Origin of the sequence: Streptomyces sp. NPDC058665 (assembly GCF_042714995.1) — a bacterium.
In the GTDB taxonomy this organism is placed as follows: Bacteria; Actinomycetota; Actinomycetes; order Streptomycetales; family Streptomycetaceae; genus Streptomyces.
The window spans coordinates 57,672-115,342 of the sequence record NZ_JBHXRX010000022.1 but is presented as its reverse complement, the minus strand read 5'-3'; the positions used below and the strand labels follow the sequence as shown (position 1 = coordinate 115,342).

Genomic DNA, 57,671 nt, shown 5'->3' with positions numbered 1-57,671 from the left:
CGACCAGTGTTCGGCTGCTGACCGAGCTCGGCGTGGAGTACGGGCTGGCGCTCGCCGACTGCCTGGCCGGCACCGGCATCGATTCGGCCGAGCTGTGCGCCCTGGAGGCCGAGGTCACCGTCGGCCAGGAGCTCACGGTGGTGCGCAACCTCCTGAGCCGTCTGGGTGCTGAGCTGCCGGGGCTCTCGATGGTGGCCGGAAGCCGCTATCACGTCGCGATGCACGGTGCATGGGGCCTGGCCATCGCGACCAGCCCCACCGTGCGGGAGGCCGTCGACGTCGGAGTACGCTACGGCGACCTGGGCTGGGTGTTCGTCAAGTTCTCCTTCGCCGAGGTCGACGGCGAGGCCGTACTCAGCATCGACGGTGATCACATTCCCGCCGATTTGCGGACGTTCCTTGTCGAACGCAACAGCGCCGCGACCAAGGTCTTCATCCACGACGTCATGGGCGCCGACCTGCCGTTGACCGCAGTGCGGTTCCGGCACCCGGCACCCGCGGACATCACCCGATACACCGATCTGTTCGGCATCACGCCGACCTTCGACGCCCCGGACAACACGTTCTGCTTCGACGCCTCCTACCTCGAGCAACCGCTTCCGCAGGCCAACGAGTGGGCCTGGCGCAACTACGAGAACATCTGTCGTGAGCTGCTCGACCGTCGGCGGGCCCGCGCGGGTGTCGCGGGTGCGGTGCGGGACGCGCTGCTGCGCAGGTCCGGGGCGCTGTCGTCCCTCCCGGAGGTGGCCAGGGAGCTGGGGACGAGCACGCGAACGTTGGCCCGCAGACTCGATGCGGAACAGTCCTCGTTTCGGGTGCTCGCCGACGAGGTCCGGCAGACCCTGGCGGAGGAGCTGCTCGGGACCGACATGACCGTCCAGCAGGTCGCCCACCGTCTCGGCTACACCGAACCGTCGAGCTTCGTCCGAGCGTTCCGGCGCTGGACCGGCCATGCCCCGCAGGCCTACCGCAGGGAACGGCAGCCCCGCCGGCTGTGATCCACACCGGTTCTCGCCCGACCGACGACGCGATCAGGAAGTCGCGACTCCAGCGCCGTTGAAGGGCCGCGTCGGCGAGGTCGTCCCGCAGGATCGGGAACGAGAAGTCGAGTGATGGATGTGGCCGTGCCCCAACTCTGGGCCGGACGGACATCGGTAGGAAGAACTACCACGCGGTGGTGAATCGACGCGGGGCGCAAGCGGCTTCTGTCGCGGCGGGCACGAAGTGGACGCGCTCCGGGGGACCTTCGCGGAGTTGACGCGGTTCGGCAGCATCCGTACAGCACATGACAGGGCGGCAACCAGTTCTCGGGCGAACGCCGTTGCGGGTGCACGGGCTGCAGATCTTGTCCAGTGCGCATCCGGGACCCGACAGTCCCAGGGTGCACCGGTGACACTGTGTCAGGGGCGTGATGAGGGAGAGCGGTCGTCGGAGACGTCGCGGAGACCCTCACGCATCCACAGCCGCGTCCGGCTCGACTCCGCCGTGATGCCCGGACATCGCCGGGAGACCTTGATGAAGACCACGTCGTCTGCGACGCCCGATCCTTCTTCGCCGCCACACCCCAACCATTTCCCGGAGCCGACGGAGCCGTCGTGTGTGCAAGAGGAGTGTGACCATGCGTGACATGGACGATGTCGTCGCCGTGGTGGGGATGGCTTGCCGATTTCCGCAGGCGCCGACGCCGGAGGCTCTGTGGCGTCTGCTCCGTGACGGAGAAAGCGCGATCACCAGCGCCCCTCCCGACCGGTGGGGTACGCGCCGACCGGAGACCGGGAAGCCGTCCTCGACTCTCCGGGGTGGCGTACTCGACGACGTCGACCGGTTCGATCCCGGGTTCTTCGGCATATCGCCGCGCGAGGCCGCAGCCATGGACCCGCAACAGCGGCTCATACTCGAACTGGGTTGGGAGGTTCTCGAAGACGCCGGTGTCGTGCCCGCGTCCGTACCGGATTCCGCACTGGGCGTGTTCGTGGGTGCCATGTGGGACGACTACGCCCCCCTGGCGTATTCGGACGACACGCTCACGTCGCAGCACATGATGACCGGCATACATCGCAGCGCGATCGCCAACCGCCTGTCGTATGTGCTGGGCTCGCACGGGCCGAGCATGGTGGTCGACAGCGGCCAGTCCTCCTCGCTGGTGGTGGTGCACCTCGCCGCCGAGAGTCTGTTGCGAGGGGAGTCGCTGCTCGCGATCGCGGGCGGGGTCAACCTGGGCCTGCTGCCGCAGAGTTCGGCCATCTCGTCGCGATGGGGAGCGATCTCGCCGGATGGTGAGTGCCACACCTTCGACGCGCGGGCCAACGGCTATGTCCGCGGCGAAGGCGGAGGGGCGGTCCTGCTGAAGTCCCTCCGACTCGTCTGCGGCCGAGCGGATCGCGGTGGCGTCCGAGGCCGCGCGACGGTGGGTGGACGGTGCGCCCACTGGTGACTGGACCGCGTTCACGCACATGCTCGCCGAGGACGTACGATTCAGCGTTCCTTCGCTCGGGCTGCCTCCGACCGGCGTGGGCTTGGCCGAGGCCGCCCGGTTCTTCTCATTCCTGGCTGACAACTGCGCACCACACTGGTCATCAAGAATGTGCTGGCCAACGGCAGTGCCGTGGGCTTCGAGATCCGCTCAGAGGGCATCGTCCAGGGCCGTATGACGGCCAACCATCTCCTTCTCGTGCTGGTCGTGCACGAGAGTGTGGTCACCGGCTTCCGTGAATACATCGCCTGGCCCGGTGGTCTACACGACATCACGGTCGGGCGAGACTTGCTCGACTGAATCATCCAAAGTCGACGACGCCGGCCGCTGAGCCGGCGTCCGCCCCGACACGCTACCGGTCCTCAAGGACCCCGATGGAAACAGCGGCGACCTCCTCCGGGCGCCTGACCCGGTCCGGTGGCACACGCGTGGCGAGCTGCCGCTTGAACCGCTCCCGGGGCGGAGGGGGACGGACAAGCGCCGGGCAGAACGGATGCCGACGAGAGCCATCGTCAGTCGAGGAGTTTGTCGAGTGTGATGGGCAGTTCACGGATTCTGATGCCTGTGGCGTTGTACACGGCGTTGCCGACCGCGGCAGCCGAGCCCACGGTGCCGAGTTCGCCGACTCCTCGAGCCCCTTGGGGTGTGTAGACGGTGTCGGGGTGGTTTAGCCAGTGGACGTCGAGGTCGGGGATGTCGGCGTTGACGGGGACGAGGTAGTCGCCGAGGTTGCTGGAGGCCAGTCGTCCGGTGGCTTCGATGGGGTTGGTTTCGAGCAGGGCGTGGCCGATGCCGAAGATGACGCCGCCGATGATCTGGCTGCGGGTGGTCTTGGCATTCACTACTTGGCCGACGTCGACGACGGTGGTGAAGCGGTTGACGCGTACTTCGCCGGTGTAGCGGTTGACGCGTACTTCGCAGAAGTGGGCGCCGAAGCCGTGGTAGGCGTACGAGCCGTCGTCGGTGCGTGCTTCTGAGCTTCCGACGGCCTCGACCCCGGATGTCTTTGTGACCTTGAGGAGGGAGGAGAAGCTGATGGCGTCGTTGCTGTGTGTGCTGAGGAAGCCGTTGCGGTAGCGGACTTCGTCCGGTTCCTTGCCGTGGAACGGTGAGTCCGGATGGGTGGTCGCTTTATCGACCAGCGCCTTGATCGCCGCCTGCGCCGCGGACGCTATGGCTGGAGTCGTGCTTCCTGTGGCAGACGAACCGGCCGCGGCGGCGCCAGGGGGCAGGGTGGTGTCGCCCAGGAGGGGTGTGATCCGGCGGACCGGGATCTCGAGCGCGTCGGCGGTGAGTACGGCGAGTACGGTGGTGGAGCCGGTGCCCAGGTCGGAGGTGGCGGAGGCGACGGTGACGGTGCCGTCGTCGTGGAAGCGGATGCGTGCGCTGGCGGGGCCGCGGTTGGCCGGGTAGATGGCGGTGGCCATTCCTGTGCCGATCAGCCACTGGCCTTCGGTCCGGCTCCGGGGGCGTGCCCGCCGCTTTGACCAGCCGAATCTCTTGGCGCCGACTTCGTAACACTCCCGTAGATGCTTGCTCGACCAGGGGTGCGTGGTGCCGGGTACGACCGTGGCGTAGTTCCGCAGACGCAGTTCCAGGGGGTCGATGTTCAAGGCGACGGCCAACTCGTCCATCGCCGTTTCGATGGCGAAAGCGCCAGGTGCTTCGTTGGGGGCGCGCATGGCCCAGGTCGGAGATATGTCCAGGGGGACCACGCGCTGGTCGATGGCGAGGTTGGGCGTCTTGTAGAGGACTGCCGAGACGTCATCGGCCGGCCTTAGGGGCCACCCGCCAACAAGCGGCATGGCGGAGTCGGATTCGTGGCTGACGGCGTTCAGGGTGCCGTCGGCGAGAGCGCCGAGCCGGACGGTCTGGGTGAGCGCACTGCGGTGGCCCACGACCGTGAACACCTGCTCCCGGGTGAGCACGAGCTTGACGGGGCGCTCCAACTCGAGAGCGGCCGCGGCGGCCAGGGTCGCCTCACTCCAGCAGATGACACGGCTGCCGAACCCGCCGCCGACATAAGGGCAGATGACACGCACCCGGTCGACCGCGACACCGAGTTGCGTGGCGAGTGACACCCCATGCCTGGGCGGAAACTGTGATCCGGTGTAAGCCGTCAGATGACCATCCCGCCATACGGCGACGGTGGCGTGCGGTTCCATCGCGACGTGGTGCTGAGCGGCTTGCGAGAAGGTGGCCTTCACAGTCACCTTGCTGGCGGCCAGGGCCTCGTCCAGGGACTTCACACCCGGCGCGAGCAGCGTTGAACGTGCGGGCGGGTCGCCCGGTCGCCCAGGGGCACTGATGCCCGGACTGCCCGCGGCGAGCGAGACCTTGGGGTCCTCGCTGTCATAGCGGGTTACCACGAGGGCGGCAGCGTCACGGGCCTGTTCGAAGCTGTCGGCCACGACCAGGGCGATGACTTGTCCGCGATAGCGGACGGTGCGGTCCTGGAGAGGCGAGAAGTTCTCACCGAAGCCGGGTAGCGGCGCGTACAGCTTGAAGGCGTTGAACGGTGTGTGGACGGCTGCGACGCCCGGGGCCCGCAGAGCGGCCTCGGTGTCCATCTCCAGGATACGGCCGCGGCCAATGGTGCTGAGGACGACGTAGCCGTACGCCATGCCCGGCAGATTGTGGTCGGAGGCGTACTGGGCTCGGCCGGTGACTTTCGCCGGTCCGTCGACCCGGTCCGTCTCGCCTCCGAGGATCTTGCTGGTCATCGGGCGCCTCCCACAGTGATCAGAGCACGCACCAGGGTGCGCCGCAGCAGTTCGACTTTGAACTCGTTGTGGGCCAAGGGACGTGCTTCCTCGATGGATTGGGCTGCGGCCGTCTCATACGTGGCTTCGGTGGCCGGCTTGCCGATCAGCGCGCTTTCCACCGCGGGCAGTCGCCACGGTCGTGTCCCTACGCCTCCGACGGCTATCCGCGCCTCGTGGATGGTGTTGCCCTGTATCCGGAGCGCCACGGCGGCCGAGGTGAGAGCGAACTCGTAGGACTGCCGGTCGCGGATCTTGAGGTAGCCGGATCGGGTGGTCTTTGCCAGTGGTGGGACGGTGATCGCGGTGATCAGCTCCCGGGGCCGCAGGTGATGCTCGAGATGCGGGGTGTCGCCGGGCAGGCGGTAGAAGTCCTTTAGCGCGGTGGTGCGTTGGCCGCCTGGACCGTACACCTGGAGTTGGGCGTCCAGGGCCACGAGGGCCACGGCCACATCACTGGGATGGGTGGCCGCACAGGACGTGCTGGTGCCGAGGATCGCGTGCCCACGGTTCTCACCGTCGAGCGCGGGGCAGCCGCTGCCGGGTTCTCGTTTGTTGCAGGGCATCGTGGTGTCGCGGAAGTAGCCGCACCGGGTCCGCTGCAGGAGGTTCCCACCCATACTCGCCATGTTCCGCAGCTGCGGGGAGGCACTGAGCTCCAATGCCTGGGAGATGACGCGGTAGCTGCCACGCAGAAGGGGATGCTCTGCGACGTCGCTCATGCGCTCCAGCGCACCCAGGAAAAGTCCGTCCCGGTCGTATCTGACGCCCTTGAGTGGGAGCCGGTTGATGTCCAGGACTCGCTCGGGTGCCATCACTTCGAGCTTCATCAGGTCGACCAGGGTGGTGCCGCCGGCCAGGTACCGGGTGTTGTCGGTGGCTCGGTCCACGGCGGTACTCAGACTGCGGGGGGTGTCGAAGTCGAAGGCACGCATCAGCGCATCTCCTTCCGGGCGTCGGTGATGGCCGCTCTGATGCCGGGATAGGCGCTGCACCGGCAGATGTTGCCGGACATGTGTTCACTGATGTCCTCGTCGCTGTCGGCATGTCCTTCTTCGACGCAGGCGACGGCGGACATGATCTGCCCGGGTGTGCAGAAACCGCACTGGAAGCCCTCATGGGCCACGAACGCCTTCTGCATGGGATGGAGTTCACCATCGCGGGCGAGGCCCTCGATCGTGGTGACCTTCTTGCCGTCCAGCGTGGCGGTCAGCGTCAGGCAGGACACGACCCGGCGTCCGTCGACGTGCACGGTGCAGGCACCACACTGCCCGCGGTCACAGCCCTTCTTCGTCCCGGTCAGGTCCAAGTCTTCGCGCAGGGTGTCCAGAAGCGTGGCGCGCGGATCCACCTCCAGCTGCTGCGTACGGTTGTTGATGACCGCGCGCACCGTCACCAGGCCTTCCGACTTCTCCGGCGCAGCGGACGCCAACTCGCCGGCCACTACGGTTCCAGCGACCACGGCTCCGGTGCCGCCGATGAAGTTGCGGCGAGAGAATCCACGGGGCCGACGCTTCTTTCGGGACTGTGATGCCACATGCTCCTCCAGTATTTCTCCGCGCTCCCGCCGTGCAGCGGCAGAAGTGGCGATGGGGAATTCGTCTGCTGCGGTGCCCGACGTCGTGGATGAACGGCGGGGCCCAGGGGCGAAGCCGATGGTTGTGAAGACCACCGGAAGGCGTTCTGCTCGCAGGCCGTACCGAGGCGATGAGCAGTGTGAGCCGCCCCGGCGAGTCTGAATCAGATGCTGCACTCGAGCGCTCCGCTTAACCAGGGCCTGACGATCCCCCTGTGACTGGGCACTATCCGGGACGCGCCGTTTCCATCCGAGCGTCGCTACGGTGATGGCCCCGGCGGACTCGTGACCGACGACGCCCCGCGAAGGGGGCCGGCCGATACGGTCGCCCGGTATCTGTCTCATCAGGCCGGCGCTCACGCCGTATCCGCTGAGGCCCTTCCCGGCCTCCGACCTAGCAGCACAACGGCACGAACGTCGTTGCCATCCAAGAGCTGCCAGGCCACTCCAGCGTGGTCAAGTCCGGGATCTGCTTCGGCCCTCGGGAAGTGCGAGGGCTGAGGGACGACGAGCCGAGGAGCCCGCCAAGGCCGACTGCGCGGCCGGTCGCACGGTCCAGGCGGGTCGGGCGGGCGAGTCCGTGGCGGGTGAGGACGCGGTGCGGTGCACGGTGGCCGGGTTCGGGCCCAGGAGGTAAGCGATGCGGGCGGCCGGTCACCGTCGGCGAAGGACACGGACCTTGATGATCCGCAGCAACCGCCGGCCCTCGTCATCGTCGATCCCGCGTACGCGTACTCGTTCTGCCACCCGCACACCATGACCGCCGCCCCCATCCTGAGAAGGACCCCGAACGTCGCGTCACAGCACGACAGGGCAAACGTTCACTGCTACGGCACTAGCTTTTGCGGGGCCGGCGGGCGTGGAGGACGAACGCCGGGGGCGTGTTGCGCCACACGGTCCGACTGGGGACGACCTCCTCGAAGCTCTCGGCCAGCAGGGCGCGAAAGCGGCGAGCGGCGGACAGGGGAACGGCGTGGACGTAGGTGAAGGCTGTGAACGTACCCGCAGAGCCGAGCGCTTCGGCCGTCGCGGCCATGAGCTGCTGCTGGGTGGCGGGCGGGAAAAGGGCCCAGGGAAGGCCACTGATGACCACGTCCGCGCGGTGGATGCCCCGTGCGTCCAGCAATTGCCGCAGGTCCCCGGCGTCATGCTGGATCACCTCCGCCCCCGGGTGGCGGTGTTGGAGACGCTGAGCGAGAACCGGATCGATCTCGATGGCCAGGTGGCGTCCCCGGCCTCCGAGCCTGCGCTGAATCTCAACCGTGAACGGGCCGGTGCCGGCGCCCAGTTCGACCACCACGGGCTCACCGCGTTCGGGTATTGAAGCGGAGGCTGCCTGGGCCAGGTGGCGGGAGCTGGGTGCTATGGCGCCCATGCGGCCCGGTGCCCGCACCCACCGCCGGAGGAACAGGGCGATATCGTTCGGTTCTCCGGAGGGCCTGCAGAGACTGCCCTGCCGAGCCGAAGAGGGCGCCTTGCTAGTGGTCATGGTGGATGCCCTTCCTGGAGAGAGTCAGCGGGCCCCGGCGCTGGGCCTGCTTCGAAAGATCACGAGCTGCGGCTGTGATCACGTTGTTCGGGGCAGACCCGAGCGGGGACGGGCGGGAACGTCGCGGTCCAGCCACTTGCGTGCCGTCCTTGGATGCGCGGCCGGGTATTGCGTGGCGGGCGTGACCCGGGACGGTGTCGTGTGTGTCGAGCTGGTCCGGCGGTACAGGCCGCGGGTGGCCCTGGTCGACATCAGCGTGTTGTGGCTGAACTGGCTGGGGGCCTTCCGGGCGCTGAGCCGGAGGCCGGGCGGATCCCCTGGGAGGCGGCGCCCACAGAGAATGCGTCGAGCCTCTCAGCCGTTCGGGATCGAGACCTGTGCCAGCTGTTCGGAGATGCGCCAGACGCGTTGGGCCTGTTCGGTGCTGTGGAGGCGGGAGTAGAGCTGCTGTTCTCCGGGAGGGCCGCCCAAGTTCCCGAGTCCGCTCGGCCCGTAGAACCCGCCGCGCTGGGCGTCGGGAGAGGTGGCGGCGTAAAGGGCAGGGAGCTGTGCGGTATCGACGGTTCCGACGAGGATGCCGCAGGCGGACATGGACCGGATCATGCGTACGCTCAGGGTGTCTTTGTCGCGGCCGACTTCGGGCTGTGCGGCGAGGAGGTTCGTGGGGGCGATTCCGGGGTGGGAGAGGTTGCTCGTGATGCCCCAGCCGTTTGCCTGGCTGCGCCGGTCGAGTTCGAGGCCGAAGAGCCCGAACGCGATTTTCGACTGGCTGTAGGCCTTCGTGGCGTCGTAGGAGCGCGACCAGTTCAGGTCGTCCCAGTTGATGGAGTGGCGGTTGGCCGCGACGCTGACCTGCGAGGTCACACGGGCGTGGCCGGCGCGCAGCAGCGGCAGCAGGTGGGCCACCAGGGCGAAGTGGCCGAGGTGGTTGGTGCCGAACTGGAGCTCGAACCCGTCGGCGGTTGTCCGCCGGTCGGGCGGGGTCATCACACCGGCGTTGTTGATGAGCAGGTGGATCGGCCGGCCATCCTCGAGCAGCGTCCTGCCGAGGGCGGCGACGGAAGCGAGAGACGACAGGTCGAGCTCACGGAGCGACACGTCCGGGTCGGGACTCGCCTGCCGGATCGAGGCGAGCGCCGCCTCGCCCTTACGCGGATTTCGCACAGGCAGCAGCACCTCGGCCCCCGCCGCGGCAAGCCTCGTCGCGATCCCAAGACCGATCCCGTCACTTGCCCCGGTGACCACAGCACGCTTCCCGGACAGGTCGGGCACGGCGATATCGATATGTTTGCGTGACAACGTCCACCCCAGATAGTTGTGCCGTTGCCCCCACTGTTGTGGAAGACGTCGGCGTTATTCAGGGCTGCCCGATCCGCTGATGCGGGGGGCCAGGTTCCGCCAGGTCCGTAGCTGGAAAGGTCGGTCGGCGCTGCGGCCGCGTCAATACGCGAATGGGGGATCAACAGTCCGTGGATGCGGGGATTTGCGGAGGGTACAAATGAGCTTTGAAGGATGTGCACTGGTGAGAGAGGTACATATATTGATCGACCGGACCGAACTGGCGGAGTTCCTCCGGCGCCGCCGGGAGTCGCTGCAACCCGAAGACGTCGGCCTGCCGCGCGGAGGCCGCCGTCGCACCGATGGGCTGCGGCGAGAGGAAGTGGCCGTCCTCTGCCGCATGTCGACGGACTACTACGCACGGCTGGAACGGGGGCGCGGCCCCCAGCCGTCCGAGCGGATGATCGCTTCCATCGCGCAGGGACTCCACCTTTCCCTCGACGAGCGCGATCACCTGTTCCGGCTCGCCGGACACAACCCGCCCCCGCGGGGCGCGGACAATGAGCACATCAGCCCCGGCCTGCTGCGCATCCTCGACCGTCTGCAGGACACTCCCGCGGAGATCGTCTCCGAGCTCGGCGAGACGCTGCGGCAGACTCCGCTGGCCGTCGCGCTCACCGGCGACCTGACGGTCTTCAGCGGCCCGGCCCGCAGCATCGGCTACCGATGGTTCACCGATCCCGCCACGCGACAGCTCTACGCCCCTGACGGCCATCCATTCCTCACCCGCATGTTCGCCTCTGGCCTGCGAGGGGTGGCCACGCTGCGGGGCCCAGGTTCTCGCGCGGCCCACCACGTCGACCTACTGCTCGCTGAGAGTGAAGAGTTCCGTGAGGTGTGGAACGACCACGAGGTCGGCATCCGCCCCGATGAGGTGAAGCACTTCGTCCACCCCGATGTCGGCGCACTGGAGCTGACCTGCCAAACACTCCGCGCCCCCAATCAGTCGCATTTCCTGATCGTCTACACCGCCATTCCCGGCAGTGAGAGCTACGAGAAGCTCCAGCTCCTGTCGGTCATAGGGCCGCATGCGCTTCGCTGAGGCGCCCCGTTCCCATGGGAGAACATGAGCGAACCTGACAGTCGCCGATCGGGCTCGATCTCGGGGGACGTACGTCCGAGGAGGTCGTGGTCTCGATCGTCGCGGAGCTGGTCGCCGTGTGGTTCGGGCGCGGTGGGTGGCCGGCTTAGTTCGGTGTCTCACTGACCGGCGCCGGCCTTGCCCCGTCACCTGCCAGCCGTCGACCGGCGCCAGGTCGACCGGCGAGTCGACGGCGGCGTTGGCTTCTGGGTATCACCGGAGCGAAAAGCTGGTCAGGTAGGTCCAAATGCCGGCCGTTAGGGCCTCTGGCCGAGTCCAGGGGCCCCATGACTGCCGAGGCGCACCGCATCACTTCTCGGTTGGCACGTGACAGCTGACGCTGTGGGCAGTTCTTTCAGAAGAGCGCGAGCGGGTTAACAGGCACCCCGGTCAAACCATGAATACGTGGCGGTGCCGCCATGAGCAGAAACGCGTAACGCCCCAGCTCTGCGCTGACCGCGGCGAGTTCCTCCAGCTCGGCGGCATCGATCAGCGGCATGCCCATCAGTGGCAGGCCGACTCCATGCAGCGGGGCGGGACAAGCGGGGTCCAGCGCAGGATGCGCGTCGCCGATGTCGCCGACGTAGAGCGCGACGCCACGGTGGTGCATCCATCGCACCGCGTCCAGACTCATCCCCGGCATGGGCCTTGCGGGATCGGGCGTCATGGGCCATCCGCAGCGCACTACCAGGGCGTCCCCGGACTCCAGCCGCACACCCTGGCGTTCCTCGGCTGCGTCGAAGTCTCGCGAGGTAACCGCATAGCCGCTGGGCAGTGGGCCGTTGACCGTCAGGTCGAGCAGGACGCCCCGGGTTACTATCCCGGAGGCGAACGCCGTCGTGGAGCCGTGCTGTGCTCCGGCGGGTGTCACGCTCTCTCCCAGGAGCCGTCCCGGGTAGACCCGCCCGTCGCGCGGCATGTGCGCCAGTGCGTCGAGGTGTGTCGAGCGTGGATGGTGATTGGTGACCATCATCATCTCAGCCGTCGCGATCGCCGGAGAACCGGTGTACACCATCACTTGTTGGACCGGCGAGGCGTCCTGCGTGGAAGGAGCGAAGGGGCCGCTGATGAGCGGCGTCGGCCGGATCGGTATCGCCAGCGACACCGCCCGCCCTGAGTGGACCTCCGCGGCACCTCTGGTTCGGGCCTCTTCGGTGATCAGGTTGAGCGTGCCTCCTTCATCATCATCACCCCAGCGGCCCCAGTTGTTCGGTAGATCTTGAGTGCTGCCTGCGACGACATTCACGCTTGGTGCTTCCATGTCGGTGACCATCCAATATCGGGGTTTGGATCCACGCGGTTTGTAACTAGTATGTATGCGCCGGACAGTTGGGGCGCGCGTGCCGACTGCCGAGCGGCTGCGTCACCATCGGAATCTGCGCCTGCGTCAGGACGTGCCGCTCCGCCGCATTCGCCCCATGGGAGGGCTTGAGGGGGTTGTGCATCCGCCTCCTGGCCTGGTTCTCCAGTCGGGCGCACCTCTCCTGGTGCCTTTGGGTAGTAAGCCCAAATCGACGAGGGCGGGCGAGCTGTCGGAGGGGAAGTACAAAGCCTTGATTTGTCCTCGGACCGCATGTTGTCTCCAGTACGCCCATCCATGAAAACTTCCGTCATCCCAGCCTGAACAGACACCGGGCGTCACCCAGAGGTCCCAGGCCGGACAGCACACGGCAGGGCAGCAGCCGGCCCCGGCTCAACAGGCACAACGCATCTCACGATCCGATGGATCAACACTTCCGGACTGCCGCGAATACCGGCGCGAGGTTCGGCTCGGCGCCGAACGTCCCCATGGCAACGGGTGACTACTTCGTGTGGCCGCGAGCGATGCACACCCGTTCAGTAGCAGTTCTCTCCGACCTGCGGCAGTTGGGCTGACACGACAGTGAAGCTTTCCGTCTGTCTGCCTGGCGTTGTAGGCAGCGGCGGCCCCCGACCGCAACGGAAGTGACCCGCTCAGGGGGGCTCGGGCCAGGATTCGACCGGATCCTGGCCCGAGCCGGTACCCACCCGACCGCCTCAGTGTGTCGGTTCGACGATTTCCTGGGTGCCGATGACCGCAAGCAGGTCGAGGAGGTTGGCGCTGCCCGTACCGACTGCGGGAGTGAACCAGAGCAGCCGCTGCCTTCCGTCCTCAGTGAACAGGTTGAGGCAGTTGACCTCGATCACTCCGAGCGCATGGTGGTTGAGGCGTTTGCGGTCATCTCGCCGGAACGCGACGTCGTGTTCGGCCCATACGGCAGCGAATTCGGGGGAGACGTCGAGCAGCGCGCTGATCATCGAAGTGGCTTCGGTGTCCCTGTCAGCGCGCCGGGCGGCGGCTGCACGAAGGTCGGCAACCAAGGCGCGGGACTGAATATCGTGGTCGGCTTCTGGATACAGGTTCCGGGTGTCAGGGTCGGTGAACCACCGATAGAGAAGACTGGCCCGGGTGCCTCGGAAGTCGGAGTGGTCTCCGATCAGCGCTACCGCGAGCGGGTTCTGCACGAGCGTTACGTGCAAGTCGGTGATGAGTTGTGCAGGTGTCGAGGTCAGGCGATTGAGGAGATCGAGCATCCCGGGGTGAACGTGTGAGGCGGCTCCGCCGTGCATGGGCACCGGGCGGTCCGCGAGGCGGTACAGATAGTCGCGTTCGTCAGCGCTCAGGCGCAGGGCCCTCGCCAGTGCGGCGATCATTTGCTCGGACGGCTGGGACCCCGCTCCGCGTTCGAGTTCGTTGTAGTAGTCCACTGATGCTCCGGCGAGCTGGGCGACCTCTTCACGGCGCAGCCCGGGCACCCGGCGCCGAGGCCCTGAAGGAAGTCCCACATCGGTCGGACGGATGCGTTCACGCCGCGAACGCAGAAAAGTACCCAGCTCGGCGTATTTTGCAGAACCCATACCACCATTTTGCACTTGGCGGGGTCGCGGACCCAGGGGTTGACACCCCCTGGTTACGCCGGTGGGCGCCGTGCATCGTGGAGGACATGACGACGAACGAGCAAGGTCGTGAACCTGCGGCCGCGCGGGATGCCATCGTCACCGGCGGATCGCGCGGAAACGGCCGGGCGGTTCCGGGCAAGCTCGCCCGGGAAGGCCTTGCCGTCGTGGTGAACCACGCCCGCGACGCGGCTGCCGCTGAGGAGACGGTGAAGGAGCTCCACTGCTGGTGGACGGAACGGCTAAATCCTGCGGGCCAACGGGGACGTGGTGTGACGAAACCACTGAACTGATCAAGTTCGGCAACGGACCCCTACCTCACTCAGGGAGAAACACCCATACCTTTCGCCAACTTCAAGGTTGCCGCAGGCTCCCCTCACCGCCGAAGACGTCCCACCACCGTCGTGCTCATCGACGAAGTCGTCGCGCCGGCAGGGGTGTCGCCAGCCGCGACGTGACCGCCGCCATGCTCAAGAGCGACGCCTGACACCACCACGCTCAGTGGCTCCTACGCCCGGACCGTGGACCACGACAGGCGTTCTGCCGACCGCACCACTCACTCGATCACCCGAGTCATCACGGCTACCGATATCCAGCACCTAGCAAGGGAGTTGTCGTTGTGAAGAACTGGCCGTCCCTCCTCCTCGGAGTCACCCTCGTCGTCGGTCCGATCCCGCAAGCTCACGCACATCAGGGCCAGCATGTATCTCCTACGCCGACCGCGCAGGCAACGGTGTCACCACAAATTTCCTACGGGAAGGGCTGGCGACCGCTGGCACCTATCGCCGGCGGAGCCAGGCAGGAGCACGGCCTGGCCGCCGTCGGCAGCAAGGTCTACCTCATCGGCGGCATAAGTCCTGACGGTACCGGTGCTTTCACTACCACGAGACGCGTGGAGGTCTACGACACAGAACGCGGTACCTGGGCGAGCGCCGCCCCCCTGCCGGTCGAGATGAACCACCCGAATGTTGCTGTGGTTGACGGAAAGATCTACGTCATCGGCGCCCTGTCCGGCGGCGCCAGTTGGCAGGCGTTGCGTGACAGCTTCGTCTATGACACCCGAACGAACGAGTGGACGCGGCTGCCGTCCGTGCCCGTGGGCCTTGAGCGGGGGAGCGCTGCGGTAGGCGTGCACGGCGGCAAGATCTACCTCGCTGGAGGCATGCGGACTCTCACGCCGGGGCCGGGGGGCCTTCAGGACACCGTGGACACGGTGTCCTCGTACGACGTGCGCACCGGCCGGTGGCAGAGGCTGCCGAGTCTGCCAGAAGCCCGTGACCACGTCGGCGGGGCCATTATCGGTACCAAGCTCTACGTGGTCGGTGGCCGTGATCGGGGGCAGGTGAACGTGCGCGACACCGTCTACTTCTACGACCTCCGCTCGGGCCGCTGGTCTCAGGGGGCACCCATGCCGACAGCCCGAGGCGGCCTGGCCTCCGCTGTCGTCGGCACGAAGATCTACACCTTCGGAGGCGAGGGCAAGCACGACGGCCACAATCCCAACACCGTGTTCGACGAGACCGAGGCGTACGACACGGTCCGGAACAAGTGGCAGAAGCTTGCCCCGATGGCTGTCCCGCGCCATGGAACGGCAGCCGTCGCCGTAGGCAGCGCTATTTACATTCCAGGTGGGGGTACCGCAGCCGGAGGCAGCCCCGTGGACGTCAACGATGCCTACGTGCCTGTGCGACAACTGCACGCAGCGGCCGGCACTGCTGCACGCTTGGCCGAGCGGGAGCACCAGAACCAGGTACCTGAGAAGAAGGACTGCTAAGCCGTTTCGTTCGGATCATCTGATCGTTGGTCTGGGTGTGCCGTTAACCTCGATCTTTCGTGACGGTTGGTCGGTTCTTTCGGTGGGCCGTTTCGGCTTGTCGCACGGATTGTGGGCAGGGTGGCAGCGCGGCTGTCGTGCCGGCTGAACGCCGGTTTCCACGGTTCCGGCGGGAGTGCTGCTGGTGCAGGGAGGGGCTGTTGAGGCTGGTCAGCCTGGGTTTGGAAGGGCGTCGAGGCGTCGGACAGCGTCGGTGATGACGTCAATCCAGGGCCACTGGCGGGCGAACCGGAGGTGCCGCCGACGGGCGGTGCTGACCAGCTGAGCGGCGGCGGAGAACAGCCGCTGCCGCAGTCGGCGGGGCTCCCAGAGCCGGGGCCTGCCGGCCAGCGCGAGCATGGGCAGCCAGGCCAGCAGGTCGAGCGCGAGCTGGACGATCTCCAGCCAGATCTGGTTCTGGGCGGTGTCGTGCAGGGGCAGATTGCGCAGACCGGTGGCACGCGCATTGCGGATGCGGTCCTCCGCCCTGGCCCGTCGGCGGTGCCGCAGTTCCAGGTCTGTGATCTTCCCGTCCGATGTGTTGGTGGCGAAGCAGGTGAGCCGTAGTCCGTCGGCATCGGTGAAGCGCAACTGGGCTCCGGGGCGCGGCCGTTCCTTGCGGACCACCAGCCGCATCCCCCTGGGCCAGCCCTTGAGGACGTCGCCGTCGAGTTCGGCGGTCCAGGCGCCCTCGCGGATCTCGCCTCCGGGTTCGACGGCGGGTGTCCAGGCGGAGGCCGGGACATTGAGCACGGCCTGATGGATGGCGTCGGTGATGGTCATCCCGACCGAGTACGACAGCCACCTCCCGCGCCTGGAGAGCCAGGCCAAAAACTCGTGAGTACCGCCCGCGGAGTCGGTGCGAATCAGTGTGGACCGGCCTCGCCGATGCCGTTTTGGGGAGCTGGGCCAGGGCGAGTCGGGTAGTGGTGATGTGGTCGGCCGCGGTGTTGCTGCCCGCGTTCCCCGGCCGCAGCAGGGCCGCGACAGGCTCTCCGGTGCCGCCGCTTCCGTGATCGACGAAGCCCATCAGCGGATGGTGGCCGAAGGACTTCTTCCAGGTCGCAGCCGCGTCCTGCTTCTCGGAGTGCGCCAGCACCAGCACACCGTCCAGGTCCACGATCACCTCGCCTGCGGCATCCGGCGCCGACGTCCCGGCCAACTTCCATACCCGCGCGCGTACTTCGGACCGCGCGGCACGGATCGCGTGAAGGGCCTTCGGCCCGGCCGTGGCGAGGGTGTCGATGAGCCGCGAGACGGTCGGGTCGGAAGCCACCGGCCCGAACACCGCCGGCTCGGCCCGCAGCATTCCCACATCCGCGAGACAGTCCCCGCCGAGCGCGACCGCCATGGCCACATCCAGCAGTATCTTCCCCGGATCGTGCACCGCCCGCGGCTTGCGCCACGGTGTCAGAACTGCAGATATCGCCTGGTCCAGCCCGGTCTTGCGGGCCGTCTCCACCAGCAGCACCGCCCCGGCCTGCGAGACCACTGTCCGGCCACCACCCTCGACGCGGACACGCGGGTAGAACCCGATACGCTTCTTCACCTGGGAAGTGCCTCCGGCGGTGGCAGGAACAAGGACCTCGACAATCCTCATTCTTGCTGGTCAGAGGCACTTTTCGTTTGTCTGACCACCCGTCGGACACCAGGCTTCATGAAAGCGCGAGGTTAACTGACGTGCAGTGGGCGCGGATCGAGCCGTTGCTTCCGGACCGGTTGCCGAAGCAGGGTGGTCGATGGAGGGATCACCGGGAGGTGATCGACGCGATCGCTTTCAAGTTCCAGCCGGATCGCAGTGGGTCCATCTGTCGGAGAAGTTGGGCCTTGGACCTTGATCCTGGACGCGCAGCATCCCGACATCCGCGAGGCAGTCCCCGCCCAGAGCGACCGCGAGGGCCACATTCATCAGGATCTTCCCGGGTCGTGCACCGCCCGAGGGCGTCGCCACGGTGCCGGCGCCGCCGGTATCGCCTGGTCCAGCCCAGCCTTGCGGGCTGTCTCGACCAGCAGCACGGCTCCGGCTTGGGACACCACCCCACGGCCCCCGCCCTCGACGCGGACACGCGGGTAGCACCCGATAGTCTTCCTCACCTGAAAAGTGCCTCCGACGGTAGCAGGAACAAGGACCTAGACAATCCTCATTCTTGCTGGTCAGAGACACTTCTCGATTACCTGACCACCCGTCGGACAACCCGCTTCATGAAGCGCGCGGCTAGAGGACCGGCGGGCACGGGCACCACACGGACTGTGCAGTTGCCCGCGGAACTCACCCGCCTGACAGCTCAGTGGAGCCCGTCGAAGTCGGTCTGAAACCGCATCACCTCGTCCTCAGCCACACCGTCCTGAAGGAAGGGTGCGTTCTCCACGGCCGTTTCATCACCGCACTTCGTCGCGCACAGATTCTCCGTGTCCTCCGGAAATCACCCTCGCGGAGGATGAACCGGAAACCAGACCTCCACCTTCTCGACCGCGTTCTCCATATGCTCGTCTGCGACGGGCTCAAGGGCCTGTCCGACGCCGTCGAGACCGTCTGGCCGAAGACGATCGTGCAGACCTGCGTGGTCCACCTCCTGCGGAACTCCTTCCGCTATGCCGCCCGCCAGGACTGGGACAAGACTGCGAAGGTTCTCAAGCCCGTATACACTGCGGCGGCCGAGGACGCCGCACTCGAGCGCTTTGCTGAGTTCGCCGATGCCTGGGGCAAGAAGTATCCGGCGATCGTCCGGCTCTGGGAGAACGCGTGGGAGGGGTTCACGCCGTTTCTCCGCTTCGACACCGAGATTCGCCGCATCGTCTGCACGACGAACGCGATCGAGTCCGTCAACGCGCGGATCCGGCGGGCGGTCAAGGCCCGCAGTCACTTCCCAACGAGCAGGCCGCCTTGAAGTGCGTCTACATGGCGATCGTCTCGCTCGACCCCAGCGGCAAGGGCCAGGCCCGCTGGACCATGCGCTGGAAAACCGCCCTGAACGCCTTCGACATCACCTTCGACGGCCGACTCTCCGCAGCCCGACAGTAGCTCTCAACAACCCGAGTTGTACCGTTCGTTTGACAGACCCCGGTAACCGCGCGCCGCCGCTAGCTCCGTACTTCGCGGGTCGTTGATTCAGGTCGAGTCGGGGGCCGGGCGGTGTCTGTTGCGGGGGTGGTGGCGTTGACCGGGCGTGATGAGAACTTCCCGGTCCCCGCGGCCACGATCGCAGCGTCCGCGTATGGAATGCCTGGTCAGCGCTGTGGTGGAGAAGCGTCTGGGCGCTCTGCCTGTCGCTGCTGAGTTTTCGCGTCGGCTGGACATGGCCGGGATCATCGACCGTCTGTGCCCTGGCCGGGAGACCGCCCATGCGACGGCCAGGTCATCGAGGTCCTGGTGGCCAACCGGCTGACCGCGCCCGCACCGTTGTGGCGGGTGGATGACTGGGCGCGGGACTGGGCTGTGGAAGAGGTCTTCTGCATCGAAAGCGAGTTGCTCAACGACGACCGGCTCGGCCGGGCCCTGGACGCGATCGCTCCGCACCTGCAGGAGACACCCGACAGCATCGGTGCCCGCGCGATCGGTGAGTTCGGCATCGATGTGGCGACGATGCACTGGGACATGACGTCCATGTCGTTGCACGGCGCTTACCCCGCCGACGACCAGGACGAGGAGTGTCCCCGGGTCGGGTACAAGCGCCCCAAGGACCGCAGGTTCGATCTCAAGCAGATCCAGTCCGTTTGGAACGGGTGACGAGGGTCGAACTCGCGCTCATCACTCGCCATTGCACCAGGTCACTGGGCACTCGCAGGTTCGGAAGAGGCGTCGTCCGCGGCGCAAGCGGCTGCCGGAGCGCGGCGAAAGCGGCTCGGCGACACACCATACTCGCGGCGGAACGCGCCCGAGAAGGCGAACTCGGTCGAGTACCCGACCTCGCGGGCGATCGTCGCCAGCGTGGCGTCGGTCTCCCGGAGCAGCCGGGCACCGAGACCCAGCCGCCAGCTGATCAGATAGCTCATCGGCGGCTGACCCACCACCGTGGTGAAGCGCCTTGTGAACGCCGTGCGGGGCATCCCTACAGCCTTGCTCAGCCGCTCCACTGTCCACTGCTGCCGTGGGTTTTCATGGATCTCACGCAGGGCTACGGCGATCACGGGGTCGTCGGTCGTCGGCCACCCGGCCGCACCGTGCTGTTCGTACCACTGCCGCAGCGCGTTGACCAGGATCAGGTCCAGCAGCGCGGGCAGTGTCGCCTCGGTACCCAACTGCCTGCCGGACACTTCCGCGCAGAGGAGATCGACCAGCGCCCGCATTTGGGGGTAGCGGTCGTAGTCCGGCGACACCGTGATGAGGTCGGGCAACGCACGGAGGTACCGCGGTGCGCGGCCGTGTTCGAGCAGATAGGCGCCGCAGAGGAACTCGAAGTCGAAAGGCCCCGGTGTCGGCGGAGCCGGGCCCATCACCACAGGTGGCAGGTCTTTCAACGCACACCGAACGTGATTGAAGCCGTGCTCGGCACCGGACGAGGTGAGCACGATGTCGCCTGGCCCCAAGGCGACCGGCTCCTCGGCCTCGGTGATCAGCCAGCATGTGCCTCGCACGACGATATGGAACCCGCTGCCGTCGAAGTCGGGGAACCGGATTCCCTGGGAGCTCGGCTGCCTGATCAGGCGGCCGCCGGCGGTGCCGACCCGTACGGTGCGGATCACTTCGCTCACCAGGTCCATGTGTCCGATGCTATCGGGGGATGCACGCGGGCTCCGGCGCACGCTCTCGTATGGACCAGTAGAGCTCTCGTAGGTCCCGCGCGCACGGACGGTGATTAAGTCGACGTCGTGATCGATTACAGGAGCCTGCGTACCCATGCCGAAAAAAGGAACAGGCGTGGACGCGGTGCGCTAGGACGGGGTCTTCACCTTGCGGAACCCGCCCCTCGCGGCCGAGACGTTCGGTGCGGCACTGGCCGATCATCCTTGATCGCGACAAGCCCCAGACGCCGGTCCCCGGCTGGCGCTACGCCGACAGTCAGACTCGGTCCCCTGGACCCCAACTTCCGAGGAATGCCATGTCTCAGCCAGACTACGACCAAGCGGCCCGCGATTGGGACCGTCTCCACAGCATGCCGCAGCCGGTATCGGATGCGATTGTGCGATGCCTTCCGACGCCGCCCCCAGGCGCTCTGGTGCTCGACCTCGGATGTGGTACCGGTGAACCGGGCTTCACTGTCAGGGCCGCGTTCCCCGACACCCGTCTCCTTGGTATCGACACCTCGGAGCCAATGATCGAGATGGCCCGTGCGAAGGCGCGACGCAATGACCTGGCCGATGCGGAGTTCAAGGTCATGCCGATGGAGAACCTCGCCATCAGCACTGGCGAGGTGGATATCCTGACCTCGCGCTTCGGTTTCCTCAACGTCAGCGACACCGCGGCGGAGGCGGCCCGCGTCCTGCGGCCCGGCGGTCACTACGCCGTGGCGGTGTGGGACAGGTCGGAACTGAATACGGCGATCCACGCATTCTTCACGGTCCTCAAAGAGTCTTCGGTAGCCGACGAGGTGCCGGACCTCGGAATCTTCGATGAAGCCTCGTCGGACGCCCGTAGGGAACGGTGGCTCCGGGACGCGGGGATGACCTCGGTCAACACCGACATGTTCGCGTGGGAGTACACACTGCCGAACTTCGCCGCCGTTCTGGAAGTGCTGGCCGCTCCACCATTCGGCGCCGCCGTCGCCACGCTAGACGACGATGAAACCAAGAAGGTGCAGGAACGGATCTTCGAGCGCCTGTCCGCGCACCGTGCCGCGGACGGGTCGTACCGCATCCCGCAGTCCTGCCGCCTGTTCTGGGGCCACCGCTAGTTCCGTACTTCGCGGCTGGCTGAGTCGGATGGAGTTGTTGCCTGGCCGTGTCCGGCGCGGGGGTGGTCGTGTTGACCGGGTGTGACGAAGTCTTCGCGGTCCCCGCAGCCGCGGACGGTGCGTCCGCGTATGGAATGTGTGGTCACCTCCGTGGTGGAGAAGCGTCTGGGCGCTCTGCCTGTCGCTGCCGGGTTCCTGCGTCGGCTTGATGTGGCCGGGACCGTCGACCGGCTGTGCCCAGGCCGCGACATCGCCTACGTGACGCATGGCCAGGTCATCGAGGTGCTGGTGGCCAACCGGCTGACCGCGCCCGCGCCCTTGTGGCGGGTGGATCGCTGGGCCCGGGAGTGGGCGGTGGAGGAAGTCTTCGGGATGGAGGCGGAGCTGCTCAACGACGACCGTCTGGGCCGGGCGCTGGACGCCATCGCCCTGCAACTGAGCGAGTTCACCGACAGCGTTGGGGCTCGGGCGATCGGCGAGTTCGGCATCGACGTGTCCACGTTCCACTGGGACATGACATCCATGTCGCTGTACGGCGCCTACCCGGCCGATGATCAGGACGAAGTAGTATCCCCGCATCAAGCACGGGCACCCCAAGGACCGCCGCTACGACCTCAAGCAGATCCAGACCGACCTGGCGGTGACCGGCGACGGCAGCATCCCGCTCCTGTCCCGCGTCATCGACGGCAGAGCCGCGGAGATCTCCCAGATCACCGGAACCATGAACAGTCTACGCGCGATGGCCGGGCTGAAGGAGTTCTTGCTGATCGCCGACTCCAAGCTGATCTCACACGGCAACGTCACCGCCCTGATCCAGGCCGGGACCGATTTCATCGCCCCGGCCCCCGCTTCCAAGGTCGACAACGCGGTCTATGCCGCACTCGACCTCGATGCGGCCACCGTCGTGGACTACACCCCGGCCCGCGACGAGGACACCCCCGCCGGACAGCGCGAGATCTACCGGGTTCTGGAAGACACCCACCCGCTGGCCGGGCCCCGCAAGAGCGATCCCCCGCTTGAGGTGCGCCGGATCCTGGTGCACTCCACCGGCGGGCCTTGACCTGGAATCTTGGACAGGGGTTATGCGGCTTGGGCGAGGTTGGTTGATGTTGTGTCGAGTGCTGTCTCGTAGGCGATGGGACTGTGTTGTCCGAGGCGGGGGTGACGACGTCGGGTGTTGTAGCGGTTGAGCCGGCGGAACGCGTCGAGGTGGGCCTCGCGTTCGCTGGACCATGTCTTGCGGCCCTGAAGCGTCTCGCGTTTTCACGTTGCGTTGAAGGACTCGGCAGGCGCGTTGTCCGCGCTGGAGCCGATCGCGCTCATGGACTGGCGGACACTGGCCTGGCGGCAGGCGTCGGTGAAGGCCCGGCTGGTGTACTGGGCCCCGTGGTCGGTGTGTATGACCGCCCCGGCAGGGCTGCCGCGGGTCCGCTCGGCGGCGGCCAGGGCATCGGTGACCAGGCCGGTGCGCATGTGGTCCGCGATTGCCCAGCCGGTCAGGCGGCGTGAGGCGAGGTCGATGACGGTGGCCAGATAAAGGAACTTCCCGCCGTCCAACGGGAGATAGGTGATGTCGCCGACGTACTCCGTGTTCGGCTCGCTTGCCGTGAAGTCGCGGTCGATGAGGTCCGGGGCCGTCACCGCGGCCGGGTCCGCAACAGTGGTGCGGTGTCTGCGACGAAAGCGCACGCCTGCCAGACCGGCCCCCGGCATCACACGCGCGATCCGCATGTGGTTGATTCGCACGCCCGCTTCGCGGAGTTCGGCGGTGATCCTCGGAACGCCATAGGTGCCGTCCGACTCGCGGTGCACGGCCCGTATCCGGTCGGCGAGGCGAGCGTCGGCCACGATTCGGGGCCGAGTTGTCCATCCGCTCCATCTGACGGTCGTGCGATAGCCGGCAGCTCCTGGACACATTCCCGGCAGGCGTACAGAGGTGTTACGCCCTCGTCGCTCGCGATCTCGCCGAAGCGGGTCACCTGCGTCCCCTTGCGGGGGCCTCTATTTGTTTGGTCAAGGTCCAAGGCCAGTAGGTTCGTGCGTCAAGGGCGGGCTGAACCATAGGGGCGTGCATGAGTGATAGCCAGGTCACGATCAAGCTCACGAGTGACGAGGCGCTGGTGCTGTCGCACTGGCTGGAGAAGCTCCAGATGACGGACCTCAGCCGAGTTGTCGACGATCCGGCGGTCTGGGCACCGATCCATCGAATCGCCGTAGGCCGACAAGTCGTTGTCCTCGAAGACCTGAACGATCCCGAAGAGGACCTCCGGAGTGGAGAGCCGATCGGCGAGAGCATGGCAATCCTCGATCTGCCGGTCAGTACCCAGGTGCGCGCCGGTGCGGTCCTGTGAGATACGTGCATAGGCGTAACAGCGGATCACGCGGCGAGTCATCTCGATCGCTGCTGTGAGAGTCGGGGTCATGGGCCTGATTCTGTCAGGGAGGTATGTCCTATGGGAGAGTTCGGTCCGCCCACACAGATGGCGGTGTTCACCATGGGCGTCGGCACGAAGACCCGGACCGCGAAGGAGGAGAAGGCCGCATGAGCAGCACCGAGAGCAACGAGACGACCGACACCCGCACCCTGCCCGTCACCGACCTCTCCCTCGTCGTCCTCATCGGCGCCACCGGCTCCGGCAAGTCGACCTTCGCGCGCGCCCACTTCAAGCCCACCGAGGTCATCTCCTCCGACTTCTGCCGCGGCCTCGTCGCCGACGACGAGAACGACCAGAGCGCCAGCGGTGACGCCTTCGACGTACTCCACTACATCGCGGGCAAGCGCCTCGCCGCCGGCCGCCGCACGGTGGTCGACGCGACTTCCCTGATGATTGGGCGTGTTCAAGCGTCAGGGGAGGCATGGGTTGAGCGAGTGGTGCGTGGTGTGGGTGCCGGATCCGGGGCGGTGGGGATCGCTGCCGCCTGAGGGTGTCCTGGGGGTACAGGACCTGCCGACTGCGGTCGCCCGGATCGGTCTGTGTCCGGGCGATCCGGTGTTCGTGGCGCCGGACGGCACGGTGGATCGGGATCTGCTGGATTTCGTCCGGTCCATCGAATTCCGGAATCTGGAGCGGGAGACCAAGCGGAATTACGCGACGGATATCCGGTCACTGTTGACTTTCCTGTCCTCGCGCGGAGTTTGGTGGAGGCGGGCGACGCGGCAGGACTTGGCGGATTACCGGCACTGGAGATGCCGGGCTCCGCAGAATCCGCGCCGGATCGGTGGGACGAAGTGGAACCGGGAGGCGGCCGCGTTCACCAAGTTGTTCCGGTGGGCGAAGGTCTCCCCGATGCCGCTGGACGTCTCGCGGCGTGCGGACCGGGCCGCGGACTCGGTGAGCTCGCGGGTGTTGTGGCTGACGCCGCGGACGTGGGGACTGTGGTCGGACATCGGGCTGCGTGGCCACACCCGCACCGGAACGTCGGTGCCGGGGTGGGAGTCGCGGACGGAGCTGCGCAACACCAGCTTCGTGCAGCTGCTGCTCAGTTCCGGCCTGCGCCGACAGGAGGGCGGTTCGCTGCTCACCTTCGAACTGCCCAGCCAGCGCTTGAGGTTCGGCCGCTACTGCCATGGCCGCGTTGCCGCGGCGGTCACCCGGTCGAAGCAGAGCCGGGTCTTCTACGCGTCGGTGGACGCGGTCGGCCAGGCCGAGGCGTATGTGGAGTCGGAGCGCGCGTGGGCCGTGCAGCGCGCCCAGGCGGAAGGCCGCTACGAGCGACTGCCCATGATGCGGCTGTTCACGAAGGTGACGCGCGGCCTGAGGACGAGGATCGAGTGGATCGACTCGGACGGCGTCGTCGGCGGGCAGGAACTCAGCCGTCTGGGCTGGCGTGAGCGGCAGTGGCTGTTCGTGGAGGGCCCAGACGGACCGGAACCGGCGTGGTTGTGGCTGACCGAGCAGGGCCTGCCGATGGCCCCGGACCGGTGGAACGGCGTCTTCAGGGTGGCGAACCAGCGCTGCGAGGAAGTCCTACTCACGACCAAGGAGCGGGCGGGCGAGCGGGAGTTCCGGCTGGCGGAGGTACGCGGGAAGAGTCCGTACGCCACGCCGCATGCCGCACGTCATTCCATGGCCCTCTACATGCTGGTCCTGCTGAACCAGCTGGTGGAGACCCGTTACGGGCTTTCTGCCTCGGACCGGCGGGACTTCGCGTTGCTGTTCGGCGATCCGTGGTGGCTGGTGAAGACCCTCCTCGGGCATGCGGACGTGGAGGTGACGAAGCGGCACTACCTCGCGCCGGTCGCGCACTTGCAGCTGGAGTCGATCCTGGCCGCGGCTGAGCCCGTCGGCGAGGAGGAACCGCAGGTCGAGGACCTGGAGGGTGTCTTCGCCAGACTCGCCCGGGAGTCGGAGAGCATCCAGGACATCGACGCGGTTCTTGGGGTGGCCCGGTGACCGGGCGGGGACGGCGGGCCGTCCTGCCGCCCGCCAGCCACCACACCGAGCCGCCGCTGGCTCCCGACGGGCTCGTGGTGACGGTCGTCAACAAGGCCGGATACAAGAAGACGTTCGACTTCGCCGAGCTCGCGGTCGCCGATGCGATGCAGCGGTCGCTTGCCAGGGTGTTCGCGGCCCGGTCAGTGGGGTGGAACAGCCATGAGACCGCGCGGGCTTCATGGGTCACCGTGAAGGTCTTCGCGCGCTTCGTCTCCGAGCTGGAGACTCCTCCTGAGGACCTGGGGGATCTGACCGCTGCCATGCTCAAGCGCTGGCGCGCTCGGCATATCGGCACGAACAGCGGCAGGAGCGTGCTGCGTCAGGTGAGGCCGCTACTGAGGGCGGATCCGCGACTGGCCGACGGTCCGGTGGGAGAGGAGCTGGCCCGACGCACCCCCCAGACGGTGCCGATCAAGCAGTCGTACGGGAAGGAGGAGCGGGAGCGAGTGCTGCTGGTGGCCCAGCGGCAGTTTCGGACCGTTCTGCTGCGGATCCGCGAGAACACCCGCCTGCTGGAGAGATGGCGGGCCGGTGACCTGGTGGAAGACAGCCGCGACTGGCGCTTCGGAGAGGTCCTCGACCACCTCGCACGGACCGGCTACGTCCCGCACACGGTCATGCCGAGCGGGGAGTTCGTGAAGAACCACAAGCTGCTGGGTGGCACGAGCCCGGAGAACACCTGGGGCAGGCTCTTCCTGTCCCGTTCCGAACTCACCGCGTTGGGCGTGCTGTTGACTGACCGGTTCGGCTGGAACCTGTCCGTCTATGACCGGCTGCCGGCCCCGACCACGGCCCCGTCTGCCGGGTCGACGGCCACGGTGACCTATCAGGTTCAGATCGAAAAGCGCAGGCAAGGCGGGGGCCGCTGGTTCTCCACGGAGAACATCACCGACTCCGGGGCCGACTCCTCCGGCAGGCTGATCACTCAGGCGCTGGAAGCCACCGCGCACGGACGGGCGCTGGTTCATCGTCTCGCGCCCGACAACAACCTTTTGATGGTTGCGCGGATGCACTACCCCAAGCGGAGGCACCAGCGCACGGAGCGGCCCCGCCCGGTGGGCCCCTGCGCCTTCGGCATCGGCAACGGTGACGCCCAGCTTTGGTGGACCACGCATGAGCTGGGCGGATCTCCGTTCCAGCGGGCGCGCAGAACGACGGTGACGCGGGAAGGCCGTCCCCTTCAGCACAGCCAGGGCGCCCATCAGAGCACCTACGTGCTGCCCGATGAGCATGTTCAGCGCGCATCGCGGAGCGTCTTCGAGGCCGGTGCCCGCGAGGCCCTCGAACAGGCCCAGGCCGCGGTGTTCGCCGGCGACGTCGCCGCCGCCCCGGACCCTGACCACGAGCAGACCGTGACCGCGGACTGCGCGGACGAGACCTCCAGCCCCTGGCCTGACGCGGAGGGCGGCTGCGGAGCGGACTTCCTGCTCTGTCTGGCCTGCCCCAACGCCCGTGTTCACCCCGGCCATCACCCCCGGCTTGCTCACCTGCACCAGAAGGTGCACAGCCTTCAATCCGTCCTGCCGGAACCCTCCTGGCACGAGCGGTGGAGCGAGCACGCACTCCGTCTTGAGGACCTGCGCGACAAGGTCGGCCCGGCGGCCTGGAGTGCGGCTCTCGCCCGCGTGAACGACGAGGACCGCACCCTGGTCCACCTCCTGGTGAAGGGAGATCTCACCCCATGACCACCGTCGGCACCGCTGCCGAGATCGATACGTACCTGCTGGCCATGCCCGCACCGGGCAGCCCCGTAGTGCTGGCCCAGTGGATCAGCCGCGGCAACACCCACCCGAACTCCCACTACCAGGAGCCGATTTGGTCCATGGCCCCGCTCATCGACAACCCCGGAACCGGTCTGGTCAAACTCCACTGGAAGAACTGCCCGGGACCTCTGCGTGACCAGGTGAAACTCGCCGCCTGGACGATGATCAACGGCCAGCTGCGGCCCACCTACCTGCAAACCCGAGGAGTCCAGGCCCGATCCCGGTCGGGCGGCACGGACATGCTCGCCACCTGCCATGAATGGATGCGGCTCGCCCGTTGGCTGCACGAACGCCAGATCACCAGCTTGGCCGCCTGCACTGAGACGCAGTGGCGGGCATACGCGAGCGAGCGCCTGGGCCAGGTGTCCCGTGACACCGCGGCGATCATCTGCGTCCGTTTGGCGAACCTGTGGGCGTTCGACCAGCTCAGCGCCCGTCCTTCGGGCATCGCCCGCCCTCCGTGGGAAACCGAAGGAGTCGACGACTTCCTTCCCGCAGTCGGTACGGCCGGCGGCGGGGAGAACGCGACGGAGCCGCTGGACCCCCGGGTGCTCGGTCCGCTGCTGATCTGGGCCATCCGGTTCATCGACGACTTCGCCGACGACATCCTGGCGGCCTGGGCCGAACGCCGCCGCCTGGTCGCCGTTGCTGCCGCCACGAAGGCTGCGCCGGCCGGATGGGCCGCGCTGGAGGAGTGGCTGCTGCCCATGGCGCGGGCCGGTCACTCCCTGCCGGCCAATTCGGGGAAAAGCGAGATCCAGCTGGCCACCACCTACATCGCCGCACTCACCGGCTCCAACCGTGGCCAGGTTTCGAGGTTCGTCAAGCAGCACGGCCTCGCGGAGATCGCCGCGGAGCGGCCAGGGCCGTGTCCGCTGCGGGTGCCGGTCACCGGACGGATCAACGGCGAGCCATGGCGCGAACACGTGGACTTCAACGAGGCCGCAGAGTTAATGAAGCACTTGGGCACAGCCGCGACGATCACCTTGCTCGCCTTGACCGGCATGCGCCCCCAGGAGGTGCAGGGACTGCGTTCCGGCTGCTGTCCCGACCGCGCACCCGCCGCCGACGGCACCGACGGGAGGCACCTGATCCACAGTCACCACTACAAGAACGTCACCGACGACGACGGCAACCACATCTCCGCCGGTGAAGTCCGCCAAGTGCCCTGGGTCGCGATCACCCCGGTCGTTCACGCCATCCGCGTGCTGGAGCGCATGGTCCCGGAGAGAGAGCTCCTCCTCAGCACCGCCCACCACGAGTTCCATTCCCGCCACGGCCACGCGGGCGCGCTGAAGAAGCACACCTTGACCTTGCGCATCGAGTCTTTCGTGAACTGGGTGAACCGCGAGGCCGGGGCGCAGGGCCTGTCGGACCAGACCATTCCCGAGGACCCCCACGGCGCGATCGGACTGGGCCGGTTCAGAAGGTCTTTGGCCTGGCATATTGCCCGCCGCCCTGGCGGACTGGTCGCGCTCGCCATTCAGTACGGGCACATGCGCACCGTCCTCGATGCTCGCACCTCCAGCGGCTACGGAGCCCGCGGTCGCGGCGGTATCCACGCCATCCTGGACGTCGAAACGGCCCTTGCCGCCGCCGACACCGCTGCCCGACTGCGTGACCGCGTCGCCGCCCGCGAAAATGTCTCCGGGCCGGCCGCCCGCCGAGCCCTGACCGCCGCCGCCCACACCCCCCGCTTCGAGGGCCGCATCGTCCCCCGAACCTTCGCTAGGAAGGCCAGCAATTTCCTCGCCCGCGACGGCATCGTGCTCTACGACAACCCCGACGCGTTCCTGATCTGCGCCTTCAAGCATGACAACGCGCTGTGTGAACCAGAGCCAGGTGCGACCGCCCCGCGGCAGTACGACTGCCGACCCGGCTGCGGCAACACCGTCCGCACCGATACCCATGCCCGCCAGCTCCGCGAACGAGCGGACGAACTCGACCAGTTCGCCGCCCATGCCCCCGGCCCGGTCAGCAAGCGTCTGCACGCCAACGCCAGTCGGCTGCGTGAGACGGCCGACACCCATGACGCCACCGCCCACCCTGTCGAGGCCCTCACATGAACCAACAGCACCAGGACGAGCGCACTCGCATCCGTGAGGCGATGGACCGGCTCCTGACCGGGCAGGCCACCACCTCCAACGGCAGTCTCACCGTCGTCGCCCTCGCCGCCGAGGCCGACGTCCACCGCATGGCCCTTATGAAGCGGCACGCGGACTTGAGGAACGAGTTCTATGAACGAGTCCGTAATGAAACCCAGCAGATGCCGGAAACTGAGAAACGACTCCGGGAAACCGTCACAAAACTCAAGAAGACCGTCGCCAACCAGAAAATAGAGCTCGAAGATCTCCGTCAACGAGTAACCAATCTGACCCTTGCTGGCGCCGTTCTCAGCCAGAGAGCGGAGCCCTCCACGGGAAGCCGTGGCAACGTCGTTCCTCTCCGTCCGCCCACCACCTGAGGGTCCTGATCAGCGGGGCGGGAAGGAAGCCAGAGCGAACTCCCACTGGTCAGCCGCCTGGAGCAAGGCAGCCGTCCCCACTCGCACCTCGACGAAGTACTGGTAAATGTCCGTCCTGTCGTCACCCTGCTGGAATGGGGGTGTGGCCTCCAAGGACAGGTGAACGCGAATCGCCGCCTCCCCTTCGCCTCGGTCGGCGAGGCTAAGGGCGAGGACCGGCTCAACGAACCATATGTCCGGGGACAACCACCCTTCGGCATCAGGGCCGGTCACAGCCACGGTCTCCGCAGCCACCGCACGCAGCCAAGCGGCAACCTGACCAGCTTCATCGGTCAATAGACATGGGTCAGTAAATGACCAGGTGCCCTCGGGAGTTGTTACCGCTCCTTCGATGACCAGCCAATTGTCGTCGTATGAATCGCCCCGAACCGCAGAGAACTGATAGCGCACCGGGCGCAGCTCCACACTGCTCACATGATCATTCAGAAGCACCGTCACAGGATGGCACAGGGCCTCTCCTCCGAGTTCCGGAGCAGCCTACTGGTCCGAACAGAAGGACTTGACGGGGAACACCACCAACGTCCAGCCCGAGAGCCGCCGGCAGCTCGTGCGGCTCGCCAGGGAGCACGACGTGCTGCCCATCGCGATCGTCCTCGATCTCCCCGAAGGGATATGCGCCGAACGCAACGCCGCCCGCCCCGACCGCGCCGGCATGCCTCGCCATGTCATCAAGCGCCACCAGCGGGAACTGCGCCGTTCGCTGCGCGGGCTCGAACGCGAGGGCTTCCGCAAGGTGCACATCCTGCGCGGCGTCGAGGAGGTCGAGCGCGCCGAGGTCGTCACCGAGCGCCGCTACAACGACCTCACCCACCTCACCGGCCCCTTCGACATCATCGGCGACATTCACGGCTGCCGCTCCGAGCTGGACACACTGCTGGCCGAGCTCGGTTACCCGGACGGCGGCGGCGCGCACCCCGAAGGCCGTACGGCGGTCTTCGTCGGTGACCTCGTCGACCGCGGCCCCGACAGCCCCGGCGTGCTGCGCCGCGTGATGCGCATGGTCGCCTCGGGCAACGCGCTGTGCGTGCCGGGCAACCACGAGAACAAGCTCGGCCGCTGGCTCAAGGGCCGCAAGGTCCAGCTGACCCACGGACTCGCCGAGACCGTCGAGCAGTTGGAGAAGGAGGACGACGCCTTCCGCGCCGAGGTGCTGGCCTTCATCGACGGTCTCGTCTCCCACTACGTCCTGGACGGCGGCAAGTTGGTCGTCTGCCATGCCGGACTGCCGGAGAAGTACCACGGCCGCACATCGGGCCGGGTCCGTTCGCACGCGCTGTACGGCGACACGACCGGCGAGACGGACGAGTTCGGCCTGCCCGTGCGCTACCCGTGGGCCGAGGACTACCGGGGCCGGGCGGCGGTCGTGTACGGGCACACCCCCGTACCGAACACCTCCTGGATCAACAACACCATCTGCCTCGACACCGGTGCGGTCTTCGGCGGCAGGATGACGGCGCTGCGCTGGCCCGAGCGTGAGCTGGTCGACGTACCGGCGGAGCGTGTCTGGTACGAGCCCGCGAAGCCGCTGCACACGGCGGCCCCCGGCGGCCGTGAGGGCCGGCCGCTCGACCTCGCCGACGTGCACGGCAAGCGTGTCGTGGAGACCCGCCACATGGGCCGGCTCGCGGTGCGCGAGGAGAACGCGGCGGCGGCCCTTGAGGTCATGAGCCGTTTCGCGGTCGACCCGCGGCTGCTCGCCTACCTGCCGCCGACCATGGCGCCCACCGCGACGTCACGCGAGGACGGTTTTCTGGAGCACCCGGCCGAGGCGTTCGCGCAGTACCGCGACGACGGTGTGGAGCGGGTCGTGTGTGAGGAGAAGCACATGGGCTCGCGCGCGGTGGCCCTGGTCTGCCGCGACGCGGCCGTGGCGCGCGAGCGCTTCGGCATCGGCGACGCAGACGCAGACGACGGCGCGGGCGGCCACGACGCACCGACCGGCGCGCTGCACACCCGCACCGGCCGGCCCTTCTTCGACGACCCGGCGGTCACCGAGGAGATCCTGGGCCGCCTCCGTACGGCCGTCGGCGCCGCCGGTCTCTGGGACGAGCTCGAAACGGACTGGCTGCTTCTCGACGCCGAGCTGATGCCCTGGTCGCTGAAGGCCACCGGCCTGCTGCGCACGCAGTACGCGGCGGTCGGCGCGGCTGCCGGCGCCGCCTTCCCGGCCGTGACGGGTGCGCTCGAAGCGGCCGTGGCCCGGGGCGTCGACGTGGGCGCGCTGCTGGCCGGCCAGCGGGAACGGGCCGCTGACGCGGCGGCGTTCACGGAGGCGTACCGCCGCTACTGCTGGGAGACGGACGGCCTGGAGGGCGTACGGCTCGCGCCGTTCCAGCTCCTCGCCGCGCGGGGCCGCAGCCTGGCCGCCGTACCGCACGACCAGCAGCTTGCCTGGCTCGACCGCCTGACCGAGCACGACCCGACCGGTCTTCTCCAGGTCACCCGGAGGCTGGTCGTGGAGACGGGCGACGAGGCGTCGGTGGGGGCTGGGGTCGACTGGTGGCTGGAGATGACCGGGCGCGGCGGCGAGGGCATGGTCGTCAAGCCGCTCCAGGCTCTCGTACAGGACGGCAAGGGGCGGCTGGTGCAGCCGGGCATCAAGGTGCGCGGGCGGGAGTACCTGCGGATCATCTACGGCCCCGAGTACACCCGGCCGGAGAATCTGGAGCGGCTGCGCGGCCGGTTCCTGGGTCACAAGCGGTCGCTGGCGCTGCGGGAGTACGCGCTGGGCCTCGAAGCGCTGGACCGGCTGGCGGACGACGAGCCGCTGTGGCGCGTCCACGAGGCGGTGTTCGCGGTGCTGGCACTGGAGTCGGAACCGGTCGACCCCCGCCTCTAGGGCGCGTCCTGGCGCCCGGGGGCCCGGGTGCCAGGACGCGCACCCGGGCCCCGGTCCCGTCACCCCGTCGCCCGGTCTCTGGGGCATTCGCCGCGTGAAAGCCACCCGATCCGCGAGGATGGGGGCATGGGATTCCACGTCGACTCCGAGACCGGGCGGCTGCGCCGCGTCATACTGCACCGCCCCGACCTGGAGCTCAAGCGGCTCACCCCCAGCAACAAGGACATGTTGCTGTTCGACGACGTGCTCTGGGTGCGCCGCGCGCGCGAGGAGCACGACGGCTTCGCCGACGTCCTGCGCGACCGTGGCGTCAAGGTTCATCTCTTCGGCGACCTGCTCCGTGAGTCCCTGGACATCCCGACGGCGCGCGCCCTCGTCCTGGACCGTGTCTTCGACGAGAAGGAGTACGGCCCGCTCGCCACCGACCACCTCCGCGCGGTCTTCGACTCGCTGCCGACGGACGAGCTCGCTGAGGCGCTGGTCGGCGGGATGACCAAGCGGGAGTTCCTGGACAGCCACGCCGAACCGACCTCCGTCCGCTTCCATGTCATGGATCTGGACGACTTCCTGCTCGACCCGCTGCCGAACCACATCTTCACGCGCGACACCTCAGCCTGGATCTACGACGGGGTCTCCATCAACGCGATGCGCTGGCCCGCCCGGCAGCGCGAGACCGTCCATTTCGAGGCGATCTACAAGCACCACCCGCTCTTCACCGGACCGGACGCCGGGCCCTTCCACCACTGGTCGGAGGGGCAGGCCGACTATCCCTCCACCATCGAGGGCGGCGACGTCCTGGTCATCGGTGAGGGCGCCGTGCTGATCGGGATGAGCGAGCGCACCACGCCGCAGGCCGTCGAGATGCTGGCGCGCGGGATGTTCGAGGCCGGTTCGGCCCGGACGATCGTGGCGCTCGACATGCCCAAGCGGCGCGCCTTCATGCATCTCGACACGGTGATGACGATGGTCGACCGTGACGTCTTCACGCAGTACGCGGGCCTCGGCATGCTCCGCTCGTACACGATCGAGCCGGGCGCGGGCGGGAACGAACTCAAGGTGACCGACCATCCGCCGGAGCACATGCACCGCGCGATCTCCGCCGCCCTGGGCCTGGACAGGATCCGTGTCCTGACCGCGACCCAGGACGTGCACGCGGCCGAGCGCGAGCAGTGGGACGACGGCTGCAACGTGCTGGCCGTGGAGCCGGGGGTGGTCGTGGCGTACGAGCGCAACGCCACCACCAACACGTTTCTGCGCAAGCAGGGGATCGAGGTGATCGAGATCCGTGGCAGTGAGCTGGGCCGGGGGCGGGGCGGGCCGCGCTGTATGAGCTGCCCGATCGAGCGGGACGCCGTGTGATCGAAGCAGCCGCCCGGCCCCAGGACCCTCTGTATATCAATACGGAATGGCGTATATAGTTCCAAGGTCTCTGTATCGGTCCCGTACAGGTCCCGGTATCCCCCAGTCCCCGTATTCGCGAAGCAGGAGCAGCCATCATGGCGATACAACTCGCAGGCCGCCACTTCCTCAAGGAGCTCGACTTCACCGCCGAGGAGTTCCGTGGGCTGGTCGAGCTGGCCGCCGGGCTCAAGGCCGCGAAGAAGGCGGGCAACGAGGTCCAGCTCCTGCGCGGCAAGAACATCGCCCTCATCTTCGAGAAGGCATCCACCCGCACCCGCTGCGCCTTCGAGGTGGCCGCCGCCGACCAGGGTGCCTCCACGACGTACATCGACCCGGCCGGCTCGCACATCGGGAAGAAGGAGTCCGCGAAGGACACCGCCCGCGTGCTCGGCCGGATGTTCGACGGCATCGAGTTCCGGGGCGACGCGCAGTCGACCGTCGAGGAGCTGGCCGCCCACGCCGGAGTGCCCGTCTTCAACGGACTCACCGCCGACTGGCACCCCACCCAGATGCTCGCCGACGTGCTCACGATGACCGAGCACACGGACAAACCGCTGGACCGGATCGTCTTCGCCTACCTCGGTGACGCCCGCTACAACATGGGCAACTCCTACCTCGTCACCGGCGCGCTGCTGGGCATGGACGTACGGATCGTCGGGCCCCGCGCCTACTGGCCGGCGGACGACGTCGTCGCCGTGGCACGCAAGGCCGCCGAGATCAGCGGCGCCCATATCACCCTCACCGAGTCCATCGCGGAGGGTGTCAGCGGCGCGGACTTCGTGGCCACGGACGTGTGGGTGTCGATGGGGGAGCCGCAGGAGGTCTGGGACGAGCGCATCGCGGCGCTCGGCCCGTACAGCGTGACGATGGACGTGCTGAGCGCGACCGGGAATCCGGACGTGAAGTTCCTGCACTGCCTCCCGGCCTTCCACGACCTCGGGACGGTCGTCGGGTGGGAGATCCATGAACGCCACGGGCTCACGGAACTCGAAGTGACCGACGAGGTCTTCGAGTCCGCGCACTCGGTGGTCTTCGACGAGGCGGAGAACCGGCTGCACACCATCAAGGCCGTACTCGTCGCGACGCTGGCCCCTGACCTGGCCCCCGGCCTCGCGCCCACCCCCGCGCCCGGCCAGGCGCGCCGGTGACGCCGGGCGGCTCAGCGCGCTGACAGCGTGAACCAGACCGCCTTGCCCTGATCCGTCGGGCGATGACCGCAGTCGGCGCTCAGCCTGCGGATCAGGAGCAGCCCCCGGCCGTGCTCCTGCCAGGGGTCCGGCATCTGGCCGGGCACGGGCGTCGTCAGGTCGCCCGGCGGGCCGGGGTCGCCGTCGTGGACCTCGATCTGGCAGCCCGACGGCAGCAGCTCGACCACCAGCTCTATAGGGACGGCCGGATCCGTGTGCTCGACGGCGTTGGCGACCAGCTCAGCCGTCAGCAGCTCCGCCGTGTCACTGTCCGCCGTCGGCCCGATGTCGGCCAGCGCCGTACGGATCAGGGCACGCGCCATCGGCACAGCCGCCGCGCTGTGCGGCAGCGTGATGCGCCAGAAGGCGGTGTCCGGTCTTTCGGGCAAGGCGGGAATTCCGTTCGAGGTGCTGTTCCGAGGTGCTGTGGAGATGCCACGAGATCCAGGGCCGGAACATGGGGAGTCTCCCGGCACGGGAGGGGCTTGGGCCAGCTTTACGGAGCGTAAACATGTTCACAAGGGGCAGCGGACTGCTGGAAATGGGACCTCCGCCACATATCACCCGGGACCTTTGGCGGCACCGGTGAGACGCGCCCGACGCGGTCGGCGCGCGCCTTATCGCGTACTCGTGACGGAAGTCACGGACAAGTGATACCTTGCTTTCGAGGGTCCGGGGGGTCCGCCCCCGGCGTCCCGCGCCCATCGGGCGACCGGCACACGGCATCGAGCTGAAGGAGGCCGCACCCCATGAGCCCGTTCTCCGGCTCCACCCCCCGCACCGAGGAGTGGCGCCATCTGCGGCTGACACGCGAGGACGGCGTCGCGACCGTCACCCTCGCCCGGCCCGACAAGCTCAACGCCCTCACCTTCGGCGCCTACGCCGACCTGCGCGACCTGCTCGCCGAGCTGTCCAGGGAGCGGTCCGTCCGCGCCCTCGTGCTGGCGGGCGAGGGGCGCGGCTTCTGCTCGGGCGGTGACGTGGACGAGATCATCGGTGCCACGCTCTCCATGGACACCGCCCAGCTCCTCGACTTCAACCGGATGACCGGGCAGGTCGTCAGGGCCGTACGCGAATGCCCGTTCCCGGTGATCGCCGCCGTGCACGGGGTCGCCGCCGGGGCCGGTGCGGTCCTCGCGCTGGCCGCCGACTTCCGGGTCGCCGACCCCACCGCGCGCTTCGCGTTCCTCTTCACCCGCGTCGGTCTCTCCGGCGGTGACATGGGCGCGGCCTATCTGCTGCCGCGCGTCGTCGGCCTCGGGCATGCCACCCGGCTGCTGATGCTGGGCGAGCCCGTGCGTGCGCCCGAGGCCGAACGGATCGGCCTCATCAGCGAGTTGACCGACGAGGGCGCCTCCGACGCCCGCGCACACGAGCTCGCCCGCCGGCTCGCGGACGGCCCGGCCCTCGCGTACGCGCAGACCAAGGCGCTCCTCACGGCCGAGCTGGACATGCCGCTCGCCGCGTCCGTCGAACTGGACGCGGCCACGCAGGCGTTGCTGATGAACGGCGAGGACTACGCGGAGTTCCACGCCGCTTTCACGGAGAAGCGCCCGCCCAAGTGGCAGGGCCGCTAGCCGTGTCGACGCAGGCGCAGGCACCGTCGCAAGCAGCTGGGGAACCTCTCAGGATCGCCGTCATCGGCGGCGGCCCCGGCGGGCTGTACGCCGCCGTCCTGCTCAAACGGCTGGACCCGCGCCGCGAGATAACCGTCTGGGAGCGCAACGCCCCCGACGACACCTTCGGTTTCGGGGTCGTCCTCTCCGACGAGACCCTCGGCGGTATCGAGCACGCCGACCCCACCGTCCACAGCGCCCTCCAGGACGAGTTCGTGCGCTGGGACGACATCGACATCGTCCACCGGGGCCGCACCCTGACCTCCGGCGGTCATGGCTTCGCCGCCCTCGGCCGCCGCCGGCTCCTCGAAATCCTGCACGAGCGCTGCGCGTCCCTGGGCGTACGGCTCCGCTTCTGCACCCAGGCACCGTCCGCCGCCGAACTCGCCGCCACCCACGATCTGGTGATCGCCGCCGACGGGGTCAACAGCCGCACCCGCGAGACCCACGCCGATGTCTTCCGGCCCACCCTCACCACCGAACGCTGCCGCTACATCTGGCTCGCCGCCGACTTCGCCTTCGACGCCTTCCGCTTCGAGATCGCCGAGACCGAGCACGGTGTGATGCAGCTGCACGGCTATCCGTTCTCGCCCGACGCCAGCACCGTCATCGTCGAGATGCGCGAAGAGGTCTGGCTCGCCGCTGGGTTCGACACGCTCGACGAGCGGCAGTCCACCGAACAGTGCGCCAAGATCTTCGCCGACGCGCTGGACGGCCGGGAGTTGCGCGCCAACAAGTCGTCCTGGACCGCGTTCCGTACGGTCGTGAACGAACGCTGGAGCCACGGCAACGTGGTCCTCATCGGCGACGCCGCCCACACCGCGCACTTCTCCATCGGCTCCGGCACGAAGCTCGCCGTCGAGGACGCCCTGGCGCTCGCGGCGTGTATTGAAGAGCAGGGGCCGGAGCTGCCCGCCGCGCTCGCCGCGTACGAGGCCGAGCGGCGGCCCGTCGTGGAGTCAACGCAGCGCGCGGCGGCGGCGAGTCTGCGCTGGTTCGAGGAGCTGGCGACGTATACGGACCAGCCGGCCCGGCAGTTCGCGTTCGGCCTGCTCACCCGGAGCCGCCGCGTCACGCACGACAATCTGCGCCTGCGCGACGCCGGCTTCACCGGCGCGGTGGAGGCGGACTTCGGCTGCGAGCCCGGTACGCCCCCGATGTTCACCCCCTTCCGGCTGCGGGGACTGACCCTGCGCAACCGGGTCGTCGTCTCGGCCATGGACATGTACGTCGCCGAGGACGGCATGCCCGGCGACTTCCACCTCGTGCATCTCGGGGCGCGTGCCCTCGGCGGGGCAGGTCTCGTCATGACCGAGATGGTGTGCGTGAGCCCGGAGGGCAGGATCACCCCGGGCTGCACGGGGCTCTGGACGGACGAACAGGGCGCGGCGTGGCGGCGGGTGACGGACTTCGTGCACCACGGCGCACCCACCGGGGCAGGCGAGCACGGAGCCGCGATCGGCGTTCAACTCGGCCACTCCGGACGCAAAGGCTCCACCCGCCTCATGTGGGAGGGCATGGACCAGCCCCTGCCGGACGGCAACTGGCCGCTGTCCGCCGCCTCCGCCGTCCCGTACCTGCCGGAGGTCGGCCAGGTCCCGCACGCCCTCGACCGGGCCGGACTGACCGCGATCCGCGAGCAGTTCGCTTCGGCGGCCCGCCGCGCAGCCGACGCGGAGTTCGACCTGCTCGAACTGCACTGCGCCCATGGGTACTTGCTCTCCGGCTTCCTCTCCCCGCTGACCAACACCCGGACCGACGCGTACGGCGGCGACCTCGCGGGACGGCTCCGCTACCCGCTCGAAGTCTTCGACGCGGTACGGGAGTTGTGGCCGGACTACCGGCCGATGACGGTACGGATCTCTGCCACCGACTGGGCCACGGGCGGCAACACCGCCGAGGAGGCGGTCGAGATCGCCCGCGCGTTCGTCGCGCACGGCGCCGACGCGATCGACGTGTCGACCGGGCAGGTCGTCGCCGAGGAACGCCCCGAGTTCGGCCGCTCCTACCAGACACCGTTCGCCGACCGGATCCGTAACACCCTCTCGGTGCCAGTCATCGCCGTGGGCGCCATCTCGTCGTGGGACGACGTCAATTCACTGCTCCTGGCCGGCCGCGCCGATCTGTGCGCGCTGGCCCGCCCCCACCTCTACGACCCGCACTGGACCCTGCACACGGCGGCCGACCAGGGCTACAGCGGTCCTGCCGCGCCGTGGCCACTGCCGTACCGCGCGGGCAGCCGCACACCCCCGACGGGCCGCACGGACGGCCCGAAACCAAGGCTCACCCTGACCTGACCCTGGCCTCCCCGGCGGGTCGCCTGATTTCACGCGGGGTGTACGAACCGCGCCCCGGCGTCACGCAGTTGGGCGTGCAGCGCCGTGAAGACCTCCGCCGAACGCCCGCCCGGCCACCCCCGGGGCAGCAGCTCCACCGGCAACCCCGGGTCGGCATAGGGGAGTTGGCGCCAGGAGTCGAGCGCGAGCAGATAGTCCCGGTAGGCGTCCTCGGCCGATGCGGGGGCCGGTCCGTGCGTCTGCCACCGCCGCAGCACCGGCTCGTGCGCCGTCAGGAACCCCGTGTGCAGCGTGGCGATCTCCCCGAGGTCCCACCACCGCCCCACCGCATCCGCCGTCGCCGCGAAACCCAGGTGCCCGCCGCGGAACAGGTCGACGTACGGGTCGAGCCGCAGCCGCTCCAGCGCGTGCCGCGTCTCCTCGTACAGATGGCCCGGCGCGATCCACACACCCGGCGCTGCGGTCCCGAAGCCCAGCCGGGCCAGCCGCGACCGCAGCTGATGACGCTTGTGCCGCTCGGCCTCCGGGACGGAGAACACCGCGAGCACCCAGCCGTCCGACAGCCGGGGCACCGGACGGTCGTAGATGCGCCGGTCGCCGTCGTCGAGCAGTTGCCGCGCGTCGGCCGACAGCGCGTAACCCGCCGCGCCCTCCGCGGTGCGCTCGGCGATCAGCAGCCCCCGGCGCTTGAGCCGTGACACCGACGACCGCACCGACGGCGCGTCGACCCCGAGCGCGCCGAGCAGCCGGACCAGCTCGGCCACGGCGAGCGGGGCGCCGTCCGGTGTCCGGCCGTACGCGCCGTACAGGGTGACGATCAGGGATCGCGGAGTGTGCTGCTCGGCCACGTGATCACTCTAAGGGGTGCGCGGAACGGCTTCTGAGGGGTGCTCAGGCGCCAGGCCGGAGCCGGAACCGCTGGAGTTTGCCCGTCGGCGTACGGGGGAGCGCGTCCAGGAACTCGAAGACGCGCGGGCATTTGTACGGCACCAGCCGCGACGTGACGAACGCGCGGAGCGCTTCCGCCGCCTCCTCGCCGGGCCGCACCCCCTCGCGCAGCACTATGTACGCCGCCACTATCTGGCCCCGCAGCTCGTCGGGGTGGCCCACCACCGCCGCCTCCGCCACGTCTGGATGCGCCAGCAGCGCCTCCTCGACCTGAGGGCCCGCGATGTTGTACCCGGCCGAGATGATCATGTCGTCCGCGCGTGCGACATAGCGGAAGTAGCCGTCGGGCTCCCGTACGTAGGTGTCTCCGGTGAGGTTCCAGCCGTCGCGTACGTAGACGGTCTGGCGCGGATCGGCGAGATAACGGCAGCCCACCGGACCACGGACCGCCAGCAGCCCCGGCTCCCCGTCGGGCACCGGGGCGCCGGACTCGTCCACGACGCGCGCCTCCCAGCCGGGCACCGGCAGGCCCGTCGTGCCGGGTCTGACCGCCTCGTCGGCGGCCGAGATGAAGATGTGCAGCAGCTCGGTGGCGCCGATGCCGTTGATGACACGGATACCGGTCCGCTCGTACCAGTCCTGCCAGGTCGCGGCGGGCAGGTTCTCCCCGGCCGACACGCAGCGGCGCAGCCCGGAGATGTCGTACGCGGCCCCGCCGGCCCCGGCCAGCTCGTTGAGCATCACGCGATACGCGGTCGGCGCCGTGAACAGCACGGACACCCCGCGTTCGGTGACAGCCCCCAACAGCTGCTTGGGGCTCGCGTGTTCGAGGAGCAGCGCCGAGGCGCCCGCCCGCATCGGGAAGACCACCAACCCGCCGAGCCCGAAGGTGAAGCCGAGCGGCGGGCTGCCCGCGAACACGTCGTCCGGCTCCGGGCGCAGCACATGGCGCGAGAACGTGTCGGCGATGGTGAGCACATCGCGGTGGAAGTGCATACACCCCTTGGGCCGCCCCGTCGTTCCCGAGGTGAAGGCGATGAGCGCGACGTCGTCGCCGGCGGTCCGCACCGCCTCGTACCGCTCCCGTTTCCCCTCCGCCAGCCGCAGCAGATCGTCCGGCGCGTCTCCTCCGTATGTCGCGACGCGCAGCCCCGGCACCTCCGCCTTGACCAGGTCGTCCACCGATCTCACGTCGCAGAGCGCGTGTCCGACGCGCGCGATCTCGCACATCGTGGCCAGCTCGCTCGCCCGCTGCTGGGCGAGCACCGTCACCGCCACGGCGCCCGCCTTCAGCACGGCGAGCCAGCACGCGGCCAGCCAGGGTGTCGTCGGCCCGCGCAGCAGGACCCGGTTGCCGGGCACCACACCCAGGTCGGAGGTCAGGACGTGGGCGATCCGGTCGACATGGGTGCGCAGTTGACCGTACGACCAGGTGTCGCCCGACGGGAGATGGAAGACGGGGCGGTCGGCGCCGAAGCGGTCCACGGTGCGGTCGAGCAGTTCGACGGCGCAGTTGAGCCGGTAGGGCCCGCGCAGGGAGGGCGGGTCGAAGACGAGTTCCGGCCACTGCTCGGGCGGCGGCAGATGGTCGCGCGGAAAAGTGTCGCGGTGCGCCGAGGGCGTGAGTACCGCCGGTGTCAGCTCCATCGTTCGCCCCCTCGTGGGGTGGCTTGGTGGCCTAGTGCATCGAGCGTATCGTGTGGGTGACGACAGTCAACAGTCCGCGATAGACGCGATTCAAGTGAGGGCCCGGATGCCCGTATTCTCGCTCGATCCGGCACAAAAGTCCTGGTGTGACGAGCTGCGCACCCTCGCCGCCGACCGGCTGCGCCCGCTCGCGGAGAAGGGCGGGCCCGGCCGGATCAACCGCCCGCTGGTCGCCGCCCTCGGTGAGCTGGGACTCCTCGACCGCATGCTGAGCGCCGGGGCGCTCGATCTCTGTCTGCTGCGCGAGTCGCTGGCCCACGAATGTACGGAGGCGGAGACCGCGCTCGCCCTCCAGGGGCTCGGCAGCCATCCCGTCCTCCGGTCAGGCACCGACGAGCAGCGAGCGCGCTGGCTGCCCGAGGTGGCGGCGGGGCGCGCCGTGGCCGCGTTCGCGCTGAGCGAGCCGGGTGCCGGGTCGGACGCTGCGGCGCTCGCGCTCACCGCCGTACCGAAGAATGGTCCCGACGGCCCCGGCTGGCTGCTCACCGGCGAGAAGCGCTGGATCTCCAACGCGCCCGAGGCGGACTTCTACACCGTCTTCGCCCGTACGACCCCGGGCGCGGGCGCGCGCGGCGTCACCGCGTTCCTCGTCCCCGCCGACCGGCCCGGACTGACCGGCACCCCGATCGAGATGCTCTCGCCGCACCCCATCGGCGCCCTGGCCTTCGACTCCGTACCGGTGAGCGAAGCCGATGTCCTGGGCGAGGTGGACCGGGGCTTCCGGGTCGCCATGGACACCCTCAACCTCTTCCGCCCGAGCGTCGGTGCCTTCGCCGTCGGCATGGCCGGCGCCGCGCTGGAAGCGACTCTCGCCCACACCGCCGACCGCACCGCGTTCGGCGGCCCGCTCAAGGACCTCCAGTCCGTCTCCCACCAGGTCGCCGAGATGGCGACGCGTACGGAGGCGGCCCGGCTGCTGGTGTACGCGGCGGCCGAGGCGTACGACACGGGGGCGCCGGACGTGCCGCGCCGCTCGGCGATGGCGAAGCTGTTCGCGACGGAGACCGCGCAGTACGTGGTCGACGCCGCCGTCCAACTCCACGGCGCACGGGCCCTGCGACGCGGGCATCTGCTGGAACACCTCTACCGGGAAGTCCGCGCGCCCCGTATCTACGAGGGCGCCACCGAGGTCCAACGCACCATCATCGCGAAGGAGTTGTACGGATGAGCGGCCTGGAGCGCACCAACCCCGCCGAACTCTCCCCGCCGTCCGGTTTCTCGCACGCGGTGAGCGTGACGGCGACCGACGGCCGGCTGGTGTTCCTGGCCGGCCAGACCGCGCTCGACCGGACGGGCGCGATCGTGGGGCAGACCCTGGTCGAGCAGTTCGAGACCGCCCTTGGCAACCTCCTCACGGCGCTCGCCGCGACGGGCGGCACCCCGGCGCATCTCGCGCGCGTCACCGTCTATGCGACCGACGTCGCGGACTACCGCGCCCACGCCGCCGAACTGGGACGGGTGTGGAAGCGGCTCGCGGGCCGCGACTACCCGGCGATGGCGGTGATCGGCACGGTGCGGCTCTGGGACGAGAGCGCGCTCGTGGAGCTGGACGGCATCGCGATGGTGCCCCACGAGCCCCCGACAGCCAGTTAGTTTAGTAAAGGATAAGTAATCCAACGTCAACCCCCTTACCCACACTGCGGAAATATGCTGGACCGGTCTATGGACCGAACCATGTGACTGGCTCTACGTTGAGCGGCACGCCGTCCGAGAACGGAGCATCCGCATGAAGGACGTCACCCCCCTGACCGAGGGCTGGACGCTGCGCCACGAGCAGGCCGACCTGCCGGCGACGGTCCCCGGCTGCGTCCACACCGATCTCCTCCACGCCGGGCTGATCGAGGACCCGTTCCTCTCCCGGAACGAGACCGAGGTGGCCTGGGTGGGCCGTACCGACTGGCGTTACGACACCGTGCTCGGCGCCCGCGACACCGCGCACGAGCGCACCGACCTCGTCTTCGACGGCCTCGACACCGTCGCCACCATCAGCGTGGGCGGTGAACACGTCGCCAAGACCCGCAACATGCACCGGAGTTACCGCTTCGACATCACGGACCGGCTGGACCCGGCGGCCCCGACCCCGCTGCGCGTGGAGTTCACCTCCGCCTACACCGAGGCCGAAGCGGTCCGCGCCCTGGTGGGAGAGCGGCCCAACTCCTATCCCGAACCGTTCCAGTACATCCGCAAGATGGCCTGCTCCTTCGGCTGGGACTGGGGACCGACCCTCGTCACCGCCGGTATGTGGAAGCCCGTCCGTCTTGAGCACTGGTCCACCGCCCGGCTCGCCACCGTCCGCCCGCTCGTGACCGTCGACGGCACGACCGGCCGCGCCGAACTGCGCGTCGACGTCGAGCGGACCGCCACCGGCGGCGGGGTCCTCACCGCCCGCGCCCGCGTCGGCGGCCACACCGCCTCCGCCGACTTCGACGGCGCACACACCGCACTCACCGTCGAGGTCCCCGACGCCGCACTGTGGTGGCCCCGCGGCTACGGCGAACAGAGCCTGTACAAGGCCGAGTTGGAGCTGCTGGATGCCAACGGCACCGTCCTCGACCGCTGGCGGCGCCGGATCGGATTCCGTACCGTCACCCTCGACACCGGCACCGACGCGCACGGCACCGCCTTCACCCTGGCCGTGGGCGGCGAGCCCGTCTTCGCGCGCGGCGTCAACTGGATCCCGGACGACGTCTTCCCCTCCCGCATCACCCCCGACCGCTACCGCACCCGCCTCACCCAGGCCGCCGAGGCGGGCGTCAACCTCGTACGCGTCTGGGGCGGCGGCATCTACGAGAGCGACGACTTCTACGACATCTGCGATGAACTCGGCCTGCTGGTCTGGCAGGACTTCCTCTTCGCCTGCGCCGCCTACCCCGAGGAGCAGCCGCTGCGCTCGGAGATCGAGGCCGAGGCCCGCGAGAACGTCACCCGTCTCATGCCGCACGCCTCCCTCGTCCTGTGGAACGGCAACAACGAGAACCTGTGGGGCTTCCGCGACTGGGACTGGGAGCCCGCACTCGGCGGCGACTCCTGGGGGGAGGGCTACTACCTGGGCCTGCTGCCCCGCGTCGTCGCCGAGACCGACCCCACCAGGCCCTACTGGGCGGGCAGCCCCTGGTCGGGCTCCTGGGACCACCACCCCAACGATCCGGCGCACGGCACCGCGCACTCCTGGGACGTCTGGAACCGCACCGACTACACGGACTACCTCCACGAAGTTCCCCGCTTCGTCGCCGAGTTCGGCTGGCAGGCACCGCCCGCTCACGCCACGCTGCGGCGCGCGCTGCCGGGGGAGGAACTTCTCCCCACGTCGCCCGGCATGCTGCACCACCAGAAGGCCCACGACGGCAACGGCAAACTGGAGCGCGGCCTCGCCCACCACTTCGCCGTACCCGCGCCGGGGCCCGAGAACTTCGACCGCTGGCACTACCTCACCCAGCTCAACCAGGCGCGCGCCATCGCCACCGGCATCGAGCACTGGCGCGCCCACTGGCCGGTCTGCGCGGGCACCGTCCTGTGGCAGCTCAACGACTGCTGGCCGGTGACCTCCTGGGCCGCCATCGACGGCGACGAACGCATCAAGCCGCTCTACCACGCACTGAAACGGCTGTACGCGGACCGGCTCCTCACCGTGCAGAACCGCGAAGGACGCCCGGCCGTCGTCGCCGACAACCAGTCGCCGGCACCCTGGGACGCCGAGGTACGGCTGCGCCGTATGGCCGCCGACGGCCGCACCCTCGCCGAGACGACGGTGACGGCACGGGCCGGGGCGCGCTCGGTCGCCGTCGCGACGGTGCCCGACCATCTCCTGCCGGACGCGGGCTCCGCGAAGGAGTTCCTGGTCGCCGACGCGGGAGACCTGCGGGCGGTCCACTTCCCCGTACGCGACCGGGAGTTCGCCTTCCCCGAGCCGCGCTACGACGTGGACCTCGTGAACAGCGGGGCCGATGTCGTGGACGTCGTCGTCACCGCCCGTACGCTGCTGCGCGATCTGTTGCTCCAGGCGGACCGGCTCGCGCCCACGGCCGTCGCCGACCGGGGGCTGCTCACGCTGCTGCCCGGCGAGAGCGTCACCATCCGGGTACGCGGCTGGGACGGCGCCGGGGCCGGCGGGCCGGCCGCCGTCCGCGCCGCGCTGTTCGCGGTGGAGCCCGCGTGAGCGCGGCGGGGCAGCGGCTCACCATCAGGGACGTCGCCGCCCGCGCGGGCGTGTCGCGCGCCGCCGTCTCCCTCGCGTTCAACGACAAGCCCGGCGTGTCCGAGACCACGCGGGCGCACATCCTTGAGACCGCCAGGGAGATGGGCTGGGAGCCCAACCGCTCGGCCCGCGCCCGAGGAGCGCGGGGGACCGGCACCGTAGGGCTCGCGATCTGCCGCCCCGCCCGCCAACTGGGCCTGGAACCCTTCTACATGGACTTCATCTCCGGCATCGGCAGCGTCCTCACCGAGCAGTCCGGTGCGCTGCTGCTGCGCCTGGTGCGCGACGCGGACGAGGAGATCGAACTCCAGCACCACTGGTGGCGATCCGGCCAGGTCGCCGGCACCGTACTGGTCGACCTCCGGAGCGACGACCCGCGCGTCCCGGCGCTCGCCAAGCTCGGCATGCCGGTGATCGCCGTCGGCCATCCGTCGCTCGCCGGGCCGTTCACCGCCCGGTGGACGGACGACGGTACGGCCGTGACCGAAGCCGTCCGCTATCTCGCGGCCCTCGGCCACCGCTCCATCGCCCGTGTCGGCGGACCGGCCGAGCTGGGACACAGCGCCCTGCGACGGGAGGCATTCACGGCGGCCATGGCCGAACTCGGCCTGCCGGAAGGGCGGCAGAGCGCCACCGACTTCTCCGGCGGCGCGGGCGCCCGCGCCACCCGCTCGCTGCTCGCCTCCGCCGGGCGCCCCACGGCGATCATGTACGACAACGACCTCATGGCCGTCGCGGGACTGTCCGTCGCCGCCGAGATGGGGCTCCGGGTCCCCGCGGACGTGTCCCTGCTGGCCTGGGACGACTCGCAGCTGTGCCGGCTCACGCACCCGCCGCTGTCCGCGATGAGCCACGACATCCACGCGTTCGGCGCCGAGGTGGCGCGGGCGATGTACGACCTCATCGGCGGCGGGCGCGTCGCCGCCCGGCAGGTCCCCACTCCGACCCTGACCCCACGCGGCTCGACCGGCCCACCACCACCCCCGTAATTCCGCCGCTTCTACGAACAGCGCGACTCCCGCAACCCCCCACCGAAGAGGAAGGTTCCCTTCGCCATGCGCGGAAACCGATCCCGATCCCTGAACCGGTCCAGGCTTGTCGCCGTCGCCACGGCGGCACTCACCACGGCGGTCATGTCCCTCACCGCCGCCCCCGCCCCCGCCCAGGCGTTCCCGGCCACACCCAAGCAGGAGGTGCTGAACTACCTGAAGTCCATCGCCGGTTCGGGCGTCGTCTCCGGCCAGCACAACAAGGAACCGGCCGCCGCCCCCGGCCGCTACACGCAGCTCGTGAAGGACATCACCGGCCAGTACCCGGGCCTCTGGGGCGGCGACCTCATGTTCCGCGCCGAGGACGTCGCGGGCCGGCAACGCGTCATCGACCAGGCGAAGACCGAGTGGGCCAACGGCTCACTCGTCACGCTGACCTGGCATGTCTGCCCGCCGACCGTCGGCAGCTCGTGCGAGTTCGAGGGCGGCGTCAAGTCCCAGGTCTCCAAGGAGGAGTTCGAGGCGACGGTCACCGACGGCACGGCCCTCAACACCGCGTGGAAGCGCCGCCTGGACGAGGTCGTCCCGTACCTCCAACAGCTCAAGGACGCGGGCGTCCCCGTACTGTTCCGCCCGCTCCACGAGATGAACGAGTCCTGGAACTGGTGGGGTGACCGACCCGGACCGAACGGCGGCGCCCGCCTCTACCAGATCACCCGCGACCACCTCGCGGGCAAGGGCCTCGACAACCTGCTCTGGGTCTGGAACGTCCAGGACAACCCGGCGGGCGGCTGGAGTTCGTACTACCCGGGTGACGACTACGTCGACGTGGCGTCGCTGGACGTCTGGTACAAGGGCCACCCCAGCGAGGCGGATTACCAGCAACTGCGGACGATCGCCGGGACCAAGCCCATCGCCGTCGCCGAGATGGGCAAGATCCCCAACGCCGCGATGCTCGACAGCCAGACACAGTGGTCGTACTTCATGCTCTGGTCCGAGCAGTTGCAGGGCAGCAACTCCAACGCCGAGATCCAGGCGGGGTACTTCCACCCGCGCGTCCTGAACCAGGGCGAGGTCGCGCTGCCCTGAGGTCGTCTGCCCTGATCGCGCCGCGCCCGGTCAGCCGTCGAGGTCGACGCGCACCGTCAGCAGGTTCGTGCCCATCAGCCGGACCATCGCGCTGTTGCCCTTCGGCAGGGTCTTGAGCCGCGCTCGCGGGTCGTCCTCCGGCACGGGGTGGGCGGTCCCGGCGTACCACGTGCCCTTGATCCGGACGCGGACCCTCGGGTCGGCCAGGATGTTCCGTACGTACTGCGACTTGTCGCCGTACTCGGACACCAGCCAGAACTCCTGGCCGACCCTGCTCCCGCCGACGGGGGTCCGGCGGGGCTGTCCTGACGTACGCCCCGTGGTCTCCAGGAGCACCTGCCCCGGCATCCGCCGGGAGAGCGGATTGGCGACCCGCCTCTGCAACGTCGTGACGGCCCGGTGCTTGATCTCGTCGTAGCGCGACATCCGTGACTCTCCCCTTCGTTCTTCTCTTCTGCTCTTAGCTCTTCGCTCTGTCGGCTTCTCATCCTTCTCTTACGTCGCTCATATGCTGTCATCACGCGCCGTACATATTTTTCGGGCCATGTTCCTCACCTACCTCAGGCGCGAACTGCGCCGCCGCCGAAAGGCCGCGCTGGTCGTCGCCTCGGGGCTCGCACTCGGTATCGCGCTGGTCATCGTCGTCAACTCCGTCTCATCGGGCATGCAGCAGGCCCAGGGGAAGGTGCTGGAGTCGCTGTACGGACTCGGCACGGACATGACCGTCACCAAGGCCGCCCCGCCCCCGTCCGAGGGCGGCAGCGCACGGCCCCGCTTCAACTTCGACGCGGAGGACGGTGACGAGAAGCAGAGCAACGACGTTGTCATGCCTCAGGGCTTCCAGACCCTGGCGTCCAGCACCGTCGGCGAGGTCGCAGGACAGTCCGGCGTGGCCAGCGCCGTGGGCGGCCTCAGCCTCACCGTCGTCAAGGTCGACGGTGAGTTCAAGCCCGGCGAGTTCAAGCCGAGGGAAGGCGGCACGGTCGGTGGCGGTGGCGGTGGCGGCGGTGAGCCGCAGGGTGAGGTACGGGGCGGCGGAGCCGCGTTCGACGTCAACTCCTACACGGCCTACGGCACCGACACGGCGCGGCAGGACCTCGGCCCGCTGACCTCCTCCAAGATCACCGAAGGCCGCGCGTTCAAGACGACCGAGACCGATGCCGAGGTGGCCGTGGTCGACTCGGCGTACGCGAAGGAGAAGAAGTACAAGGTCGGCAGCGAAGTCACCATCAAGGGAACGAAGTTCGAGATCATCGGTATCGCCACCGCCGACAGCGGTGACGCGGCGGCCAATCTGTACATACCGCTGAAGCGGGCGCAGACCCTGTCCGACTCCAAGGACAAGGTCACCACGGTCTACGTCCAGGCCGACGACTCGCAGCAGATCGACGCCGTCAAGTCGGCCATCCAGGAGAACATCGCGGGCACCACCGTCACCACGTCCGCCGATCTCGCGGACACCGTCTCCGGTTCCCTCTCCACGGCGTCGGACCTCGCCACCAACGTCGGCAAGTGGCTGTCCATCGCCGTCCTCGTGGCCGCGTTCGTCGTCGCGGGTCTGCTCACCATGTCGGCCGTCGGCCGCCGCGTACAGGAGTTCGGCACGCTCAAGGCCCTCGGCTGGAAGAGCGGGCGCGTCACCCGGCAGGTCGTCGGCGAGGCGATGGTCAACGGTCTGGTCGGCGGTGTGCTCGGCATCGCCGTCGGCGTGGCCGGGGCCTACGCGCTGACCGCCGTCAGCCCGTCCCTGACCGCCCAGCTCGGCGGTGCGGGCGGCGGCCTGATGCGGGCCGGCGGCCCCGGCGGACAGGCCGCCGACAAGGCCGTCGAGATCGCCCTCACCGCTCCCATCTCCGCCGCCACGATCGCCCTGGCGGTCGGCCTCGCGGTGACCGGCGGCCTGATCGCCGGCGCCTTCGGCGGCTGGCGCGCCTCCCGGCTCCGGCCCGCCGACGCGCTGCGCCGCGTCGAGTAACGCCGGACGCGTCCGATGAACGACGCGCAACCGGCGGTCAGCACCAGGCAGTTCGGCACCAAGCAGTCAGCAGAGTCAGCAGCCCAGGAGTCGCACCATGTATGAACTCAGCGGCGTCACCAAGCAGTACCGCAGAGGCAAGGACACCGTCGACGCGCTCGCCGGGGTCGACCTGACCATCGGTGAAGGGGACCGGCTCGTCATCAAGGGTCCCACCGGCGGCGGCAAGTCCACCCTCCTCCAGATGCTCGGCGGCCTCGACCGCCCCACGGCGGGCAGCGTCCTGCTCGACGGCACCGACCTCGCCCGGCTCGGCGAGGCCAAACTCACCGCCGTACGCGGCCGGACCATCGGCTTCGTCTTCCAGAGCTTCAACCTCATCCCCACCCTCTCCGCGCAGGAGAACGTCGAGACCGCGCTCGTCCCGCTCGGTACGAAGGCCAAGGAGCGGCGCGAGCGGGCGGCGGAGGCCCTGCGTTCGGTCGGACTGGGGGAGCGCCTGCACCATGTGCCCTCCGAGATGTCCGGCGGTCAGCAGCAGCGCGTGGCCATCGCGCGGGCGCTGGTCAAGCGGCCCAAGGTGCTGCTCGCCGACGAACCCACCGGCAATCTCGACGAGTCCATGCGCGACGAGATCATGGATCTGCTCGAAGGGCTGTGGAAGGAGCACGGGCTGACGTTCGTCATGGTCACCCACGACAGCGCCATCGCCCGCCGCGCGACCCGTCTGGCCACCATCAAGCGCGGGAAGATCACCATCACCGAACGCCCGGAGTAGCCCGGACACCGCTCGCCGTTCCCGGGCCCCCTACCTTTGTGGATCAGGGAGTTCCCGGGAACGGCGAGAGGTGGGCGAATGGCGCGGGCCGGGCTGACGGCGGAGCGGGTGACGCTCGCGGGCGCCGAACTGGCGGACGAGGTCGGGCTCGACCGGATCTCGATGTCGCGGGTGGCCCGGCGGCTCGGCGTGACGGACGCGAGCCTCTACGCGCATGTCCGCGGTCTGGAAGACCTGCGCGGCCGGATCGCGCTGCTGGCGGCGGACGAGAAGACCCTCCGTATCGCGGAGGCGACGGCCGGCCGGGCGGGCAAGGACGCGCTGGTCGCGTACGCCGATGCCTGGCGGGACTACGCCCACCGGCACCCGGGCCGCTACACGGCGACCCAGGCCCAGGTCCGGATCGACCCCGAGCTGGCGGCGAAGGCGTCCGGGCCCCGGCGAGCGGTCGAGCTGGCGTACGGCATGCTGCGCGGCTACGGGCTGGCGGAGCCCGATCTCACCGACGCGGTGCGGCTGCTGCGCAGCACGTTCCACGGGTTCGTCGCCCTGGAGTCGGCGGGTGGCTTCGCGCACGCGCGGGCGCCCCAGGATTCCTGGGTCCGCGCCCTCGATGCCCTGCACACGCTCCTGGAGCACTGGCCCCCGTCGGGTGCATCAGAGGACCGCTGCTGACCGTTCGATCCGTCGCCCGGCTTCACCGCAGGCTCAGGTCGTCACCCAGCGCCGCCGCGATCTCGGCGGCCCGCGAGAGATCGTCCAGCCGGCGGGTCAGGAACGCGCACGAATGCCCGTGCTCGATCGACCACCACGCCGCAGACCCGCCGAGCCCGCCCTTCGCGATCTTCCCGTCGTCGCGTATGAGCCCCAGCGTCCAGCCGACGGTGGTCGCGAAGACCTCGTCGTGCCGGCGCACCTGGGGCGCGAGATACGCCGCGTGGAGTTCGCTGCCGAGGAGCCGGTGGACCGGTCCGTCCGTGCGGGTGAGGCCATCGAAGAACTCCGCCACGGAGGTCGCGGTGGCGTGCAGATTGGCGGCGCCGAAGACCGACCGCCGCCAGGCCGTGGAGTTCATCCGCTCCATGTCGAGCAGACCCGCCGGGATGGTCAACCACGGCTCCTGCGGCAGCTGTTGGGACCACTCGGGGGAGGCGGGCTCAAGCTCGGCGACCCGGTGCAGTTCACTGTCGGGCACCCCGAACCAGCCGTCGAGGCCCAGCGCCGGCCGTACGACGTCGGCGAACATCCGCTCCAGCGAGATGCCCGCCCCGGCCCGCAGCACCCCGTCGATCAGATGCCCGTACGTCAGGGCGTGCTCGCCCAGCGACGTACCGGGAACGTACTCCGGAGCCGACACGGCCAGGATCTCCCGCAGCCGGGCGTCGTCCAGCAGATCCGTCCCCACGGCCGCCACCGGGAACCGGGCCTGGCCCGCCTGGTGGGTCAGGACATGACGCAGGGTGGTCCGCTCCTTCCCGGCGACCGCGTACGACGGCCAGTACCGCCCGATCGGCTCGTCCAGCGTCAGCGCGCCGTCCCGGACCGCCACCAGGGCCGCGAGCGCGGCGAACGGCTTCGAGACCGAGTACGGCTGGACCAGCGTGTCGGGGCGCCAGGGACGCCGCCGCGCGGTGTCGGCCCAGCCGCCGCTGAGCCGGACGACCTCGACACCGTCCCGCCACACCGACAGACCGGCCCCGGTCTCGCGGCCGTCGTCCACCATCCCCCGGAAGACCTGACGGACCGTCTCGTACCCCTTGGCCACATGCCCTTCGACGCTCATCCCGATTCCCCTCCGTGATGCCGTGGACGCCCCCGGCCACGCCGGAGCATATACCCGTGGGGGGTATGTAGGGAAGGGTCGTACGGACGGAGGTCTCGTGCCCGGGGGCGGGCGTGTCAGGCCGGGGCGGGCGGCGTCCGACCGTACGCTGAGCCGGTTCGCGGCCCCTCCCCGCCGCGCTCTCCCGTCACCGCCGTTCCGTCTGTTCTCCCCTCTCATCGCGCATCCCCCCACACACGCCGGCCCCGGAGGCGTTCTTGCCGTCCCGCTCACCCCTGCCGAGCCTGTTCACCCGGATTCCGCTGGCCGGGAACTACCCGGCGGCCGTCACTCTGGCGCTGCTCGCCCTCAGCCCGTATCTGATCCTCACCACCGCCACCACCCTGATGGAACCGCAGATCATGCGGGACATCGGCGCCACGCCGTACGAACTCCAGCTCACCAGCGGCATGTCCAACGCGGGGTACGCCTTCGGCGCCGTCGCCTGCGCCGACCTCGTGCAGCGGCTGGCGCGGCGTCTGGTCTATCTCGTGTGCGAAAGCGGATTCGTGCTGGCCACGGTGCTGGCGCTGAGCGCGCAGAACATCGGGATGTTCGCCACCGGAGTGGTGTTCCAGGGCCTGTTCACCGGCATGCTGCTGGTCGCGTCACTGCCCCCGCTGATCATCGGGCACCCCATCGAGAGACTTCAGACGACCGCCGTCGTCATCAGCCTCGGGCTCTTCGGGATGGTGGCCTTCGGGCCACTGGTGGGCGGGATCGTCGGCTCGTTCGGCGGCTGGCGGCCACTGTTCGCGGGCATCGGCACCCTGGCCCTGATCGGACTGATCGTCGGTTCCCTGACCTTCGAGGGCAACGAGCCGCCGGACCGCCGCGCGAGGTTCGACTGGACCGCCATCCCGCTCGCTTTCGGTACCACGGCGCTGCCGTTCTTCGGCGTCTCGTGGCTGACGCGCGGCGACTACAGCGACCCCGAGTTCTACGTGCCGGTCATCGTCGGACTGATCTGCGGGGTCTTTCTGGTGGGCGGGCAGTACCGGAAGGCCCGTCCGCTGATGCCCGTGCGGCCCATCAGCAACACCCTGCCCGTCGTCGGCACACTCAACGCGATGCTCGTCGGGGCGTGCTTCACCACCCTGCTGGAGCTGATCGAGGTGTATCTGACCAGGATGGGGGACTTCTCCCCGGTCCGGATCGGGTCGCTCGTCACCCCCCAGATCATGGGCGTTCTCATCGCCTCTCTGCTGTTCCGACAGCTGATGTCGACCCGCTGGACGCCGGTGCTGGCCCTGTGCGGCACCGTCAGCGTGGCCATCGGCGGCGCCGTCCTGCTGGCCACCGACACGTCGAACTCGGCCGTGACCATCCCCTTCGCCTCGTTCTTCCTCGGCTTCGGCGCGGGCGCGGGCGTGACGCCGGGCCTCTTCCTGGCCGGCTTCTCCGTCCCCTCCATCCAGATCGGCCCGACCTTCGCGCTGGTGGAGCTGCTGCGCTCGGAGGCGGCGTTCCTGATCGGCCCCGTCCTGCTGCACTTCGCGCTCGACGAAGGGCTCGCGAACGGGTTCCGTCAGTCGGTGGGGATCACTCTGGGGATCACCGTCGTCGGCGCGCTGGGCCTGGTGATCCTCTACATCCTCGGCGGCGCTCGGCCGGAGGCACCGGACCTGGTGTCCTGGCACGCCGGTACGTCCACGGGCTACCACTCCCCGGCGCTGCTGGCCGCGGTCCGCAAGGCCTGACGGCGGCCGGCCGGGCCCGACATGCGCGTGGCCGGCGGCCAACGGATAGTGAGTGGGTGGGGCCGGCTCTCGGGGTTGGAGGCGCATCGATGACCAGGCGCGGCAGGAACCCCGGCAGGAACCCCGGCACGAACCGCGGAACGGCCCTACGGCGGCGAGCCCCCGCCCATCTCTCGCCCCGGGAGCGCGCCGAGCGGGGCAGGGCGGCCCGTAAACGAGCGCCGAGGTCCGGCCACGCGGGGTTCGAGGCGGTCCGCACCCGGCCCGATCCGGTGGCGGTCGTCGACGCCCAGTCGCAGACGCGGGTGCCGGAACTGGTGCCCATCCGGTACGGGCGGATGACCGAGTCGCCCTTCCGCTTCTACCGGGGCGCTGCCGCGATCATGGCCGGTGACCTGGCGACCACCCCGGTGTCCGGCATCACGGCGCAGCTCTGCGGGGACGCGCATCTGCTGAACTTCCGGCTCCTCGGCTCGCCCGAGCGGCACCTGGTCTTCGACATCAACGACTTCGACGAGACACTGCCCGGCCCCTGGGAGTGGGACGTCAAACGCCTGGCCGCGAGCCTGGTGATCGCCGGCCGGGAGAACGGATACTCCCGGAAGGAGCAGTCGGTGATCGTACGGGCGGCCGTACGGTCCTACCGCGAGCGCATGCGCGCGTACGCCGGGATGGGCAATCTCGACGTCTGGTACTCCCGCGCCGACATGGAGGAACTCCAGCCGCTGGCCGACCGCAGGCTGAGCGCGAAGGGCCGGCACCGGCTGTCGAGGATGATGGCGAAGGCGCGCAGCCGCGACAGCATCCAGGCGTTCGAGAAGCTGACCCGGCAGCAGGACGGGGACCGCCGCTTCGCCCCCGATCCGCCGCTGGTCGTTCCGGTCGACGACCTGCTGCGGGGCGCGGAGCACGACAGGCTCGTCCGCGATCTCGGCAAGCTGGTCGACCGGTACGGGCGGAGCCTGTCCACCGAGCGCAGACAACTGCTGCGGCAGTACCGCGTGGTGGACATCGCCCGCAAGGTCGTCGGGGTGGGCAGCGTCGGCACGCGCTGCTGGATCCTGCTCCTGCTGGGCAAGGACGACAGCGATCCGCTGATCCTCCAGGCGAAGGAGGCGGACCACTCCGTACTGGCCGAGCACGTCGGCGAGAGCGAGTACAACAACCAGGGCCAGCGCGTCGTCGCCGGCCAGCGGCTCATGCAGGCGGTGGGCGACGTCTTCCTCGGATGGGACCGGGTACTGGGGCCCGACGGCATTCAACGGGACTTCTACATAAGGCAGTTGCACGACTGGAAGGGCATCGTGGTGCCCCAGGTCATGGTCCCGAACGGTATGCGGGTCTTCGCCGAACTCTGCGGCGCGACCCTCGCCCGCGCCCACGCCCGCTCGGGCGACCGGATCGCCATCGCCGCGTACCTGGGCGGCGGACCCGTCTTCGACAACGCGGTGTCCGACTTCGCCGAGAGCTACGCCGACCAGAACGAGCGCGACCACGCGGCCCTGGTGACCGCGGTGAGGAAGGGCCGGGTCACGGCCGAGGCGGCGTGACCCGGCGGGCCTGAAGCCGGTCCGACCTGCCTGTTAGGGTGAAGCGCAGCGAAGGGGAGTAGTCCCGAGAACCGCTGGTCGACACACTGGCCGCCCCAGGGCGTCCCGGCCACCGGGCCACCGCGTACCACGCGGGGCGGACGAGACCTTCGACCAAGGCATGATCCGGCCCGCGCTTCAGTGCGGGTCGTCCGTCGTGCCGGGTCGAGTGGTTCCTCCCGTCGCCTTCTGGGTGTCGTACGAGCTCACGGCCCGGCCCCAGCAGAAAGCAAGGGAATGACTTTCGACCCCCTGGCGATCATCACCGCCTTTGGGCTCATCTTCCTCGCGGAGCTCCCCGACAAGACCATGTTCGCCTCGCTGGCCATGGGCACCCGGATGCGGCCGCTGTACGTCTGGTTCGGCACCTCCACCGCGTTCATCGTGCACGTCGCCATCGCCGTGGGCGCCGGCAGCCTGCTGGGCCTGCTTCCGGAGATCGCCGTCAAGCTGGTCTCCGCCGCACTGTTCGCGTTCGGCGCCTTCGTTCTGCTGCGCAGCGGGGGAGACGACGACGAGGACGGCGCAGGGAAGACCGTCAGCGGCTTCTGGCCCGTCTACACGACCGCCTTCACGGCCGTCTTCATCAGCGAGTGGGGCGACCTCACTCAGATCACCACCGCCAACCTGGCCGCGAGCAACGGCTGGCTGCCCACCGCGATCGGCTCGGCCCTCGCGCTGATGTCGGTTTCCGCGCTGGCTCTGCTGGCCGGCCGGTTCATCGCCCGGCGGGTGCCGCTGAAGACCGTGCAGCGCATCGGCGCGCTGTGCATGGGCGGGCTCGCGATCTGGACGCTCATCGAGGCCCTCACGCTCTGACGTCCGGGCGGCGGGCGTGCCGGGCGTGGCGGGCGCGGCGGGTGGTCGGCGCGCTGCGCCCGTGAAAGGGTGATCCTCTTCGTATGTCGCCGCTCACAACTCGCCATCTGGAAAAGGGGATCCGAATGAAAATCACCGTGAACGAGGACCTGTGCTGCGGCGCCGGCCAGTGTGTCGCGCTCGCGCCGGAGGTGTTCGACCAGCGTGACGAGGACGCCATCGTCGTGCTGCTGGAGGCCGAGCCCGGCGAGCAGGTGCACGCGGCTGTCCGTGAGGCCGCGTCCGGCTGTCCTTCGGCCGCCATCACCGTGATCGACAACGCCTAGGGCGTGTTTTAGAAGTCCCGTCTGGCCCACGACGCCTGGCACCCACGCTCGCCGCGTTGTCGGAGTCATCCAAGTACGTCCAGTACGAGGCTGATCCTCCGCCTTGCGATCGCACGCACCAGACGCCGTGGGCCCCGCCCTACCGGGCGGACGACGCTACTTCTAAAACACGCCCTAGCCGCACCCCTGACCCGGCACGGCGTACTCAGGAAGTCGCCGTGGCCGGCAGATCGGGACGCGCCGGCGGGTGACCGTCGGCGGTCCGCAGCGTCAGCACCATGGTGAAGCCGCCGCCGGGGGTGTCCTCGGCGGCGAGCGTGCCCCCCATCGCCTCCGCGAAGCCCCGGGCGACGGCGAGGCCGAGCCCGACACCGGCACCCCGGGGGGCGTCCCCATACCGCTGGAACGGGGCGAAGATCCGGTCCTTCGCGTCGTCGGGGACACCGGGGCCC

47 protein-coding genes and 5 pseudogenes (2 of these 52 cut by a window edge) are annotated in these 57,671 nt (G+C 69.1%); 34 read left to right on the top strand and 18 right to left on the bottom strand.

The window, feature by feature from the left end; all coding sequences use genetic code 11:
• The 3 genes from ACFWV8_RS16765 to ACFWV8_RS16755 all read left to right on the top strand — a co-directional run.
• A protein-coding gene (locus tag ACFWV8_RS16765) for an AraC family transcriptional regulator (protein ID WP_384201990.1) crosses the window boundary here: on the top strand, positions 1–998 show its 3' portion. The gene continues 25 nt to the left of window position 1, outside the view; the window shows 998 of its 1,023 coding nt (coding positions 26–1,023); the start codon falls outside the window, past its left edge; the stop codon is at positions 996–998.
• Between the two features lie 620 nt (positions 999–1,618).
• Positions 1,619–2,434, top strand: coding sequence for a polyketide synthase (locus tag ACFWV8_RS16760; protein ID WP_384201987.1), 816 nt, complete (start codon positions 1,619–1,621; stop codon positions 2,432–2,434).
• A gap of 150 nt (positions 2,435–2,584) precedes the next feature.
• The gene (locus tag ACFWV8_RS16755) at positions 2,585–2,773 is read left to right on the top strand and encodes a hypothetical protein (RefSeq protein WP_384201983.1); all 189 of its coding nucleotides are present in this window, start codon (positions 2,585–2,587) and stop codon (positions 2,771–2,773) included.
• 212 nt (positions 2,774–2,985) lie between these two features.
• On the opposite strand, the gene ACFWV8_RS16750 is transcribed toward ACFWV8_RS16755, so the two are convergent.
• The 5 genes from ACFWV8_RS16750 to ACFWV8_RS16730 all read right to left on the bottom strand — a co-directional run bounded on the left by ACFWV8_RS16750 (position 2,986) and on the right by ACFWV8_RS16730 (position 9,599).
• Positions 2,986–5,196 carry a xanthine dehydrogenase family protein molybdopterin-binding subunit gene (locus tag ACFWV8_RS16750; RefSeq protein WP_384201980.1) on the bottom strand — a complete coding sequence of 737 codons (2,211 nt, stop codon included), beginning with the start codon at positions 5,194–5,196 and terminating at the stop codon, positions 2,986–2,988.
• Positions 5,193–6,170 (bottom strand): FAD binding domain-containing protein, encoded by a 978-nt coding sequence (locus tag ACFWV8_RS16745; RefSeq protein WP_384201977.1) that lies wholly within the window; start codon positions 6,168–6,170, stop codon positions 5,193–5,195. Before ACFWV8_RS16745 ends, ACFWV8_RS16750 begins: the two co-directional genes overlap by 4 nt.
• Positions 6,170–6,715, bottom strand: a complete 546-nt coding sequence (locus tag ACFWV8_RS16740) for a (2Fe-2S)-binding protein (RefSeq protein WP_384202015.1) — start codon at positions 6,713–6,715, stop codon at positions 6,170–6,172. The genes ACFWV8_RS16745 and ACFWV8_RS16740 overlap by 1 nt, the downstream gene beginning before the upstream one ends.
• Before the next feature lie 931 nt (positions 6,716–7,646).
• Positions 7,647–8,186, bottom strand: coding sequence for a class I SAM-dependent methyltransferase (locus tag ACFWV8_RS16735; RefSeq protein ID WP_384201974.1), 540 nt, complete (start codon positions 8,184–8,186; stop codon positions 7,647–7,649).
• Between the two features lie 468 nt (positions 8,187–8,654).
• Positions 8,655–9,599, bottom strand: coding sequence for an SDR family oxidoreductase (locus ACFWV8_RS16730; protein ID WP_384201971.1), 945 nt, complete (start codon positions 9,597–9,599; stop codon positions 8,655–8,657).
• Between the two features lie 238 nt (positions 9,600–9,837).
• On the opposite strand from ACFWV8_RS16730, the gene ACFWV8_RS16725 reads away from it, so the two are divergent.
• On the top strand, positions 9,838–10,680 hold the full coding sequence (locus ACFWV8_RS16725) for a helix-turn-helix transcriptional regulator (RefSeq protein ID WP_384202012.1): 843 nt from the start codon (positions 9,838–9,840) through the stop codon (positions 10,678–10,680).
• A gap of 394 nt (positions 10,681–11,074) precedes the next feature.
• Here ACFWV8_RS16725 and ACFWV8_RS16720 read toward each other — a convergent pair whose 3' ends face one another.
• Together ACFWV8_RS16720 and ACFWV8_RS16715 are read right to left on the bottom strand one after the other, a co-directional pair.
• The gene (locus ACFWV8_RS16720) at positions 11,075–11,980 is read right to left on the bottom strand and encodes a cyclase family protein (protein WP_384201970.1); all 906 of its coding nucleotides are present in this window, start codon (positions 11,978–11,980) and stop codon (positions 11,075–11,077) included.
• A 755-nt stretch (positions 11,981–12,735) separates the two neighbouring features.
• Entirely contained in the window at positions 12,736–13,596 is an 861-nt protein-coding gene (locus tag ACFWV8_RS16715) for a helix-turn-helix transcriptional regulator (RefSeq protein ID WP_384201967.1), read from the bottom strand.
• Between the two features lie 86 nt (positions 13,597–13,682).
• Between ACFWV8_RS16715 and ACFWV8_RS16710 the strand changes: the two genes are divergently transcribed.
• Positions 13,683–13,928, top strand: a complete 246-nt coding sequence (locus ACFWV8_RS16710) for a hypothetical protein (RefSeq protein WP_384201965.1) — start codon at positions 13,683–13,685, stop codon at positions 13,926–13,928.
• 326 nt (positions 13,929–14,254) lie between these two features.
• The gene (locus tag ACFWV8_RS16705; RefSeq protein WP_384201962.1) at positions 14,255–15,409 is read left to right on the top strand and encodes a Kelch repeat-containing protein; all 1,155 of its coding nucleotides are present in this window, start codon (positions 14,255–14,257) and stop codon (positions 15,407–15,409) included.
• A gap of 210 nt (positions 15,410–15,619) precedes the next feature.
• On the opposite strand, the pseudogene ACFWV8_RS16700 reads toward ACFWV8_RS16705, so the two are convergent.
• A pseudogene (locus tag ACFWV8_RS16700) lies at positions 15,620–16,997 on the bottom strand (IS1380 family transposase).
• Positions 16,998–17,258: 261 nt separating this feature from the next.
• Positions 17,259–17,542: pseudogene (locus ACFWV8_RS16695) on the bottom strand (transposase); the annotation flags it as partial.
• Between the two features lie 392 nt (positions 17,543–17,934).
• Here ACFWV8_RS16695 and ACFWV8_RS16690 point away from each other — a divergent pair.
• Positions 17,935–18,470: pseudogene (locus tag ACFWV8_RS16690) on the top strand (transposase); the annotation flags it as partial.
• A 297-nt stretch (positions 18,471–18,767) separates the two neighbouring features.
• A complete protein-coding gene (locus ACFWV8_RS16685) occupies positions 18,768–19,175 on the top strand; it encodes a DUF4277 domain-containing protein (RefSeq protein WP_384201959.1) in 408 nt (135 codons plus the stop codon).
• Between the two features lie 41 nt (positions 19,176–19,216).
• Here ACFWV8_RS16685 and ACFWV8_RS16680 read toward each other — a convergent pair whose 3' ends face one another.
• Positions 19,217–20,149, bottom strand: coding sequence for an AraC family transcriptional regulator (locus ACFWV8_RS16680; RefSeq protein ID WP_384201956.1), 933 nt, complete (start codon positions 20,147–20,149; stop codon positions 19,217–19,219).
• Positions 20,150–20,487: 338 nt separating this feature from the next.
• On the opposite strand from ACFWV8_RS16680, the gene ACFWV8_RS16675 reads away from it, so the two are divergent.
• The 3 genes and pseudogenes from ACFWV8_RS16675 to ACFWV8_RS16665 all read left to right on the top strand — a co-directional run bounded on the left by ACFWV8_RS16675 (position 20,488) and on the right by ACFWV8_RS16665 (position 22,339).
• A complete protein-coding gene (locus ACFWV8_RS16675; protein ID WP_384201953.1) occupies positions 20,488–21,279 on the top strand; it encodes a class I SAM-dependent methyltransferase in 792 nt (263 codons plus the stop codon).
• Between the two features lie 129 nt (positions 21,280–21,408).
• A pseudogene (locus tag ACFWV8_RS16670) lies at positions 21,409–21,696 on the top strand (DUF4277 domain-containing protein); the annotation flags it as partial.
• A gap of 223 nt (positions 21,697–21,919) precedes the next feature.
• Positions 21,920–22,339 carry a hypothetical protein gene (locus ACFWV8_RS16665; RefSeq protein ID WP_384202021.1) on the top strand — a complete coding sequence of 140 codons (420 nt, stop codon included), beginning with the start codon at positions 21,920–21,922 and terminating at the stop codon, positions 22,337–22,339.
• A 20-nt stretch (positions 22,340–22,359) separates the two neighbouring features.
• Here ACFWV8_RS16665 and ACFWV8_RS16660 read toward each other — a convergent pair.
• A pseudogene (locus tag ACFWV8_RS16660) lies at positions 22,360–23,160 on the bottom strand (IS3 family transposase); the annotation flags it as partial.
• A gap of 191 nt (positions 23,161–23,351) precedes the next feature.
• Between ACFWV8_RS16660 and ACFWV8_RS16655 the strand changes: the two are divergent.
• The 6 genes from ACFWV8_RS16655 (at position 23,352) to ACFWV8_RS16630 (ending at position 29,942) form a co-directional block, all read left to right on the top strand.
• The gene (locus ACFWV8_RS16655) at positions 23,352–23,630 is read left to right on the top strand and encodes a hypothetical protein (protein ID WP_384201950.1); all 279 of its coding nucleotides are present in this window, start codon (positions 23,352–23,354) and stop codon (positions 23,628–23,630) included.
• Positions 23,631–23,821: 191 nt separating this feature from the next.
• Positions 23,822–24,202, top strand: coding sequence for an AAA family ATPase (locus ACFWV8_RS16650; RefSeq protein ID WP_384201947.1), 381 nt, complete (start codon positions 23,822–23,824; stop codon positions 24,200–24,202).
• Between the two features lie 67 nt (positions 24,203–24,269).
• A complete protein-coding gene (locus tag ACFWV8_RS16645; RefSeq protein ID WP_384202009.1) occupies positions 24,270–25,673 on the top strand; it encodes a site-specific integrase in 1,404 nt (467 codons plus the stop codon).
• Positions 25,670–27,400, top strand: coding sequence for a hypothetical protein (locus tag ACFWV8_RS16640; RefSeq protein WP_384201944.1), 1,731 nt, complete (start codon positions 25,670–25,672; stop codon positions 27,398–27,400). The genes ACFWV8_RS16645 and ACFWV8_RS16640 overlap by 4 nt, the downstream gene beginning before the upstream one ends.
• Positions 27,397–29,544: an integrase gene (locus tag ACFWV8_RS16635; RefSeq protein WP_384201941.1), complete on the top strand. Its 2,148-nt coding sequence runs from the start codon at positions 27,397–27,399 to the stop codon at positions 29,542–29,544. Before ACFWV8_RS16640 ends, ACFWV8_RS16635 begins: the two co-directional genes overlap by 4 nt.
• The gene (locus tag ACFWV8_RS16630) at positions 29,541–29,942 is read left to right on the top strand and encodes a hypothetical protein (RefSeq protein WP_384201938.1); all 402 of its coding nucleotides are present in this window, start codon (positions 29,541–29,543) and stop codon (positions 29,940–29,942) included. The genes ACFWV8_RS16635 and ACFWV8_RS16630 overlap by 4 nt, the downstream gene beginning before the upstream one ends.
• A gap of 9 nt (positions 29,943–29,951) precedes the next feature.
• Here ACFWV8_RS16630 and ACFWV8_RS16625 read toward each other — a convergent pair whose 3' ends face one another.
• Positions 29,952–30,434: a hypothetical protein gene (locus ACFWV8_RS16625; RefSeq protein ID WP_384201935.1), complete on the bottom strand. Its 483-nt coding sequence runs from the start codon at positions 30,432–30,434 to the stop codon at positions 29,952–29,954.
• A gap of 67 nt (positions 30,435–30,501) precedes the next feature.
• Here ACFWV8_RS16625 and ACFWV8_RS16620 point away from each other — a divergent pair, with 67 nt between their 5' ends.
• From ACFWV8_RS16620 to argF, 3 genes are all read left to right on the top strand, one after another.
• Positions 30,502–32,841, top strand: coding sequence for a polynucleotide kinase-phosphatase (locus ACFWV8_RS16620; RefSeq protein ID WP_384201933.1), 2,340 nt, complete (start codon positions 30,502–30,504; stop codon positions 32,839–32,841).
• A 126-nt stretch (positions 32,842–32,967) separates the two neighbouring features.
• Complete coding sequence (locus ACFWV8_RS16615; RefSeq protein WP_329380200.1) at positions 32,968–34,200, top strand: arginine deiminase; 1,233 nt, start codon at positions 32,968–32,970, stop codon at positions 34,198–34,200.
• 137 nt (positions 34,201–34,337) lie between these two features.
• Positions 34,338–35,390, top strand: a complete 1,053-nt coding sequence (gene argF / locus ACFWV8_RS16610; RefSeq protein WP_384201930.1) for an ornithine carbamoyltransferase — start codon at positions 34,338–34,340, stop codon at positions 35,388–35,390.
• 11 nt (positions 35,391–35,401) lie between these two features.
• Here argF and ACFWV8_RS16605 read toward each other — a convergent pair whose 3' ends face one another.
• Positions 35,402–35,818: an ATP-binding protein gene (locus tag ACFWV8_RS16605; protein WP_384201928.1), complete on the bottom strand. Its 417-nt coding sequence runs from the start codon at positions 35,816–35,818 to the stop codon at positions 35,402–35,404.
• Between the two features lie 360 nt (positions 35,819–36,178).
• Between ACFWV8_RS16605 and ACFWV8_RS16600 the strand changes: the two genes are divergently transcribed.
• Positions 36,179–37,006 carry an enoyl-CoA hydratase family protein gene (locus ACFWV8_RS16600; RefSeq protein ID WP_384201925.1) on the top strand — a complete coding sequence of 276 codons (828 nt, stop codon included), beginning with the start codon at positions 36,179–36,181 and terminating at the stop codon, positions 37,004–37,006.
• Between the two features lie 2 nt (positions 37,007–37,008).
• Complete coding sequence (locus ACFWV8_RS16595) at positions 37,009–39,342, top strand: bifunctional salicylyl-CoA 5-hydroxylase/oxidoreductase (protein ID WP_384202007.1); 2,334 nt, start codon at positions 37,009–37,011, stop codon at positions 39,340–39,342.
• A 29-nt stretch (positions 39,343–39,371) separates the two neighbouring features.
• On the opposite strand, the gene ACFWV8_RS16590 is transcribed toward ACFWV8_RS16595, so the two are convergent.
• The gene (locus ACFWV8_RS16590) at positions 39,372–40,190 is read right to left on the bottom strand and encodes a PaaX family transcriptional regulator C-terminal domain-containing protein (protein WP_384201922.1); all 819 of its coding nucleotides are present in this window, start codon (positions 40,188–40,190) and stop codon (positions 39,372–39,374) included.
• Between the two features lie 43 nt (positions 40,191–40,233).
• Complete coding sequence (locus tag ACFWV8_RS16585) at positions 40,234–41,877, bottom strand: AMP-binding protein (protein ID WP_384201919.1); 1,644 nt, start codon at positions 41,875–41,877, stop codon at positions 40,234–40,236.
• Between the two features lie 106 nt (positions 41,878–41,983).
• On the opposite strand from ACFWV8_RS16585, the gene ACFWV8_RS16580 reads away from it, so the two are divergent.
• The 5 genes from ACFWV8_RS16580 (at position 41,984) to ACFWV8_RS16560 (ending at position 48,210) form a co-directional block, all read left to right on the top strand.
• Complete coding sequence (locus ACFWV8_RS16580; protein WP_384201916.1) at positions 41,984–43,105, top strand: acyl-CoA dehydrogenase family protein; 1,122 nt, start codon at positions 41,984–41,986, stop codon at positions 43,103–43,105.
• Positions 43,102–43,530 (top strand): RidA family protein, encoded by a 429-nt coding sequence (locus ACFWV8_RS16575; RefSeq protein WP_384201914.1) that lies wholly within the window; start codon positions 43,102–43,104, stop codon positions 43,528–43,530. The genes ACFWV8_RS16580 and ACFWV8_RS16575 overlap by 4 nt, the downstream gene beginning before the upstream one ends.
• Before the next feature lie 133 nt (positions 43,531–43,663).
• Positions 43,664–46,093, top strand: a complete 2,430-nt coding sequence (locus ACFWV8_RS16570; RefSeq protein ID WP_384201911.1) for a glycoside hydrolase family 2 protein — start codon at positions 43,664–43,666, stop codon at positions 46,091–46,093.
• The gene (locus tag ACFWV8_RS16565; RefSeq protein WP_384201908.1) at positions 46,090–47,121 is read left to right on the top strand and encodes a LacI family DNA-binding transcriptional regulator; all 1,032 of its coding nucleotides are present in this window, start codon (positions 46,090–46,092) and stop codon (positions 47,119–47,121) included. The genes ACFWV8_RS16570 and ACFWV8_RS16565 overlap by 4 nt, the downstream gene beginning before the upstream one ends.
• Positions 47,122–47,187: 66 nt before the next feature.
• Entirely contained in the window at positions 47,188–48,210 is a 1,023-nt protein-coding gene (locus tag ACFWV8_RS16560) for a glycoside hydrolase family 26 protein (protein WP_384201905.1), read from the top strand.
• A 30-nt stretch (positions 48,211–48,240) separates the two neighbouring features.
• Here ACFWV8_RS16560 and ACFWV8_RS16555 read toward each other — a convergent pair whose 3' ends face one another.
• A complete protein-coding gene (locus tag ACFWV8_RS16555) occupies positions 48,241–48,636 on the bottom strand; it encodes a nitroreductase/quinone reductase family protein (protein WP_384201902.1) in 396 nt (131 codons plus the stop codon).
• Between the two features lie 118 nt (positions 48,637–48,754).
• Here ACFWV8_RS16555 and ACFWV8_RS16550 point away from each other — a divergent pair, with 118 nt between their 5' ends.
• From ACFWV8_RS16550 to ACFWV8_RS16540, 3 genes are all read left to right on the top strand, one after another.
• A complete protein-coding gene (locus ACFWV8_RS16550) occupies positions 48,755–50,185 on the top strand; it encodes an ABC transporter permease (RefSeq protein ID WP_384201900.1) in 1,431 nt (476 codons plus the stop codon).
• Between the two features lie 97 nt (positions 50,186–50,282).
• The gene (locus tag ACFWV8_RS16545) at positions 50,283–50,963 is read left to right on the top strand and encodes an ABC transporter ATP-binding protein (RefSeq protein WP_329380162.1); all 681 of its coding nucleotides are present in this window, start codon (positions 50,283–50,285) and stop codon (positions 50,961–50,963) included.
• Positions 50,964–51,041: 78 nt separating this feature from the next.
• The gene (locus tag ACFWV8_RS16540) at positions 51,042–51,638 is read left to right on the top strand and encodes a TetR/AcrR family transcriptional regulator (RefSeq protein ID WP_384201897.1); all 597 of its coding nucleotides are present in this window, start codon (positions 51,042–51,044) and stop codon (positions 51,636–51,638) included.
• A gap of 22 nt (positions 51,639–51,660) precedes the next feature.
• Here ACFWV8_RS16540 and ACFWV8_RS16535 read toward each other — a convergent pair whose 3' ends face one another.
• Positions 51,661–52,746 carry a serine hydrolase domain-containing protein gene (locus ACFWV8_RS16535; protein WP_384201894.1) on the bottom strand — a complete coding sequence of 362 codons (1,086 nt, stop codon included), beginning with the start codon at positions 52,744–52,746 and terminating at the stop codon, positions 51,661–51,663.
• A gap of 257 nt (positions 52,747–53,003) precedes the next feature.
• On the opposite strand from ACFWV8_RS16535, the gene ACFWV8_RS16530 reads away from it, so the two are divergent.
• From ACFWV8_RS16530 to ACFWV8_RS16515, 4 genes are all read left to right on the top strand, one after another.
• Positions 53,004–54,485 carry an MFS transporter gene (locus ACFWV8_RS16530; RefSeq protein ID WP_384201891.1) on the top strand — a complete coding sequence of 494 codons (1,482 nt, stop codon included), beginning with the start codon at positions 53,004–53,006 and terminating at the stop codon, positions 54,483–54,485.
• Positions 54,486–54,574: 89 nt separating this feature from the next.
• Positions 54,575–56,035 (top strand): DUF2252 domain-containing protein, encoded by a 1,461-nt coding sequence (locus tag ACFWV8_RS16525; RefSeq protein WP_384201889.1) that lies wholly within the window; start codon positions 54,575–54,577, stop codon positions 56,033–56,035.
• A gap of 276 nt (positions 56,036–56,311) precedes the next feature.
• Positions 56,312–56,893 carry a TMEM165/GDT1 family protein gene (locus ACFWV8_RS16520; RefSeq protein ID WP_384201886.1) on the top strand — a complete coding sequence of 194 codons (582 nt, stop codon included), beginning with the start codon at positions 56,312–56,314 and terminating at the stop codon, positions 56,891–56,893.
• A gap of 125 nt (positions 56,894–57,018) precedes the next feature.
• Positions 57,019–57,219: a ferredoxin gene (locus ACFWV8_RS16515; protein WP_384201883.1), complete on the top strand. Its 201-nt coding sequence runs from the start codon at positions 57,019–57,021 to the stop codon at positions 57,217–57,219.
• Positions 57,220–57,424: 205 nt separating this feature from the next.
• Here the strand turns inward: ACFWV8_RS16515 and ACFWV8_RS16510 are convergent, their stop codons facing one another.
• Positions 57,425–57,671, bottom strand: partial view of a DUF4118 domain-containing protein gene (locus tag ACFWV8_RS16510; protein WP_384201880.1) — the 3' portion only. It continues 2,300 nt past the right edge of the window; 247 of the gene's 2,547 nt are visible here — the last part of the coding sequence; the start codon falls outside the window, past its right edge; its stop codon occupies positions 57,425–57,427.

Bases quoted from the DNA above. Each gene is read 5' to 3' on its own strand.
- ACFWV8_RS16760 (WP_384201987.1), top strand. From the start codon at position 1,619: ATGCGTGACATGGACGATGTCGTCGCCGTGGTGGGGATGGCTTGCCGA.
- ACFWV8_RS16750 (WP_384201980.1), bottom strand. From the start codon at position 5,196: ATGACCAGCAAGATCCTCGGAGGCGAGACGGACCGGGTCGACGGACCG.
- ACFWV8_RS16745 (WP_384201977.1), bottom strand. From the start codon at position 6,170: ATGCGTGCCTTCGACTTCGACACCCCCCGCAGTCTGAGTACCGCCGTG.
- ACFWV8_RS16735 (WP_384201974.1), bottom strand. From the start codon at position 8,186: ATGGGCGCCATAGCACCCAGCTCCCGCCACCTGGCCCAGGCAGCCTCC.
- ACFWV8_RS16720 (WP_384201970.1), bottom strand. From the start codon at position 11,980: ATGGAAGCACCAAGCGTGAATGTCGTCGCAGGCAGCACTCAAGATCTA.
- ACFWV8_RS16715 (WP_384201967.1), bottom strand. From the start codon at position 13,596: ATGGGTTCTGCAAAATACGCCGAGCTGGGTACTTTTCTGCGTTCGCGG.
- ACFWV8_RS16710 (WP_384201965.1), top strand. From the start codon at position 13,683: ATGACGACGAACGAGCAAGGTCGTGAACCTGCGGCCGCGCGGGATGCC.
- ACFWV8_RS16680 (WP_384201956.1), bottom strand. From the start codon at position 20,149: ATGGACCTGGTGAGCGAAGTGATCCGCACCGTACGGGTCGGCACCGCC.
- ACFWV8_RS16675 (WP_384201953.1), top strand. From the start codon at position 20,488: ATGTCTCAGCCAGACTACGACCAAGCGGCCCGCGATTGGGACCGTCTC.
- ACFWV8_RS16655 (WP_384201950.1), top strand. From the start codon at position 23,352: ATGAGTGATAGCCAGGTCACGATCAAGCTCACGAGTGACGAGGCGCTG.
- ACFWV8_RS16650 (WP_384201947.1), top strand. From the start codon at position 23,822: ATGAGCAGCACCGAGAGCAACGAGACGACCGACACCCGCACCCTGCCC.
- ACFWV8_RS16635 (WP_384201941.1), top strand. From the start codon at position 27,397: ATGACCACCGTCGGCACCGCTGCCGAGATCGATACGTACCTGCTGGCC.
- ACFWV8_RS16630 (WP_384201938.1), top strand. From the start codon at position 29,541: ATGAACCAACAGCACCAGGACGAGCGCACTCGCATCCGTGAGGCGATG.
- ACFWV8_RS16615 (WP_329380200.1), top strand. From the start codon at position 32,968: ATGGGATTCCACGTCGACTCCGAGACCGGGCGGCTGCGCCGCGTCATA.
- argF (WP_384201930.1), top strand. From the start codon at position 34,338: ATGGCGATACAACTCGCAGGCCGCCACTTCCTCAAGGAGCTCGACTTC.
- ACFWV8_RS16600 (WP_384201925.1), top strand. From the start codon at position 36,179: ATGAGCCCGTTCTCCGGCTCCACCCCCCGCACCGAGGAGTGGCGCCAT.
- ACFWV8_RS16585 (WP_384201919.1), bottom strand. From the start codon at position 41,877: ATGGAGCTGACACCGGCGGTACTCACGCCCTCGGCGCACCGCGACACT.
- ACFWV8_RS16580 (WP_384201916.1), top strand. From the start codon at position 41,984: ATGCCCGTATTCTCGCTCGATCCGGCACAAAAGTCCTGGTGTGACGAG.
- ACFWV8_RS16575 (WP_384201914.1), top strand. From the start codon at position 43,102: ATGAGCGGCCTGGAGCGCACCAACCCCGCCGAACTCTCCCCGCCGTCC.
- ACFWV8_RS16570 (WP_384201911.1), top strand. From the start codon at position 43,664: ATGAAGGACGTCACCCCCCTGACCGAGGGCTGGACGCTGCGCCACGAG.
- ACFWV8_RS16560 (WP_384201905.1), top strand. From the start codon at position 47,188: ATGCGCGGAAACCGATCCCGATCCCTGAACCGGTCCAGGCTTGTCGCC.
- ACFWV8_RS16555 (WP_384201902.1), bottom strand. From the start codon at position 48,636: ATGTCGCGCTACGACGAGATCAAGCACCGGGCCGTCACGACGTTGCAG.
- ACFWV8_RS16550 (WP_384201900.1), top strand. From the start codon at position 48,755: ATGTTCCTCACCTACCTCAGGCGCGAACTGCGCCGCCGCCGAAAGGCC.
- ACFWV8_RS16545 (WP_329380162.1), top strand. From the start codon at position 50,283: ATGTATGAACTCAGCGGCGTCACCAAGCAGTACCGCAGAGGCAAGGAC.
- ACFWV8_RS16540 (WP_384201897.1), top strand. From the start codon at position 51,042: ATGGCGCGGGCCGGGCTGACGGCGGAGCGGGTGACGCTCGCGGGCGCC.
- ACFWV8_RS16535 (WP_384201894.1), bottom strand. From the start codon at position 52,746: ATGAGCGTCGAAGGGCATGTGGCCAAGGGGTACGAGACGGTCCGTCAG.
- ACFWV8_RS16525 (WP_384201889.1), top strand. From the start codon at position 54,575: ATGACCAGGCGCGGCAGGAACCCCGGCAGGAACCCCGGCACGAACCGC.
- ACFWV8_RS16520 (WP_384201886.1), top strand. From the start codon at position 56,312: ATGACTTTCGACCCCCTGGCGATCATCACCGCCTTTGGGCTCATCTTC.
- ACFWV8_RS16515 (WP_384201883.1), top strand. From the start codon at position 57,019: ATGAAAATCACCGTGAACGAGGACCTGTGCTGCGGCGCCGGCCAGTGT.